Genomic DNA, 56,107 nt, shown 5'->3' on the forward strand with positions numbered 1-56,107 from the left:
AACATTCTCTCAGTTTCGAGTCTTCAAGATTACTGCCCTATTCTTGAACTCATTTGTTAGGCAGGATTTCTTCATTGGGATGAGTGAAAGAAAACAGCACCTGACTATAGCCAGGTGCTCACTGTATACGTTGAAATTCATTTTTAGCGATAGAGTGTAACAAGCGTTGGGTTAGGTAAATTGCGGCGCATATTCCTAATAGAAGTAATCCCATTGTGATTGCTACGCTTGTAAAAGGCAGTTGCCATAAGATCAACAAATAGATTCCAAAGCCGAATGCTTGTATAAGCATACTTTGTAGCGGTACAAATCTTGATTTAAATACTTGTTGTTCATCGCTCCAGTCAAGTTTAGGTTGTTTGGCATCTAGGTATACACCGAAGAGGTTAGAGAACCAACTTGTTCCTAAAGCTAAGGGTAGCCAAAGGCTCATATACATCCAAGGGATATTTATGACAAAGGCGAATACCGGAAATAGGATGACTAGTGAGATCGCTTGAATTAGGAAAGCAGAAAATGCCTTGCTAAAAAGGATGGTCTTGGGTTGAACTGGCATGTATAAGTTCGTAAACCAACTTCGACCTTCTCGGGAGATGGCGGTGGTAGCGGTTGGGTTTGTTCCAAGTATAAACAAAGTGAATCCAATCATGCCAATTAAAATATATTTTCCATCAACCGAACCTATTTCTGCAGTGAGTTCTCCCATGCCATTATCAAGTAAAAGAATAATGGCTAAAAAAATCGGCGCGAATAAGTTTTGAACCACACAGTTGATAAAGAAAGAAGGAGTACGAAAAACAAGTTTGATTTCTTTCCGTGTATAGCTCCAAAATGGCGTGCGACTCTTAGAATCAATATCAATAGATTTCTTGCTTTTACTTCCTCCAGAGAGACCTCTGACACCATGATAGTATAACTTCTGACCGGCCAGTAAGAAGATTGTCACGCTAACGAATGTAAACGCAATAAAACCGACTAAAGAAAGCAGGGATTGCCATATCGGAAGCTGGGCATTTAGAGATTCGGTAGCTAAAAAGACGTTTGGAAGAAATTTTGTTGTATTCCACAATAGATGTTCTTGTTCAGCTAGCCACTGTCCTATATCCTGTGAAACAGTCTCTGCATCTTGATTAAGACGGATTATGACGTTAACGCCAATGATGATAAGAAATGAGAAAACTCCAGCTAATACTTTGGTGCGGTCTTTATTTTTTAAGATATTAGCGTAACGCATCACAATCATCATGAGCAGGCCTGATAAAATAAATGGAATAATCGGAAATAAAAGCAGTGTGATACAGGCGATTAAGTAGAAACCAATCGAAGCACTCGAGTACATTCCATACAAAAGGAAAACAGGGGCAAGTCCAAACAATGTGAGGCCGTAAACCGTAATGAGAGGACCAATCGATTTCCCGACTATAATTTGGTAAGGATGTAACGGGAGCGGGATATAGGTCTCGATATCTTCAGAGAAATAAAACGATGTTAATATTGAAGAAAGACTCGTGAACAGGAGAAAAATGCTCACAAGTAATAACGCTATAGCTACAATCATAGGTGATAAGCCCATTGGTGCGAGAACTTGGTGAAGCCCTCCAATAATGCTATCTAAAAACCAAAACCATATAATGAACAGAGGTATTGATAAGGCCCCTACAATAGCAGTGTTCGCCTTTTGGCCTCCGCTTTTACCCGACCATGAGAAATACATCTTCATCATTACTTTACTCAGTTGAATCGTCTTATTCATATTCGGTCAGCTCCAGGAAGATGTGTTCAAGTGTTTCGTCTGATTGGTATTTCTCCCGCATGGCCTCCATTGTACCGTAAAACTGGAGTGTGCCTTCCTGAATAATTGCAACTTCATCACACAGCTGTTCGACAACTTCAAGGACATGAGTAGAAAAGAAGACCGTTTTTCCTTTCGCAGCATGCTCACGCATCATTTCCTTTACAGCATAAGAAGATTTAGGATCGAGTCCGGTAAGAGGTTCATCTAAAATCCATACATCAGGATCATGAAGGAGAACACCAGTGATAACAATCTTTTGGCGCATGCCGTGTGAATACGTTTGAATGGTGTCATTTAAGACATCATAGATCCCGAAGGTTTTAGTGATACGATCAATTTTATCCTGGCGTACATCTTTTGGAACATCATACATATCGCCAATGAAATGAAGGTACTCAAGCCCTTTTAACCGCAAGAATTGGTCCGGATGATCTGGTACGTAGCCGAAGGAACGCTTCGCTTCAATTGGATTTTCTGAAATATTGTGCCCATTGATTGTAATGGATCCCTCATCAATGGGAAGGATGCCTGTAATCATCTTGATTGTTGTTGATTTTCCTGCTCCATTAGGTCCTAGAAAACCAATGATTTTACCGTCTGGAACGGAAAGATCAAGTTGACTTACAGCCGTTTTATTTTGATCATAATTTTTGGTAACATGATTTATTTCAATCATAAAGGCCCACCTTTAATAAGCTACTACTCGTTCTTACGAAGGAGTGAAGAAAATGTTTCGTTATTCATCATAGCAGATAAAGAGACAGGCTACTAATTAAAGGTTATTTATTGGTTAAAAGAGAGTTCTACCAATTCCAGTGTGTCTACTACTGCTTCCTGGTCTCCAGGGGTGACTCGGTAAGCAGCTGCTTCTGGTCGTGATGAGATGGCAACGTGGATATCCCTTCCAACAAAATGGATGGCCGCGCCATCATCTAACGCAAATCCTGTTAAAATCTGCTTCTCTTGAATGAAATCAAGATAACTTTCTTTCCATTTAGGATCTCCGTTATAATGAGGGCATAGACTTCCGGGTAAAAAATCGAGCCCTTTAACTGTTTTCATTCCACCTGGTGTGGAGTCTGAAAGCCCTTCGTTAAACCAACACATCGCCCCAGCGCTCAGTCCTGCAAGAATAATGTCCTCTTTCCAAGCTTTCTTTAAGATTCGATCGAGCTCCCACTCCTTCCATAGGGCGAGCAAGTTGCGCGTATTTCCCCCACCTACATAGATGATATCTTGGGACAGAAGAAACGTTTCATAGTCCGTTACTTCTGGTTTAAGTAAAGATAAATGAGTCGGTTCGCACGCTTCTTCATTAAAGAAATCATAAAACTTTTGGATATAGGCTTCATCATCACCGCTCGCTGTTGCTAAAAAGCAAATTTTAGGACGAAGTTGTTCAGATTGATTTAAAATATAACGATCGAGCAGGGGATTATTGTCCTCTGCAGAAAATCCGCCCCCGCCCATTGCAATAATATTCATGTTAAATTCCTCCTCTTATTCGTTCGTGTTAGCTATCTTAAATGTTATAATATTAAGAAAAATACTATATGAAATTCCCTATCTAGTGCAAGTTATATTATTTAATTCTTTCAATCTGTTAAAGTTTAATGTTGTTATTTACTCAAGCATACGGCAGTAATCCTGAAAACTCTAAGATTAGAGAATGTTGTCGTTATTTTTTAGTTCAGTGTAAGGTGGGCCTGGAAACCACTCGCTTCCCAGCTCCCCGCAGGAAAACGAGTTGGCCCCGAGCAAGCCCAAGCACACTCATAAACGTAACGGCATCTTTCCGCTGAAATATATCTCAACTTCGAGTCTTCCACATAAGGTGGCTTATATGGAGGAATCACATGAATATAGTCTATGCTTATAGAAAGGAGAACAAATATGAGGTTAGTGTCGATCTGCCCAAGCAATACAGAACTTTTAGCTTACCTTGGATTGACCGATCAGTTGGTCGGTGTGGATCAGTACTCAGATTGGCCTGAGGAAGTAAAGGATCTGCCGCAGCTTGGTCCTGATTTATCGATTGATATGGATCTTGTGGAACGTCTTACCCCTGACTTGGTACTTGCGTCATTAAGTGTGCCTGGTATGGAGCGGAATATTGAAGAGTTAGAAAGGCGGAACTTGCCTTATATCATTCTAAACCCAAATTCTCTTGAAGAAATAGCTGAGGATTTAATAAAGGTTGGGGCTCATACTCAAACGGAACAAAAGGCTGAAGAGGTCGTTCATGCCTACCGTTCTATCATTGCACAATATCAACAGTTAACGGACAACATTAAGGATAAGCCATCATTATACTGGGAGTGGTGGCCGAAGCCAATCTTCTCACCAGGGGGTCCAAATTGGTTAACAAAGATCAGTGAATTAGCCGGTGGACAAAATGTGTTCTCACAGGAAAACGAAGCAAGTGTTCAGCGATCGTGGGAAGATGTGCGAGAACTTAATCCTGACGTTGTATGTATGGCGTGGGTTGGAGTAAAAGAGGAAAAGATGAAACCAGAGGCTATTCGGAAGCGGCCTGGATGGAAAGAGGTGCAAGCTGTAAAAGACAATCGCATTTTTGTGCTGCAAGAATCCTTATACTGTCGCCCGTCTCCTCGTTTGTTATGGGGGTTGCAAAAATTAGCGCACCTTCTTCATCCAGAAGTGTATCCATCACCTGATAAAGAAGATCCGTTGTTTAAGCTAATGGGAGGCTGTTAGAAGATACTATGTAAAAAAGCATGGGAGAGGGAGTGGGAGAATGGGGCAAGAAGTTGTCATTGTTGAAGCAGTCAGGACAGCAGTAGGGAAAAGGAAAGGGGTATTCCGAGATGTCCACCCTGTTCATATGGCAAGTACCGTATTACAGGAACTTGTTCAAAGAGCAAGAATTAATAAAGAGGACGTCGAGGATATTGTGATGGGGTGTGTATCACCTGTTGGGGAGCAGGGGTACAACATTGGTCGTCTTGCGGGACTAGAGGCAGGTTTTCCTGTAGAAGTTCCGGCGGTGCAATTAAACCGAATGTGTGGCTCAGGTCAGCAAGCGATCCATTTTGCAGCCCAAGAAATTTTGGCTGGGGATATGCAGATTACGATAGGAGCAGGCGTTGAGAATATGTCGAAAGTTCCTATCTTAAGTGATGGGGATGAACGGACGATTCCTGACTCACTACATGATAAGTATGAATTTATTCACCAAGGTCTTTCAGCGGAACGGATCGCTCTGAAGTATGGTTTTACAAGAGAGCAGTTAGATGAATACGCTTATGAAAGCCATAGGCGCGCGATCCATGCAATCGATTCTGGCACATTCGAAAGGGAGATCGTTCCTTTGGAGGGGGTATCAAAGGAAGGGGATTCTATACTAGTCGCACAGGATGAGGGCCCCCGTAGAGGGACATCACTCTCAAAGCTTGAGAAGCTTCAGCCAGTTTTTAAGGAAGATGGAGTGATCACAGCAGGAAATGCGAGCCAGATGAGTGACGGAGCAGCAGCTGTCCTATTGATGAATAGAAATAAAGCCAATGAGCTAGGTTTAAAAGCAAGAGCTCGGATTGTTAAGCGAGTTGTAGTAGGGTCTGATCCGACAATGATGTTAGATGGGGTCATTCCTGCTACGAAGAAAGTTCTCCTTCAAGCTGGCTTGACGATTGATGATATCGATCTTGTGGAGATTAATGAGGCATTCGCGCCAGTTGTGCTTGCATGGCAAAAAGAGTTACAGGCAGATTTACAAAAGGTCAACGTCAATGGGGGAGCGATTGCTCTAGGGCATCCTCTTGGTGCCACCGGTGCAAAACTCCTGACCACTCTACTTCATGAGTTAGAACGTAGAAACGGACGTTTCGGACTGTTAACGATTTGCATTGGTCATGGTATGGCGACTGCGGCTATTATTGAAAGATTGTAAAAGTTTCTCCACGTATGAAAAACGCATGTGAAGAATAAGCCTTACCAACTTAGATGCTTTGTAAAATAGTTTATTATTCAATAACCTACCATTAAAGAACCTGCCAAATTAGGCAGGTTCTATTACGTTTATTCGTTTAAGGAATCTGTACATAGCGCTGCTAGTATCGTCTTTTTAAATTGAGGTGTTTTTTCTCGCAAATCTTCGACACTATAAATACCTGTGTAATATTGAACGACTAATCCGTCTACGAAGGCTACTAAAATAGAAGCACCGAGGTTGTGGTGGATCATAGGGTATTTATTGTCTTTATCGAGTTTAGACAGTTTAGATTGAAGGTGATCGACCATTTCGTTAAAGGCTCCTGCGAAAGTGGTTTGATAGACTTCGCCTTGGGTGTAGCGGCTCATTACAGATTTGATCATATCGATGTTTCGATCATTATAATCCCAAGAATCAAATAAGAATTGCTCAATAAAATCTTCCACGTTTTCACATTGGTTATTGTTTAAAGCGTTAATATAGTCTTCTTCTAATTGTTTTAATAAGTCATCCATATTGTCATGGGAAATTCGGTGTTCCATGTGAAGCCCTCCTTTTCACTAATGGAAAGAAATTACCCATAAGTATTAAAAAAGAAACGTATCTTTTACAAGACTCTTCTCATATGTACCAATCTGGATTATAATGGTTTAAATTTGAAGGTGAAGAGGGATGAAAGGTGCAGGCAAATTCAGAAATTGTAGAACGGTCTAATGCGGGAATTGGCGATTCTTTAAAAAGAGGGGCAATGGCTGGGCTTCCGATTATGTTTGGATATCTTCCCATTGCGATTACATATGGTGTATTAGCAAGTGAGGCAGGTTTAAGTCTTTTTGAGATCACTATGATGAGTGTGATGGTTTTTGCTGGGGCGAGCCAGTTTGTGGCTACCAATATGATTTTAGCTAGTGTAAGTGCAATAGAGATTATATTAGCTACCTTTGTTCTTAACTTCCGTCATTTTGTCATGAGCTTTTCATTTATGAATCAAATTCGTTCGTTTGCACTTAAATGGAAAGTCCCTCTCTCGTTAGGATTAACGGATGAGACCTTTGCTGTTGGTTCACTCCATAAGAGAGAATCTAAGGATCCTTATGGGGGTTGGTTTTATGCGTCTATGATTCTAGTCTCTTATTCTTCATGGGTTGGTGGTTCTTTTCTGGGAGGGGTGCTTGGAGAAGTGATTCCAGCTGCTCTCAGTCAAAGTATGGTAGTGGCGTTGTATGCGATGTTTATCGCTCTGTTAGTACCGTCGATCAGGAGAGAATGGAAGATTGGTATCATTGCGATCATTAGTATGGTTGTGAATTATATATTATCAGCTCTAGGGATTAGTGATGGATGGGCAATTGTTGTAGCTACGCTTGTCGGTGGAGCTAGTGGTATTGGATTGGTAAAGGAGGAAGAAGCATGATCTTGGTTATCATTGGTATGGCGATCGTTACCATGGTCCCCCGTTTCTTGCCTGCGTTTGTCGTGGATCGGTGGACGTTCCCGCTTTGGGTTTCTCGTTGGCTGAATGCGATCCCTTACGCTGCCCTGGGTGCTCTTATTTTCCCTGGTATTACAACTGTTATTGATGGAGAGCCGCACATTGGTCTTCTAGCAGGTGGGGTAGCTGTGGTGTTCGCATTCTTAAGGGCCCACACGATTGTTACCGTATTAGTAGCGATTGGAACGGTGTATATCCTAACTATTATATAAGAGGCTTCTGTCACGCTGTATGGGTCAATGCATATAGTATAGTGAGCTTATAACGGAAGGAGCCAGACAGCATGGATTATAGACAGAATGACGGGTTAAGTTGGCTTATGGGTCAATTGCTTCCAGGTCAAGGCGGATTCGGTGGTGGTTTTGGCGGGGGATATCCTCAACAACAGCCACCATTCGGTCCACCACCTGGGCAAGGTGGGGGAGGTCAGCCACCGTTCGGACCACCACCTGGGCAAGGTGGTGGCGGTCAGCCGCCATTCGGACCACCACCTGGGCAAGGTGGTGGCGGTCAGCCGCCATTCGGACCACCACCAGGTCAGGGACAGTTTAATGGTTACGGCGGTCAGCCGAGCGTATTTGCAGTAGACCCAGGCTCGTTTTATGGGTGTTTGTACCGCTACACGCGTGTTCGTTTAAATAATGGGAGAAGGTTCTGGTACTATCCAACGTTTATCGGAAGAACATCTGTTGGAGGATATCGCTGGCGATCAAGCCAAAATCGCTGGGTATATTTCGTCATTGATACGGATCGTATTGCCTCGTTTTCTTGTTCATAAAATAAAAAAACGTCATCGAAAGGTGGCGTTTTTCTATACATAATAGAAAATACCGAATACAATAAAAGTAAGCGCTTGCAAATGTTTGATCAGGGGAGGGGAAGCAGTTGTATACAATTCGAAGGGCTACCCAGGAAGACGCTAGAGCAATTGCTTATGTTCATGTGGAAAGTTGGAGAACGACCTATAAACCACTTATTGAGGAAGAGGATATTCAAAGTTTAACACTTGAAAATCGCATAACGTTATGGGAAACAATCTTAAAAACGCCTATTAACAACCAGACCATATTTGTGGCCACTGATGAAACGGATCGGGTGGTAGGGTTTATATCCGGTGGAAAAGAACGCACGAAGGTTTACGGATATGACGGAGAGATCTACGCTATATATTTGCTAGATGAAGTAAGGATGAAAGGTCTAGGTACTGAATTATTAAAAGCGTTCACAAGTGATATGGCTCAAAAAGGATATGTTTCTATTTTAGTTTGGGTATTAACGCGTAATCCGAATAAGCGCTTTTATGAACGGTACGGTGCTATTGCGGTAGAAGCAGAAAATATAACCATTGGGAAAGGTACTTACGAAGAAACAGCATACGGATGGAAACACCTGGACCACTTGCTTGAGACGTTACCAGCTTCATCGTAAAAGGGACAATGCGCATGGTAGATGTGGTTTTTATTCATCTACAAGTAAAAGGAGCTTGGGATATTAATATCCCAAGCTCCTTTTTTATTTATAAAAGAATAATGAAAACGTTCAAAGAGAATGCCAGCTTTAAGGGTGTTAGGCTCTTGTGAACCAACGTGTCTATTCTTCTTCTCCGTGATATGGCTCAATGTGAATGTGTGCATAATGAATACCATGTTCATCAGCTAGTGAATGTTCAAGGCGGTCTGTTATATCGTGACCTTCTTGCACACTTAGCTGTGGATCGACTAAGATCGTTGCGTCAACAAGCACTTGATTTCCATGTAAGCGTGCTTTAACATCTTCTACGACTTTCACGTCCTCATCTTGATTAAGCGTATCTTTTACTTGATCGAGAAGTTCTTCGTCAACACCATCTGTTAACGTATGGGAAGCATCACGGAAAATTTCATAAGCGGTCTTACAAATAATAAGTCCTACAATGAAACCAGCTACTGGATCAAGCCAATAGGCTCCAAATTGTGCACCAATAATACCGATGAAAGCACCAATACTAACAAGGGCATCGGATCGATTGTCTTGAGCAGCTGCGTAAAGGGAATGGCTATTAATTCGTTTAGATAAGCGTAAATTATAGCGGTAAACACCGTACATCACAACAGCTGCCCCAGCTGCAGTCCAAGCAGTAAGTAAACTAGGTTGCTGGTCGTGACCGGCAAATATTTGTTGAATGGTTTCGTATATAACTTGTAGGCCGACTGTCATCATAATGAAAGCGGCAATAAGTGAGCCGATTGTTTCGGCGCGGAAATGTCCATAGTGGTGGTCTTTGTCAGGTGGCTTTCTGGAGATCCGTAACCCGATCAAGACGGCTAAAGATGCGATGACATCTGTTACGTTGTTCAAACCATCTGCGCGTAACGCTTCAGATTGACCGACTGAAGCAATAATTAATTTAGTAGCAGACAATATGAGATAAGCACATATGCTAATCCATGCACCTTGCTCACCTTTTTTTAGGTTCTCATATTCATTCATATATTGATCCTCCGTTCCCTATCAATAAACCTTATATAGCTTACCAAAAGGGCTTCATATGAGTCTAGAGAAAAAAACGTTGCTATCTTCACTTCTATTGTTACCATAAAATAATGTTTCCTTAATCCAAAAATATATCCTTAAGCAAACAATGGGTAAAAAGACTTATTTTTTGTCATATTTGTAATCAAAATGTCGAACAGGGGATTAATCTACTCTCAAAAGGGTATCTGCTTATTAAGATATTATTTATATGTTTTAGATAACAGAAACAAGATCGGTGAACGGCGGTTCGGCTTTTGGAAATTTCAATGACAAAGGAGTGAGGCTATTGGTTAAGGAAACGGTAATCATTGAAGGCTCTGTACGTGGAATGAAGTTCTCAAAGCCAGTGTTATTGCAGTACAATCCTTCTGAGGAGAACATAGAAGAGGCTATTATTAAATTTTTTAACAGTCATGCCCAATCTTTCGAAGAACTAGCCGTGCAGCGCGGTTGGAGAGATTCATACTGGACGTTCCCGCAATATTACGAACTCGTCATATAATACATTATACAGTAAAGGCAACCCTGTCAGGGTTGCCTTTACTTATGCTTGTTTTTACTCACGCTAATTTTTGATTCTTCCATTGCAATAGTTAGAGGAACGTTTCCGTTAGCTTAAATGGAGCGTAAGGCGGGCCTGGAAACCACTCGCTTTCCTGTGGGGAGCTGGTGAGCCTCCTCAACCGGCAAAGCCGGTCTCCGGGGTCTCACCTAGGCTCTTCTGCCCACGGGAGTCTCGCAGTTTCCAGGCCCGCCTTTGCCAAATAGGGAGGGACGGAAACGTGCCATATTTGGGTGGTAGAGGCTTGCGATCAACTGTAATAAGCGGGGGCCGTTCAACTAATTAACGTCAGGGCAGGATAGGGGACTGCGAGACTCCCGCGGGGTAAGGAGCCTATCCAGTTTCGGCGTGGAGGACCTAGCGAGATAAGTCATCTTTTTTACAAAGGCTGATCGCCTTTTCCAAAAGGCTATCTTATCCGGCCCCACACGACGTGGGGTCGTTCGAAGTTGTCACAGGATGTGACGATCTTAGTCGAACTTCCTTATATAAAGGCACCACGCCTGCACATTTAAAATTAGGGGAGACCCACAGAGAGCGATAGCGAACGAGGAGGCTTCCCAGCTCCCCGCAGGAAAGCGAGTTGTCCCCTATCCTGCCCTATCCGCCACATATGGGAACGGCCGGATCTTACTAGGGGATCTAGTCAAAAAAATATCTCGATATTGAAACTCTTTGTTTTGAAGTAAGTGTGTGGTGGGTATATACTATAGGTATCCCATTTATTTCATGATGTGGAAATGATGGGTGGACTATACTGATTGGATAAAAGGAGAGATAAGTTTGACAAACATTGCAGTGGTTTACTACAGTTCAACCGGTACGAATTACAAATTAGCTAAGTGGGCAGAAGAGGCAGCTAAGGAAGCTGGTGCTGAGGTGAAGCTTGTGCGCGTAGCAGAAACAGCGCCTGAGGAAGCGATCGCCCAAAACCCTGCCTGGAAGCAACATTTAGAAGAAACGAAGGATGTACCAGTCGCTTCAAATGATGATCTTGAATGGGCTGATGGTTTTATCTTTAGTGTACCAACTCGTTTTGGTAACGTTCCAGCTCAAGTAAAATCATTTTTAGATGCAACAGGTGGTCTATGGTTTAACGGGAAACTTGTGAACAAAGTAGTAAGTGCAATGTCTTCCGCTCAAAATCCTCATGGTGGTCAGGAGCAAACGATCACAAACCTTTACACAACGATGTTTCACTGGGGAGCCATTGTAGCTGCACCAGGCTACTCAGATCAGTCCGTTTTCGCTGGTGGCGGAAATCCTTATGGGACGTCCGTGACAGTTGATCAAGATGGAAACATGCAAGAAGATGTAGAAGCGGCTGTAAAACACCAAGCAAAGCGTACGGTTGATATTGCAAGCCGTATTCATAGTAAATAATAGTATGATAGGCCATCCCACGTGGATGGCCTTTTTACATATAATCTTTTACTCTTCCAAAGTAAACATTTCCTCTGTATTTGGATAGATTACTTTTAAATTGGATCCATATAGGAGCTTCAAAGAGAACTGGATTCATCTCTACTAACCACCGTTCTCCGTAAAAGATCCCTTTAAGGGCCGTACTCATTTCTCGCATAAAAACTTGATAACGAATGTCTTGTTGGGATTCAGGTATGTCCTCTGTCCCCACTAATACGCTTCCTTGAAATTGAACAGTAGTATCAGGTAGTAATGACCACCAGCCAAACACCTCGTCACGCATCTCGTTCGTCTGATCTACGGCAAACTCTTTTGATACGGTTAAAAATAAATCCCCTGTTTGGTCAGAGTGAGTGAGTGTGTAGATTCGTTCAGAAAAAGGTGTGAAGTGGGCAATATCAGGTCGGTATTGAGTATAGAGTTTGTAAGGAGAAAAACTCATCTATGGTCCCCCTATTCTTCAACTTGAAATGAATGTAAAAATGAATCTACATTATCTTATTCGTATGATTGAAATAGGGAACAATTAAGAGTGAAAATATAGGTGTTTCAAGGGTTTAATAGACAAAATCATGGGGAAGATAGAATTAATAGTTATTTTATCAGAAAATTGTTTCAATTTATAAAGATCTATCATATACTACTTAAAAGGGGGAGAGTTCCATGAGAAAGGAAAAAGTGTCGTACGCCCTAACTTGGTTCCCGATGAAAGATCGAGATGTGATTCATGCCAAACGTGATGTGCCTTACGAGATTAAATTAGCAAGCACTTTAGCATTAGATGAGCTTTGCTACAAGTGGAACAAATCAAACCTGGAATCCCAAATCAACGAAGCGATTGATCAAGGGGATCATGAACGCTTGGTTGAATTAAGTGAAATTTACAGACCCTACACATATGAATAATCACGTATACATGGAAAAAGTGCTTAGAGATCAAACTCTAAGCACTTTTTTTTCGAATATTAACCTTTACTGAGGATAGAGATCCCCATCTTGACCTAGAGCAGCTTTAAAAGAAATGGAGTTTAAGTAATTATATTGAGCTTTCTTTTCTTGTTCTGTAAGTGGGACAATTTGATCGTTCTTGATTTCAAAAGGATGAAAAGCCATGGATACACGTTCCTCTTTAAGGGTCACTTCAAGGACCCCTGTTTCTGCCGTTTTCCCGGTTACATAGTTTGGGAACAGGAAATTACCTAGTGAGTAGGCGATAGGTTTTCCATTATAAAGTTCAAAACCTTGCAATACGTGAGGATGGGAACCGATTACCGCGTCAACTCCATGGTCGACCAATGTGTGAGCAATGTGGGTTTGGTCTTTGTTCGGTACGTTAACCTTCTCATCGCCCCAATGGTAATATACAACGACATAATCAACTTCTTCTTTCACCTTATCTATAATCGAGATCACTCGATCAAGTTGATACCCGCTTGCAACACCGGGAGTATTTACCCCTGCATACCAGCTCAAATCAGGTAACACTTCAGAAAAGGCTAATATAGCAACTGTTTGATTTTTTATAGAGATTCGTTTTTCTTTATAGGCTTCCTGTTGATTGTTCCCAGCTCCTATATAATCGATGCCTTTATCATCTAGTGCTTCAAAGGTATCTAAAAGTCCTTTTACGTTATAATCCAATGTATGATTGTTCGCAAGACTAACTAGGTCCACTCCTGCATTTGATAACCCTTCTAACAGAAGAGGGGAAGCTTTGAAGTTATAAAGCTTAGGGTAAGGAGTAGTCGCACTTGTAATAGGTGTTTCTAAATTGATTACGGTATAATCACTCTTTTTAAATAAAGGGGCCACGTATTGAAAAGGGTGGTCCGGACCTGAATCTTCCATCGTGTTCACAAGGGAGTACTCCATTAATACATCCCCTCCAAATGTAAGAGTGATGGGATTGTTCGTTTCAGGAGATCCATTTAATAAATAACAAAAGGGAGTCCAACTAGAAAGGAGCCAACCATATTCATTACAAGTTGAGTGTAAATCAGCATTCTTTTCCTTCGCTTCAGAAAACGTAGGAGTGAAAAGAATAGAAAGAAGAAGGGTAAGCCCAATTATGATGTGTGATTTCCATTTCATGATGATAATCCTCTCTTGAATAATGTAGGAAAAATAAACCAAAATATCATTCACACGTATTATAATAGAATCTTAACCACAGCGGTATATGGAAATGTACCTATCTAATACAGATCACCTACCTTTAATTACACAACATAATCACCATTTGTAAAACTGATTAGCTATGTGGAATCTAGAAAAATTAGGTCTATAACCTCTTTATTTCCAGTAGCAACTATGGTGTAATAAATAGTACAAATGAACGATTTAAAAAGGTTAGGTTGTAATTTTAAAGGTCAATCTTTCTTTATAAAGTAATAGATCAAGCAAAAGTGGAGTTTGTTCTCCTTTTGCTTCTTTTTTTAAACAAAAAACCGAACATACGTTCTTGTTTGGGGGGTGGTGAAGAATGAGCGAGGTTGAAGAGAAGTTTTATAAAGAGTTTCCGAATTTAAGAGGAAATCGGGCTGTAGAGACATTTTTGCAGAAGCCAGAACACCAGGAAATGTTAAAAGAATACGTTGACTCACCCAGCCCAACGAGAAAAGAACATCTAGACCAAGCTTTTAAGGTGTATTACTTCGGACTTCGTTTCACTTCTTATTTAAGTACTTCATTATATTTTCAAAGCGTGAATTACGACAAGAGGATGAGGCGATTTGCTGAACATAACGCGCTAACTCTGGATCAGTCAGTGGGGGATGAGGACGGAATTACTTTTAAGGATCAAGTTCTGAGTGAAGGGGAGGTTTTATATATGGAAGCTCCTACTTCATTGAAAGATTGTATAGATGACGATCTGTTACTAGAGGCTTATGTTTCATTAACGGACAAGCAAAGAGAGGTTCTGGATATGGCGTATCTATTTGAACTTAAGGATACAGAGATTGCTAAGAGAATGGATACATCACAACAAGCCGTGTCCAAATCTAGGAAAAAGGCTTTAAAGAAATTACGGAGTTTATTAACGAACGAATAAATAGGGGGGGAGCTTATGGTCGCTTTATACGAGTGGGTTAAAGAAGCTCAAAGTGGATATGGGACTGAGGAGAAGGTTATTGATACATTTTTACCAAAAATTAGAAAGTCGTTACGACTAACGAAGCCAGACAACAGAGAGGATCTTGAACAAGAGTTGAAGCTATGCGTCATTCATTACGTTAAAAGCTATTCTTTAGATGAAGTCCCGGGATTAGTGGATTTGAATCAGCGAAGGAGTCAACATGATGAGTCTTGTTAAGGGGATGTTTGTTTATAGTCTTACTAACTCTACAAGCTACACCTGGAATGGAAAGGGGGATTATAATGGATTATTTAGTTTTTATTCAGCTACTTGGAAACTTCGGTTTTCCGATTGCGGTGACGATGTTTTTACTAGTAAAGTTTGATAAAAAGCTTGATAAATTAGAGGAGGCTGTATATTCCTTGCCTCAAGGACAAAGCAAAGAAGCAACAAAGAAGAAGTCATAAAACGAAGCGTTCTCCATAGAGGAGAGCGCTTTTCTAGCGGTGCAAAATAAAAACGAACACCATTTTTTTTGGTGTTCGTAAGTGCTAAACAACTTAGGGGACCCAACCATGTAAGAATCATCCTCGATCCTACTTATTGCTTCCGATCATTAGCGCCGTGCTTGGAAGGATTATTCTTCATGAATCCGTTTCCTCCGACCTAAATGTTCGTTCGATTTGTAAAATTGACGTCGCTGTTTTTACAAAAGTGAACGTCTTTCTCGTCCTTAATCGTTTTAGAGTGAAACGATTGTTAGGCTACCGAATAAGGAGTAGGTGTAACGTTTCCTTATGGGTCATCGTCTAAGAAAGTGAGGCGTACACTCTAATACCCAGTTTCTTCAACATGGCTATTTAGGGCATTCGTTTAATCCTTTTTCACAGGAGGCGTGTTCCCTTTTCAGGCCATATCTTTTGTTCGCTTGGAAACGAACTCGCGATGGTTGAGCCGCTTAAATTGTTTAGCTGTATTGTTTTTCTTTACATCTTTATTATACCACCGTTTCATTTTAAGCAACGAGGTATTTGTGTCGCTTTTGTTAACGTTTCCATTATGTTTGTGTGGAAGATCAAACGGGTGTTAAGGGAGGATAGAAGGCCTTTATTGTTTTGTCATCTTTTTCTAAAACGTGTTATATTGTAAAGTAACTTGATACAGAAAGGAAACACATCATGAGGAGAATATTTCTGATCGGGTTCGTTAGTATGTTAGCTCTGGCCGCGTGTCAATCCAGTACAGATGAAACCCAACAAGCAAAAGAAAATGCATCAAAAAATACGGCTGTAACGAAAAAGGAAAACCGTTCTGAAGAGCAAGATCAAGAAAATTCAGATGACAGCCAACAAGATGAGGACCAAGATCAAATCTCAAAAGAAAACGAATCGAATGAAGAAAAAAACAATGATTCGGAACCAAATGAAGACTCTGACTCTGAAGAACAATCGATGAATCAGGAAGATTCAAATCAAGAAGAATCCAGTGAATCATCTGCCAAGGTTGTCGATAACCCTACAAGTATAGAGGTTGTTGTGAACAAGCAACGAAAGCTTCCTGATGGGTACACACCACCTGATTTAACTGTTCCGCAAGTGCCGTTTTATTTCGACGAGTTTCATCAGAAAAAGCAAATGCGTGAAGTCGCAGCAAGTGCTCTCGAAGAATTATTTGAAGGGGCAGACCAAGCAGGTATTGATTTAGTTGCTGCTTCTGGATACAGGGCATACGAAAGGCAAGAAGCCATTTTTGCAAGCAATGTAGAGAAGCATGGGGAAGAACATGCCAGACAGTTCTCAGCTGTTCCAGGGCATAGTGAACACCAAACAGGCCTTGCAATGGATGTTACAGTTGCCAAGTTGTCATTTCAGTTGAGCCAAGACCTCGGAGATATGAAAGAAGGGGAATGGCTGGCGGAGAACGCTCACAACTATGGTTTTGTTATACGTTATCCAGAAGGAAAGACGGATATTACGGGGTATGAATATGAGCCATGGCATTTACGCTATGTTGGTAAAGACGTAGCGACGAAGGTGTATAATCAAGATGCCACACTTGAAGAATTTTATAACTTGGTTCCGTAAACTAAAGAACCAGTCATTCAAAACAGAATGACTGGTTTTTTTATATCTTCAAACTAGTAGCAAATCCCTACTCTTTTCTTGGAGAAAGAGGGAGGGTCAAGAATCTCAAAAGCAAAGCGGGCTGTATCATTTGTGGATATCTTCTTCCCTTCTTTAGGTAGGAAGTCAATTTCGTATCGAACCCCACCTACTTCTTCTCCATCTGGTAAATAAGTGGGGCAGACGATGGTCCAGTGTAGAGCTGAAGACTGAAGCTCTAAGTATGCTTTTAGGTGCTCCTCAGCTGCAAATGTCTTGGTTCGTTTTGATTCTGAGGATTGGAAGCGGTATTTTCCTTCTTCATAGCGACTGTTAAGGATTCCGGCTGTGCCAATCGTAACAAGCCGAGTGATCCCTTGTTTTTCCATCACTTTTCGAATGAGTGGCATGCTTTCAGATAGCGTTGTTGTCTTGTCTGTTCCTATACTAGAAAAGACTAGGTCGCATCCATTTATTGTAGCTCTAATATCTTCTTCCTGTGTAACATCACCGATTATATGTGTTGCCTTAGAGATTAGGTCATCAGCCTTATCGCGGTCTCGAACGAGTGCTTGAATCGTGTGTCCCTGATCTAGAGCCATCCGAATAAATGAGCTGCCTACACGTCCGGTGCCTCCGAATACTGCAATTTTCAAAACAATCACCTCATGTTTATTAATATTGTGTTAAAATTTAGAAAATAAAGCGTTTTCTTAAAGTTGTTTTTGGTAAGCTAGTTTAAAACTATGACGAAAGCGTGGGGGCGAAGATGAATCGTAAATTAATCCGAAGCTGGGCTCTCTATGATTGGGCGAACTCAGCATTTGCTACAACGATTATGGCGGCTGTTTTACCCATCTTTTATCAACAAGTAGCTGCTTCTAATTTAACGGGTAATCAAGCCACAAGCTATTGGGGATATTCCCAGTCCATTGCGGTTTTAATCGTTGCCATATTAGCTCCTATCCTAGGAGCCATCAGTGACTATTCTGCTTCTAAGAAGAAATTCTTACGCTTTTTCGCTTATATGGGTATGATCGCAAGCGTTATGCTAGCGTTTGTGGATAGTGGCGAGTATCTATTCGCCTCCTTCCTTTTAATCATAGGTACGATTGGGTTTTCGGGTGCAAATATATTTTACGATGCATTCCTACCTGAAATCTCAAAGGGCACAAACATGGACGAAGTATCTTCTAGAGGGTTTGCTTTTGGATACATCGGAGGTGGATTGCTCTTAGCTTTAAACCTCCTTATGATTCAAAAATATGAGTGGTTTGGCTTTTCCTCAGCAGAGATGGGAACCAAGCTAGCCTTTGTGTCGGTGGGGATATGGTGGTTTGTCTTCTCCATACCACTCTTTAAAAATGTAAAGGAAGAGAAGAAGGCGGGGCAAGTCAAAAGGAATAAATCTTATGCAAGGATCGGCTTTTCTCGTGTGGCCAATACGTTTCGTGAGATTAATCAGTACAAACAACTCCTGGTTTTTCTACTTGCTTTTTGGTTATACAACGATGGGATTTCTACTATTATTAAAATGGCAACGATTTATGGGAGTGAAATAGGGATAGGCTCAAGCCATTTAATCGCAGCTCTTTTAATCACTCAATTTGTGGGGATTCCTTGTACGTTTTTCTTTGGCTGGCTGGCGACTAAAATCACTGCAAAGCGGGCTTTAACCATCACGCTGTTCGTTTATATAGGGATTGTGATCTTAGGGTATTTCATGAGCTCAGCTGCTCACTTTTATGCGTTAGCGATATGCGTCGGAGTCGTGCAAGGGGGAGCTCAGTCACTAAGTCGTTCTATATTCGGTCGAATGGTTCCTGATGATCGGCACGCAGAATTCTTTGGCTTTTATGGTATTTCAGCTAAGTTCTCAGCGATCGTTGGCCCTGCTTTATTTGGATTCGTAGGCAGTATGACAGGATCTAGTAAGCTTGGTATTTTCAGTCTGGTGATCTTCTTCGTAGTTGGATTGATCTTACTTCAAAAGGTTGATATTACAAAAGGGATAGAAGATGCGAAAAAGAAGACGGTATCAAATGACAAAGTAGATGTACACCTATAATAGGAGCGGGACGAGACATATCGTCCCGCATTTATATTTCCTGAATGCTTCCGTTTTACTGAATTAGACGACTGGGTTGCTAAACTGGTTGACGGCTTGCTTGTCCAAGTGCAAGCCGGTATCATACGAAATATTTCCAAGGAGTGAGGCAATCTTATTAAGCGCCTCATCCGTCGGGTTCTCCCAGTAATGGAGCATCTCTGAACAGATTTCGAGTCCCTCACGTCTTGCTTCTTCGTATAGGTCAATAAAGCTTTCTTGATGAGGTTTGTTTGTAGCTGAGTGATACCAAGTGTTATGTTCCAAATTTAAGTAGTCTTTGTTAGATTTCAGAGGCTGATGAGAGAAAGGGGAAACAAGGTTACCGAGAAGCGTGTTCTTCCAACCGTATGGGTCATATAAAATGTGAAAAGCCTTTTTCATATCTTTGTAAGCTGCATTGACGAAATTTGCGGGAATGTTGCTGACGACCGAAGGGAAGAAAGATATAATTTTTTTTGTTAGTAATGATGAGACATCTACGTCAAGGGAAGGCCCAACATCGATTTCTTGATAAACGGGTGTTTTCCATGTCTTTAAATGTCGATAACGATCCATCATGATCGTATCAATAATGACTTCAAATTCTTGATGTTTATTTTTCTCGTATCCTGAAAAGTAATGAACGAATGGGTGTGTATTCCGGTCTAATATATGGTGAGTAACAAACCCGATTACATAAGCCTTGGCATATTTATTTAAATCTTTGGATTCAGCAATAAGGTCTATAAGGAAAGAGCCACAAGCTTCGTGATGAAGTATGTTCCCGATTTCATTAATGGATGCGTCTTTTTTCCAAGGCCAAAAATTGTGATAGAAGAATGGATCTGGACCCTGAGCTCCAAGGTTCAAATAGTTTCCTGTTGCTTGATACTCTGTAGAAGCATTTACTCCATCCATAATATCCTCAGCGAACAAGATATGCGTCCATATATTGGGCATGAAATCCCCTCCTTTACTAGTTACTTCCATTATAAGCCATCCCTTTAAACCTGTCTTTTGATTCTATGAACAAAGGAAGGATTTTTACACCTTGTGGAGAATAGATAAGGGATAGAGTTTTCTCTATAAAAACAAGTTTTAATCATGGACATCTGTGGTATTAACATGGAGTGTGAGAAAGGGAGGATCTTGATGGATTATCGTATTGAAAAGGATACGTTAGGCGAAATTAAAGTACCATCTGATAAATATTGGGGAGCCCAAACACAGCGAAGTAAACAAAACTTCCCAATTGGGAACGAAAGAATGCCGAAAGAGGTCGTTCATGCGTTTGCCATCCTGAAGAAGAGCACGGCAAAGGCTAATTACGAACTAGGACTTCTCGAGAAAGAAAAGGCAGAAGCTATCGCTCATGCAGCGGATCGCATTACAAATGAAGAGCTTGAAGAGCATTTTCCTCTTGTTGTATGGCAAACCGGAAGCGGTACTCAGTCCAACATGAACGTTAATGAAGTAATGGCGTATGTAGGGAATGAATGGCTGCAAGAACATGGCCATGAAGCACGCCTTCATCCTAATGATGACGTGAATAAATCGCAAAGCTCAAACGATACATATCCAACAGCTATGCACGTTGCTTCAGTACTTAAAGTAAAAGAATCAGTATTACCTGCGTTGGCAACATTAAAGAAAACATTAAAAGAAAAAATGGAAGCGTATAACGAAATCGTAAAGATTGGCCGCACGCATCTACAGGATGCCACGCCTTTAACGCTCGGCCAAGAAATTTCCGGTTGGCACCGTATGCTTGAAAAAACGGAGAAGATGATTGAAGATAGTTTGACCTATGTACGTGAATTAGCGATTGGCGGAACGGCAGTCGGTACAGGGTTGAACGCTCATGTGGACTTTTCAGACAAAGTTTGTAAAGCCATTAGTGAATTCACTTCAGAAAACTTTGTATCAGCATCCAATAAGTTTCATGCGCTAACAAGCCATGATGAGCTCGTCCACACCCACGGAGCTTTGAAAGCGTTAGCAGCGGATCTGATGAAGATTGCCAATGATGTACGTTGGTTAGCTAGTGGCCCTCGTTGCGGTATTGGTGAAATCACGATTCCAGCAAACGAACCTGGAAGCTCCATAATGCCAGGGAAAGTAAACCCGACTCAAAGTGAAGCCGTCACAATGGTGGCCACTCAAGTTATGGGGAATGATGCAACAATCGGCATTGCAGCGAGCCAAGGGAACTTTGAACTAAATGTTTTCAAACCAGTAATTGCTTATAACTTCCTCCAATCGTGTCAGCTTTTAGCAGACAGTATGGAGTCGTTTAACGAGCGTTGTGTTGAAGGATTAGAACCTAATCAAGAGAAAATTGACCAGTATCTAAAAGATTCTCTTATGCTCGTTACGGCTTTAAATCCTCACATTGGTTATGAGAAAGCAGCTACCATTGCGAAGCATGCATTCAAACATGATCAAACGTTGAAGGAAGCGGCAGTAGATACAGGCATTCTTACAGCAGAACAAGTAGATGAGTATATTGATCCAAAAGCGATGACACAACCTACCCAATAAACACACGAAGGAGCCCTCCGAGATGACTCGGGGGGCTCTTTTCCATCCATATTCAATTATTTTCCGCCGTACTGTTGTTCAGCCATTTGTACAAGACGTTTAGTGATTTCTCCGCCTACTGAACCGTTTTGACGCGCTGTAGAGTCTGGACCTAAGTTTACGCCGAACTCCTGAGCAATCTCATACTTCATTTGGTCAAGTGCTTGTTGTACACCAGGTACTACAAGTTCGTTAGAGTTGTTATAAGCCATGTTTGTTCACCTCTTATCATCATGTATTGGTGGGCTCTTCTGGGATGTTTACCATGATGGCCCCTGCTTGAAAGTTGAGGTTTGTGTTGCTGTGTAATCATATTGTGTGAAAAACGAGTATTCTTATGAGAGGTAATTATCTCCAACGCTTTTAGAGGAAATTACCATTTCATTTTGTTCATAGTTTTTCGGAGTAGGGTCACAATAGATATCACAGGAGGTGAAAACATCATGGCTTACAACAACTCAAATGAATTAGTAGTACCAGGTGTACAACAAGCATTAGACCAAATGAAAACTGAAATTGCTCAAGAATTTGGCGTTCAACTTGGTCCAGACTCCACTTCCCGTCAGAATGGATCTGTTGGAGGAGAGATCACTAAGCGCCTAGTTCAAATGGCTGAACAGCAGTATGGTGGTTCTCAACAACAATAACAACTTCATACTATGGCTAAAGAGGGATGGGAAACCATCCCTCTTTTTATGGTAAGCTCGCACTTCTTTCTTATTATGAATTAAAGAAGGTGAAAACATGTTCATTTGCCCAGCTTGTAATGGATTTGAAATTCTTTCTTTTTCTTGCCCTGAGTGTGAGGGAAAAATGAGGGATCAAGGGAGATTGGTTGATTACTTAGATGAATACAGCCCCTATCTAGATGATGAAGGGCTAAAATTAGTAGATGGTTTAAAGCATTCAACAGATGAGCATACCTGCCTTCATGTACTTTATTGCTCCGGGTGCCAGACAATAAATGAGTTTACCGTACAAGAAGAAAATCAATAAGTGTAAATAAGAGGAGTGGGCTTTATAATAGCTCACTTTTTTTCGTTATTGCTAGGACGAGCGGTGGAAGTGTCGGGACGAGCGTCTAGAGTGTCAGGACGAGCGGTGGAAGTGTCGGGAAGAGTGGCGAGAGTGTCAGGACGAGCGTTGAAAGTGTCGGGAAGAGTGGCGAGAGTGCCAGGACGAGCGGTGAAAGTGACGTGAAGAGTGGCGAGAGTGTCAGGACGAGCTTGGAAAGTGACGTGAAGAGTGGCGAGAGTGCCAGGACGAGCTTGGAAAGTGTCGGGAAGAGTGGCGAGAGTGTCAGAACGAGCTTGGAAAGTGCCGGGACGATCGGTAAAAGTGCCAGGACGAGCAGCAAGAGTGACAGGACGCCCGCCCGAAATGCCAAGACGTCCTCCCGAAGCGTCATAACACCTCCATAACACCAAAAAACAAAAAAGGCTGCCTCCCAAAAAAAGGGGGGCAGCCTTTAATATGTTTATCGAATACGGCTTTCATTGTCTTTGTCGAAGAAGTGTGCTTTGTTCATATCTAGAGCGAGGTCAATCTTTTGTCCGCCGTTGATGTCAGAACGAGAGTCAACGCGTGCGATGAATTCTTGACCTTTAACGGAAGAGTATAGGTAGGATTCAGAACCCATAAGTTCCGCTACATCAATCGTTGCATTGATTTTCGTATCTTGGCTGGATTCGATGAATACAGGCTCATCGTGGATGTCTTCTGGACGGATTCCAAGAATAACTTCTTGATTCACATAACCACGTTCGCGAAGAGTTTTCATTTTGCCTTCAGGTACTTTAATGCGATAGTCTTCAATATAGAAGTCACCGTCTTTTAGTGTTCCGTGGAAGAAGTTCATTGCCGGAGATCCGATAAATCCTCCTACGAATACATTTTCAGGCTCATCATATACATCTTTTGGACGACCGACTTGCTGGATGAATCCGTCTTTCATAACAACAAGGCGTGTTGCCATCGTCATGGCCTCTGTTTGGTCGTGTGTAACGTAAATTGTAGTTGTTTGTAGGCGCTGGTGAAGTTTTTGTATCTCAGCACGCATCTGAACACGTAGTTTTGCATCAAGGTTTGATAAAGGTTCATCCATCAAGAATACCTTTGCATCACGAACGATCGCACGTCCTAATGCAACACGCTGGCGTTGACCACCTGATAATGCTTTCGGCTTACGGTCTAAGTATCCTTCTAACCCTAGAATCTTCGCAGCATCTTGAACGCGACGGTCGATTTCATCTTTTTTAAATTTACGTAGCTTTAGGCCAAACGCCATGTTATCGTATACGTTCATATGTGGGTAAAGAGCGTAGTTCTGGAATACCATCGCGATATCACGATCTTTTGGTGCTACATCGTTCATTCGTTTATCGTCAATCATAAAGTCGCCGCCTGAAATCTCTTCAAGTCCAGCAATCATACGAAGCGTAGTTGACTTACCGCAACCAGAAGGACCAACGAATACAATAAACTCTTTATCTTTAATATCGAGATTGAAGTTGTCTACTGCTGTGACTTTATTGTCATAAACCTTTTGAATACTATCTAATTTTAATTCAGCCATTTTTCTTCCCCCTGTTTATGAAAGCGTTTTATTTACTAACTTTAGTGTAGATAATTTTGGGAAAATGGTAAATGGAATAAGTGCACAAAGATCGTCTGGTCGTTTGTGCACTTTACCGAAAGGCTAGTCCTTATGTTGAAGATTAAGAATGGCCAGGTAGGTGATGAGTGCTCCCTGGAACTGCTTTACATCAATGCCTGTCTTCTCGATAAACTTATCTACACGGTACTGTAGGCTGTTTCGATGCATGTACAACTGTTTAGCGGCAAGAGTAGTATTTGAGTTTGCTTCAAGAAATACTTGAATGGTATGTAAAAGATCAGTGTCATCAATGACAGAGTGGAGCAATGTGTATGTGATGTTTGATGCATGCTCTTTGCTCAATCCATCTAAATACATATATGTAATAGCATCTTGGTACGTAATGACAGGCTTAGGGTGATAACGTAGCATCTTTTCAAATAGGGTCATCCCCCAGGAGTACGCGTGGCGGATATCATCTTTTGAATGGTAGTAAGGTGTTATATAAAGAGTGAGTTTTGTATAGAAGTCACTCATTAATACGTCAATCATTTGCTCATATTCGATGTATTCTTTTTCTTTTTGAAATTGTTCTTCAATGATAATTCCCTCGTGCTGATTGTGCCAGATAATAGGCATTTGGTGAGGGAAGAGACCTTGGATGGCTTCGTGGAAAACGTCTGGATCAATGTCTTGATTTGTTAAAGAGAAATAGACAAATCGAAATGAGGAAGGAAATAGAGTGTTTTCATTGGGGGATTCGCCCCCCAGAATCCATCCTTGCCAAAGTTTTTCCCTGGTTGTAAGTGTTGGGTGCTGTTCCACAAAAGGTGTGAGAAACGTATTTAATAGTTCGTGTTCTTTCTTGGTTATCGTACTTTTAGGGAGCCCAATAATCTCTTGTTCAGTGTTTTTGAACCAGTGGTACCGATCCCAGTCATCATTCGTTTGGCTAAGTAAAACAGCTTGTGGGAAGATCGCTTGGATTTGTTCAAACATTTGAATCCCTCTTTCTAAGTAGTGAGTGGGTGGTGAGCTTTATATGTATAACCCTATTATACCAATTGGATTAATAAGGTGACAGGCTATCGCTTTTTTTCCAAGCGATGGTATTGTATAATACTTATAAGGGTACTAAACTTACAGACTAATTATAGATAGATTTTCGAAAAGGGGGTACTTGACCATGGCAGACCAAGAAGTACAAGACATGAACCAATATACGCAAGATATGAAAAATCGCTTAAAGCGTATAGAGGGACAAGTTCGTGGTGTATTAAAGATGATGGAAGAAGATAAAGAATGTAAAGACGTTATTACGCAATTATCCGCTGCTCGCTCCGCAATTGATCGTTCTATTGGCTATATTGTAGCAAAGAATTTAGAGACGTGCCTGCGGGAGTCTCAGGAAAATGGAGAACCAGCAGATGAACTTATTCAACAAGCCGTTCAAATGATTGTAAAAAGTCGTTAATAGAGGAAGAAGGCGATCCGTTATGGATCGCCTTTTTTGTTTGCGATATATTGCTTGTTTTTGTTCAGCCCAGTCTATATGATGCTAAGCGTAACGGTTTTAATGTTTTTGATGTTGGGTTTTATTTGAAAAGGCTTCGTTTTGTTTTGGTAACTCACGTGCTTCTTCGATTTGAGCGCGATTATATCTGGAGTTAACAGTTCCACCAGCCATTCCTTCATTAATCATACGATCGACATCAACCTCATAGTTTTCACGGCTGTCTCGTTCTCTTTCATTTTTTGGATGTGCCACTATTTCATCATCTCCTTTCTGTATTTAGTTTTCCGTTGTATGAGAACGGCTATGCATAGGCCATTTCTTCAGTCATACATTTAGAAGTAGAAGGAGAGGTGACCTGCGTTGAATCAAACTGATTTCATAAAAAAATTAGAGGGTGCCATTGAAGCAGAGTGGACGGCTAATGACTTTTATAAACGATTGAAAGAGGAGACGCCGAACCCGTTATTTAAAGACTTTATACAACATGCTGAAGAGGATGAAGAGAAGCATTACCATAGCTTTCAGAAACTGTATTATCAGCTGACGGGTAGATATTATGAACATCCAATGAAGCGAATGGAGTTTGAGTCCTTTGAAGATGGAGTGGTTGAAGCTCTTAAAGATGAATTGGAAGCTTATGAATTGTATAGGAATATGCTTCTTCATATGCCGGTTCAATATGCTTATGAACCATTGTTTATAGCCATGACAGATGAAATGGAACACGCTACGCGCTTCTCGACTATATACGGGCGACTACGTTAAATGAACGATCTATAGTGCAGTAAAGGGGTAAAGCGTGTCTGGCACGCTTTACCCCTTTAGTTTGTGGAAGAGTCGCTCTTTAGGTGATTGGACGTCTGTCCTTATGCTGTGTGATGCGTTTTTGATAAAGGTATTTGGCGTAACGGTAAGGGTAGGAGAGGATGACATTTTGTTCGCGCTTAAAAGTAGGGTGATCGTATAGGGCATATCCAGGCTTAGAGTTGGCCTCAAACATCCAAACTTGACCTTCCTGATCGATTCCAAAGTCAAAGCCAATTTCTCCAAGAGGTCCTTTTAAGGTGCGATCTAACACCTGGCTTATTTCTAAAGCGCACCGTTCAAGCTTCGTATAGACTTGTTGACTCTCGCGGTCGTCGAATAACTCCTCTAACGTATGGAGGGAACCTCCTCGTCGTACATGAGTGGTTAGACTGCCTTTGCCAGCAAATTTCGTACAGATTGCCGTAACGACCCATTCATTTTTCTCATTTTTATTCGTATGCACTCTGTAATCCATAGGAGTAGAACGTTTTGTTTTGAGTTCAATTTCTGGTTGTACAATATACCCAAACAGACCGTTTGGAAATTGCTGATTAATCATATTTTGACCATCCTGGTATCGTTGATGGACAAGCTTTTCTCCCTCATAGTACTGACATTCAATTTCCCCTGTTTCCTCTCGTAAGCGACACCGTTTAATACCAGTTCCCTTACTCCCGTGAATGGGTTTAATGTAGAGCTTTTTCTCTTGTTGAAGCATCTCAAGCACACGTTCTGGTGATGGATGCAATGTGGTTTGGGGGAGGAGGTGTGAGACTTGATACGTGCGCTTTAATCGATCATATACTTTCCACTTGTTAAAGAACCCTGAGTTGAACCAAATTGTTCTGCTTTGTAATTGTTTTCTCATACGAATGACTAGAGGATGATGTTCAATCTTGCGGTTAGGGATTCGGTCATATATAACATATGGGAAAGGATAAGTTTTTCGTTCCCATACGCCATTATGAAACACATAGCCATTTATCGTCTCATCTTCTAAGTTCACATGCTGGTAGCCGAATACAACTGTATCAAATCCATAAGATTGTCCGGTTATAGACATCGCTTCAAAGATGGCTGTTCGTTCACCAATGGGGGCCTCTTGATTATCTGTAAAACCTGCTGTGAATATTCCAAGCAGAGGCTGAAGCCATATATTCGCCCCTTCTACAGAACAAGAGAGGGTAGAAAGATCAGGTAACTTTAACTCGTCTTTTAATTGAGATGACAAATAAAGGGTGTCTTCATCTTTTTGGTGTGTCATAACTTCTATCTCGTTTGATCTAACCCCGCACCATATGGTTTGGACTTTATGAAAGGCAGGGTACACTTCTTTAGGCACAATGATTCTCAACTTATGACTTGTATACGTTTTAGCGTAAAAATAATAGGTTTCCATGGCTTTCTGGCCTCCTAGATCACCGTTTCCCTATCATTTTATGAGGTGAGAAAACATTTCATGCGAAGGCTTTTCTTACCTTTTTGATTTGGGTATACTATACTTTTAGTGAAAAGATGGAAGAAGAAAGGTAGATCTCATGAATACATTTTTATTAATCCTGATGATGATCGCAATTGGAGCCTTAATTGGTGGTATGACAAACTCCCTTGCGATTCGTATGTTATTTCGCCCGTTTAAAGCGAAATACATCTTTAACAAACGTGTTCCTTTTACACCTGGTTTAATCCCAAAGCGACATGATGAATTGGCGGAGCAACTTGGGAAAATGGTAACGGACCATTTGTTAACGCCAGAAGGTATCCAAAGAAAACTGGATGATGATACGTTTCAGCAGCAAGTTGTAGAGTACGCACAGAAAGAGGTCACAACGTTTTTAACTAGTGAACGGTCCTTGCAGCATGTATTGAACGACTTTCAAATCCCTTTAGATCAGCAGGTGGTGGAGAGTAAACTAAAAGACTTTACACAAGGTCAAGTCGAGTCCTATATGAAAGATGCAAGAGCTAAATCAGTTCGGGAATTAATTGGTGACAATGCTTTCTATAAAGGGAAAGCGCAAGTAGGTAAAGCGAGTGAGTATATTTTAAGACAGATTGATGATTTCATCTCCAGTGAAGAGGGGAGAGCCAAAATTGGTGCAATTATTGAAGATTACCTTGAAGGACAGGGGTTTCTTGGCAATATGATTTCGTCCTTTATGGGAAATCAAGGCTTAGCAGATAAAGTGCAGCCTGCTGTTTCTGATTTCTTAAATTCAGAAGATGCGCATTACTGGTTGAAAGAAGTGCTGCATACAGAATGGGATAAATGGATGGAAAAACCTTTCTCGGTATATGAAGAGAAACTTGGTTTAGAAGGAATTCCTGATGCAATCAGCGAGCAAATCGTATCATCCATCCCAACGGATGTATGGCTTGAGCGTTCGATTGCTGAACATACAAAGAATTTTCAGCCTTATATTGTGGAAACCCTCGTACCTCAACTCGTTGGTAAGATAGGTGGAGCCCTTTCATCCCGTCTTCCTTCAATTATGGAAACCTTACATCTATCAGAAGTTGTCCGTAAAGAAGTGCAAGCTTTCCCAGTAGAGCGTCTAGAAGACATTGTTTTAGGAATTTCCAAACGTGAATTTAAGATGATTACGTACCTTGGAGCTTTGCTCGGAGGAGTAATCGGTCTCATTCAGGCTGGAATTATTCTTTTAATAGGATGAATAATGGGAATTGCTATACACAGCTAGTCTCGTTTGTTATAGTGGTAAGGAATGAGAAGAAAAACAATTGTAGGAGGCTTATTCATGGCTAATATCTATGATCACGCTTATGAGCTAGAAACAGCTCTACGCAACAGTGAAGAATTCACACAATTACAAGAAGCATACAACGCAGTAATGGCTGACGAAGCTGCGAAGCAAATGTTCGATAACTTCCGTAACACTCAGATTGAACTTCAGCAGAAACAAATGCAAGGTCAAGAGATCTCTGAGGAAGAAGTTGAGCAAGCTCGTAAAGTAGTTGAGACAGTACAACAACACCCTCAAATTTCTAAACTAATGGAACAAGAACAACGCTTAAACCAAGTGATTAACGATGTTAGTCGCATCATCACGAAGCCTCTTGAAGACCTATACGGCGCTGGAGAAGGCGAACAACAATAAGACTATTAAAACCCGCTAACCTTAAAGGTTAGCGGGTTTTTTGTAAGGGTACGTTAATTAAAATTGACTCGTCCCATAGCAAGCCTTAGCCCTCTACGGTCTTAGTTTTAAAGCTTCAGCTGTGTAAAAAAAGACTTTTTTTGTTTGCGTTGGTGAAGAGAGCAGGATTTTTCAGGAAGTTCCTCGAATGTTATTTGTACGATTGTAGCGGTTTATGACTTTATTAAACGAATGGGGGAGTTTTATGAGTTATTTTACGGTAGACCGATCAAACGGGATTACACACTTGAAATTAAATCGACCGGATAAAATGAATGCATTGAATCAGGACAGTCTTAGGGAATTGAAACATCAACTTCAAAGTATTGAAGATAATCAGGACTCTATTGTTATCCTTTCTGGCAATGGAAAAGGGTTCTGTGCTGGTGGAGACTTGGCAATGATGCAAGGGACACGGGATAAACAAGCTTATGAGGAAGTGATGGATGACATAGAAGAAGTCATGATGCGCTTATTTCTAATGAAGAAACTTGTTATATCTGCTGTCCATGGGCCTGCTGTTGGATTGGGACTTAGTTTAGCGTTAGCTTGTGATTATGTACTTGCTCATAAAGAAGCGAGCTTATCTATGAATTTTATAGGTGTTGGTCTTTTGCCTGATGGAGGAGGACATTTTTGGCTTCAGGAGCGGTTGGGTACTCAAAGAGCCAAATTGTTTGCTTGGAAAGGGAAGGCTTTTTCTGGAGAAGAAGCTCTTACAGAAGGGTTAGTTGACGAAGTGTGTGAAGGGGGAGTAGAAGATGCTGCTCAGAATCTTGCTGCTTATTGGAGCCGGAGACCTCTGCAGGCTATGATTCGCTCAAAACGTGTGTATCATGGTCAATCTGTTCAACGCTTGAAGCAATTGATGGACCAGGAACGACTTCATCAGTTCGAACTACGTCACACAGATGATCATAAAGAAGCGGTAGCTGCATTTATGGAGCAGCGTTCTCCTGTTTTTAAAGGGGAGTAACAAAGAAGCGCCTGTCTGGAAAGATTCCAGCAGGCGCTTTTAGGTTTTAACGATGGAATAAAACCATACGGCCATCTGGTGATACACAACGGTGAGTATTTTCACTATATCCGTTGTCTTCAAGTAAATTTTGACCGATTTTCTTAGCGTCTTGATCGTCTTGTGCTTCAAAGGTCTCTTCTAATAATTGAGTTCCATCGGGTGCAAAGACCGTTAAAATGTAAGCTTCCATAATTCATTCCTCCTATCTTCCTTACATATTCGAAAGTAGTTTCTTTTTCTCCTTCTTCCTAAATAATGAAACTTATTACTCGTCTACACGTATGAATAATGGAGAAGGGGGAGTACAGATATGACATTATCATTAAATCAAGTAACAAAGCACTTCGGTGCCCATACAGCTGTTGATCATTTGTCTTTATCGATACCCGAGAGTCAGATCTTTGGCTTCTTAGGAGCAAATGGAGCTGGGAAGACCACTACGTTCCGAATGATTCTAGGGTTAATGGATACGAGTGAAGGTTCGATCGAATGGAACAATGAGGCAATTGATTACAGTAAAAGCCATCTTATTGGCTATTTACCCGAAGAACGAGGCTTGTATCCAAAATTAACTGTTAAAGATCAATTAATTTACCTTGGAAAACTAAGAGGCATGTCCAAGCAAGAGGTTATAAGTGAGTTAGATCATTGGTTAGAACGCTTTCGAGTCCCGGAATATAAGAATAAAAAAATCGAAGAGTTATCCAAAGGAAATCAGCAAAAAATTCAATTTATCTCTGCAGTCATTCATAAGCCCAAATTACTTATATTAGATGAACCTTTCTCAGGACTAGATCCTGTAAATGTTGAACAATTAAAGCAAGCTGTAGTGAACCTGAAGGAAAATGGAACATCGATCGTGTTCTCCTCACACCGTATGGAACACGTTGAGGAACTTTGTGAGCACTTATGTATTTTACATAAAGGGAAGCCTGTGGTTCATGGGGGATTAAAAGAAATTAAGCGCTCATTCGGAAAGAAAAATCTCGTTGTGCATGCGGACTTCGATTTATCCTACTTACGTGACATCCCTGGTGTTGTATCGTACCGGGCTGTTGGGGAAGGTTGTGAGCTGCAGGTGGAAGCGGAAGAGGTGGCAGAGCGTGTGTTTGAGGCGCTGCAAGGGAGAGGCTTTGTTCGCACATTCGACCTAGAAGAGCCATCTTTAAACGATATCTTTATAGAGAAAGTGGGGGCTTCTTATGAATAAGTTTTGGATTGTTATGAGCCACACTTATTTCAGTCGTCTAAAGTCTAAGACGTTTCTGATTACAACAGGTATTATATTATTGCTCATTGTTGCATTAACAAATTTCCAAAGTGTTATGGATTCTGTTGGAAGTGATGATGAGGAGAGTGCTCAGGGTCCGAAAGTTGCGATAGTTGATGAGACTGGACAGTTCATTACCCCTTTAAAAGAACAGCTAAGTGCCCAGCAAGCTGAGTTAAAACTCGAGTCCTACTCCGGAAATGAGGAAGAAGCGAAACAAGCTGTGCAAGAGGGGGAGTATCGAGGGGTTCTGACGCTTCAAACGAGTGAAGATGGAATTCCATCCGGTACTTATTATACGAAACAAATTGCTGAGAATAGCATTAGTGGTCGTCTACAGCAGGCGTTACAGCAAGTGAAGGTGAGTGTGGCTACTGAAAAGGCTGGTATTGATCAACAAACGGTGAATGGAATATTCTCTCCTGTAGCATTTGAGAAGGTTGCTCTTGATAAAGAGGCAAAGACTGAGGAAGAATTAAGTGAAGCTCGTGGTCTTGTATATGTCATGCTATTTCTTCTGTATATGGGAGTCATTATGTATGGGAATATGATTGCTCAGGAAGTAGCGCAAGAAAAGTCTTCGCGTGTGATGGAAATATTAATTTCAAGTGTGTCACCAGTTACGCAAATGTTTGGGAAGATTATTGGAATTGCTTTATTAGGGATCACTCAATTTGGGTTGATTTTACTAGTTGGAGTTCAATCTGTTACAGCTAATATGGATAATCTGCAGGGAGGGATATTCACCTACTTTGGTCTTGGGGATGCCAATACCTCAACGCTGATCTTTGCAGGTGTCTTCTTCTTACTTGGATATCTGCTATACGCAACTCTCGCTGCAATGCTTGGGTCTCTTGTGAGTCGTACAGAAGATGCCCAACAAGTGGTCACTCCGATGATCTTACTTATTGTTGCTGCATTTATGATTGCAATGTATGGATTAAACGCTCCTGAGACTACGTTAGTCACTGTCACGTCATTTATTCCATTCTTTGCACCTATGTTAATGTTTCTTCGTGTAGGAATGCTAGATATTCCGTGGTGGGAAGTAGGGATATCAATCGGTTTACTTATTGGCACGATTCTTGTCCTCGCTGTTGTTGGAGGAAGGATTTATCGTGGTGGTGTGTTAATGTATGGAAAAGGAAATATGGTGAAAAGCTTCAAACGTGCCTTCCAATTATCGAAGAAAGAATCGTAACAAAAAACACAGCTGGGATTACTCCCCGGCTGTGTTTTCTTTTTTATATTGCATATTTGTTGTTTGGTGATCAGGATCATCACGGAAGCGCTCGACTGGACCGCTATTTGGAGATCCTTTTACGCTAGCTGCGCTTTTCGCGCGTTCTGATGGATTCTTTTTTCGTTTAGCCATTTAAGTCACCTCCTCGATTATCTTCCCCAGAAAGCTGTTAAAATATGAGGCGAACGTGCATTCGATGGTCACCTTTGATAAAATACAACCATTAGCATAGGAAGGGAGTTTTGGGGTATGTTGCCACCGCTGCGTTTTATCCATTGTGCGGATCTTCATTTAGACAGCCCTTTTAAAGGGATCGGGTCAGGGCTTTCATCGCGTTTCACCAAAGATGTAGTCGAAAGTACATTTCAAGCGTTTGAACGGATCATTTCACACGCTATAGAGAATAAAGTTGATTTTGTCGTAATGGTTGGAGACTTATTTGATCAAGACGGTAGAAGTTTAAAGGCGCAAATTCGCCTTAAGAAAGGTTTTGACACATTACATAAAGCAGGTATTAGAGTGTTCCTTTCACATGGAAACCACGACCATACTGGTGGGAGCTTCTATCCAGTAAGATATCCGGATAACGTTTCGATCTTTAAAGAAGAAGCGGTCTCTACCATTCCTTTCTACAAAAATGGCCAACATGTGGCTAATATTCAAGGGTTTAGTTATTCAAGGCGAGCTGTTTATGAAGAAAAGGTAGTCGAGTTTGAGCGGACTCGTGAGGATGTTTATCACATTGGGCTTCTTCACGGGAGTATAGCAACGAATACCGACCATGATGTTTATGCTCCTTTTAGAATTTCACAGTTGAACGAAGTAGGACACGACTATTGGGCACTTGGTCATATTCACAAGCGACAGATTTTGCAAGAAGAACCACCTATTGTGTATCCAGGGAACATACAAGGCCGACACCATAAAGAGGACGGGGCTAAAGGATGTTATCTCGTTGATCTAGCAGAAACGAATACGACTCTTACGTTTCTGCCGACGCATTCTGTTCTCTTTCAGCAAGCAACATTTGACGTAAGCCATATCCAAACATTAGGTGAATTTCATGATGAGGTAGATAAATGGAAGGAGGAGAATCGACAGGTGTACGGTCCTATGATTTTCAAAATGAAGATCGAAGGATATTTAGAAGGAGATGAAATGAAGGAAGAAGCAGTCCGCAACCTTGTAGATGTATGGAATGAGAAAGAAGAAGAGGAGGAGGCATGGCTATGGGTTCAAGACATTGTCATCCATTCTACCCCTTCGTGGGATCGTGAAGAATTAAAGCAAGGCTCTCATTTCGTCGCTGATCTAATTCGTCGAATTGACGAGAGTGATGAGGTTGAGTCGATGATAACTGAACTCACCACCCATAAGCAGGGTCGGAAATATGTAGGGACCTTTTCAGATGAAGAGAAGAAAGAAATAGTAAGTGAAGCTGAAGCTTATTTGCTCAAGTCCTTGTTGGAGGGGGAGCGATCAGAGTGAAACTCAAACAAGCATTGATTTATGGTTTTGGTAAATGGCATCAAAAAACAATTGATTTCCAAGATGAAGGGTTGACGGTATTCTATGGTAAAAATGAAGCCGGCAAGTCAACTCTAAGACAGTTTATCTTGTATGTTCTATTTAACCTCCCGCCCAAAAAAGTGAAGTCCTTTATACCGAAAATGGGTGGAACGGTTGGAGGGCGTTTAATGATATCAGACCTTCGTTATGGGACAGTGTACATTGAACGTGATTACAATCAGAATAATGGAGAGGCACGGTGTTACTTTGATGACGGATCTGAACAATCTGAAGAGTGGCTTCGACATTATTTAAAAGGAATGGATAAGAACACGTTTGAAGCCATTTTTTCTTTTGATTTACATGATATCCAGCATATTCACACAGTAGGTTCTAAAGCTATTGGGGATGTCTTATTCGGAGTAGGTATGACCGGGTCCAAACAGATCTATCAACTAGAGACGAAGCTTGAAAAGGAACTTGAACGTCTCTTCAAGAAACAAGGGAGGAAACCGGTCCTCAATGAACAGTTCGCTCATGTGAAAGAAATGGAACAGACGTTGTCTCTCCTTAAGAAAGAAGAACAAAAGTATGAAGGTCTAAAAGTGGAAGAGCAAGAAGTGCAAGATGAGCTTCACCAATTACAAGATAAGCGCCAAACATATATGGAGAAGAAGGATCTGTTAGAGAAGCATCATCAAGCCTCACATTTAATATTTCGTTACCAACAACTTAAAGCGGAGCGTTCATCCTTACCAGAAACACTTCATTTCCCAGAGCAAGGACTAGAAAGGTACTACAAGCTTAAAGAACAGGAAATGCCGATACGTAGTGAAAAAGAAGTTGTTAAACAGGAACTGCAAAGAGAAGAGTCAAAGAAGGAGAGAGTGCCTTCTTACGATGAAGAGTGTGTTGAAGAGATAACAGAGTGGATGGACCATAAACAAGAATATGATGTTAACCGTGCACGCTTAGAAGGACTTCTAGACGAATCTGGACAAGAACAAGAGCGATTGGCCAACAAAATAGAAGAACTGGGCATACATCTTACTTTTGAAGATGTATTAGAGCTCTCTTTACCATTCTATATGGAAGAAGAATGGCAACGAATCGGGCATGAGAAAGAAACACTTGAAGAAGAACGTGCTCGATTAGAGCAGGAATTACGACTTAATCACGAAGAGGAAGAGCAGCTTCAACGCCAGCGGAGTCGTGTCAAAGATCAAATGTTATCAGAAGATGATGAAGCGCAGTTAAGAACTTCCGTAGAACGTGCTCGAGAAAAGGAATGGAAAAAAGAATTAGAAGAGGAACAATCGAAGAATCGTCGCCATATGGTGCATCAACAATCAAAGTTTGCAAATCAAATCTTTTTAGTTGGGATCTTCCTTTCGGTGTCTGGAGCAGTTGGTGGTTGGGTGCTCTCAGAACCCTTTTGGTTTATATTCAGCGCTTTTTTGTTAGTGGCAACATGGTTTCTTGTACGACAGCTTAAACAAAGTTCAGTTAATAGCCCTTCAATTGTCCCGTATCATGAAGAACAGCTACGAGCGCCGAATGATAATGTGTGGGAGTTGGAAAGACAGTTACAAGAACAAGATCAAAAAGCACAAGAGGTCAAGCGATACGAGCAAAGCATCCAACAGTGCAATATGCGTGAAATTCAAATTGAGGAACAGCTGCATACCTTAAAGCAGCGTCAAGAAAGGATCAATCAAATTATAGGTGAACAAACCGATCATTATCCTTTCCTAAACCAAGTATCTGTGTCTTATTGGCCTAAAGTGTATCAACGACTTTCTAGTGTTCAAATAAGGCAACAAGAATGGTTGAAAAAACAAGAGCAAATTGAAACATTAGCCGAGCGACAAAAAACAATAGAAAATCAATTATTTTTATTTGCAGACCGTTTACAAATCGAGCGTGAAGGGGAAATAGATTCCATATGGAACAATGCATTAGAATACATCAATAAGGTAGAAGAGCAAAAGCGAGACCTTCATAAATTAGATGAGCGTATAAATGATTTGCGCAGTCAAATGAATCAATTAGAGCGAAAACAGTTACCGATTCAAGAAGAGTTGCTTCAGTTGTATGAAAAAGCGGATGTTTCAGACTCAGATTCTTTCATTAAGCAAGGTGAACAAGCGCGTCTAGTAGAACAAATAGAAGAGGAACTGTGGCAGCTTAAGAAACAGATCGATACGATCTATATGGACCAATCCACATCCTCCGAAGCAATTCACTCGACTATAGATGAGCCATCTCTAAAACGAGATCTTGCTCTTGCGACAGAAGATTTGGAGAATACAGAGGCTGAGATAGAAAGAAAGCGACAGCAATTGGCTGACCTCAGGTCCAACATACAGCTACTTGAAAAAGATGAACGCTACTCCATGAAAAGGCATGAAGTGAGGTTAGAGAAAGACAAAAGCAAACAAATAGCTAAAGAATGGGCAGTCTATAAAGTAGCGCATACTTTATTGAAACAGACGAAAGAAATGTATCAGAAAGAAAGAATGCCAGCAGTAGTTGAATATTGCAGTCACTTTTTCTCCATCCTAACAAGAGATACCTACTTACGTGTATGGCTTCCAGGGGAAGAAGAAATGATGAGGGTCGAAAGAAAGGATGGAGTCCGTTTCTCTGTTGAGTCATTGTCTCAAGGAACAAAAGAACAGTTATATGTGGCTCTAAGGCTTGCGTTAAGTCAAACCATTAGAGATGAACATCCTTTACCGTTTATTATTGATGATGCGTTCGTAAATTTTGATGATGAACGAACCTATGAGATCCTAGAGCTTTTACAACAAATTGCACAAGACCAACAAGTCATTCTGTTCACATGTAGTGATACAATTAATCAAAAAATAACAGAACGTAAAAAAATTTTTTTATAAAAATTAAGTTTTTATTTGTCATGACCTCGCACTTTTGGAATAATAGTGATAAAATACTTGAGGACAATGTCGAATAAAGCTAGTGGAGGGTCGTCCATTGGTAGATAAAGAAAGAAGTCAAGAATGGACAGAATATGAAGAAACAATAGAAAAATTTATTCAAGTGATCGCCAAAAATATGAGCCTGTACGGAATCACCTCTTCTGTTGGTCGATTGTACGGAACGCTTTACTTTGCAGATCAGCCAATGACGCTAGATAATATGCGTGATGCGCTTGAAATGAGTAAGACAAGTATGTCGACTGGTGTGAGATCTTTATCAGAGATGAAGATGGTCGAACCAGCATTCCGAAAGGGTGTACGAAAAGATCTATATAAATCTGAAGAAGATTGGTATAAATCTTTCACATCGTTATTTGGTAACCGCTGGAGACATCATACTGAAACGAATATCGAAGAAGCTGATGAAGCGATCTCCGAACTTCGTGCCATTATGAATGATACAGACGACGAAGAATTACAAGGCATGATTCAGCGCGATATCGACCGATTAGAGTATGCGAAAGAATATTATCGCTGGCTCATGAAGTTTATTCGTGTTGTTGAATCAGGCGAAATCTTTAAATACGTACCAAAGGGAGACTAAGTCTACCCATGGAAGAAGCATGTCTAGAAAAGGACATGCTTTTTTTATGGCTATGTTCATGCTTCGAGTCTTCCATATAAGACCCCTTATATGGAAGACTCGAAGTTGAGAGGATGCTTCCGTTTCCCAAATTGAGAATAAGGTGGTTCGGGAAATCACTCGCTTTCCGCGGCGAGCTGGGAAGCCTCCTCGTTCGCTTTCGCTCTCTGTGGGGTCTCCCCTAGGCTCCTACTGCCGCAGGAGTCTCGCAATTTCCCGAACCACCTTTGACTTATATAGAGGGAACGGAAGCACGCTACATAAGGGGGTGGAATGTTGGATCCCCGCCATACTCGAGCTGAGGGGACGTTATACTTAATCTGTTAAGGGGTGTCTGGGGAATGAGGAGACTCCTGCGGTAGAAAGAGGTCGACGAGATCCCGCAGGGTGGTTTTCCCGAGGAAGCTCGACAGCTCGCCCGCGGAAAGCGAGTCGTTCCCCAGACACCCCAAGCGCTCAACAAAATAACGGCCCCATTTACACTAACATGTCTCTGCTTCGAGTCTTCAACAATCCTGCCTTATTCTTGAACAAGCTAGTAGAGTGAACTGGAATATTCAACTTGAACCCCGCATAGGCTTGTATCAAAAGGGGACAAGGGGGAGATTCCATGATTGCAGGAATTCCATGGTGGGTGTTAGCAATGGTAGTATTTATTTTATTTAGTGGATATATGGCACTTCGAGCGATGAAAGCTGAACAGGAAATGGAACAAAAATTTATCGAACAAGAGGGCAAGAAGTACATGGATCGAATTGATGATGCGAAAAAGAGGAAGCAGTCGGCCTCTAGTTAGAAATTGATATAAAAAAAAGGCTGCACCTCTATGGGTGCAACCTTTTTTATATGAAATTATCCTTGGTCAGAATTTGATTCTGTATCTTCGGAAGTTGATTCTTCTTCAGCTTTCTTGTCTAAAATATCCTCTAAGCCCTCAGCTTTAACTTTAACATCAGCTTCTTCAATGAGCTTATCGATTGTTTTCTTCGCATTTTCTTGGTTAAGCTGGTTGGCCTTAAGGTCTTCTTTAATCTGGTCTTTCATTTCTTCTAAAGGCTTCACGTCTTCTTTCTCACGCTTGTCCGTAACTTTGATAATGTGGAAGCCGAACTCTGTCTTCACAGGTTCACTCACTTCACCTTTTTCAAGTTCATAGGCAGCATCTTCAAATGCTGGAGTCATTTTACCAGGACCGAAATAATCAAGGTCACCACCGTTTGAAGCGGAAGGTCCTTCTGAATACTCTTTAGCTAGGGCTGCGAAGTCTTTGTTACCTTCTTCGATTTTTTGTTTAACTTCTTTTGCTTTTTCTTCACTGCTTACAAGAATGTGGCTAGCGCGGATTTCTGTTTTCATACGATCATAGTAGTTCTGAACTTCTTCATCTGAAACTTCGATCTCAGCTTTTGCAGCTTTTTGCTGCATAAGGCTTTGTTCTACTACTTTTCTGAAGTCTTCTTCAGATTTGAAGCCCATTTGAGATAGGGCTTGGTCGAACTGACCGCCAACTTGCTCTTTGTATTTTTCTACTTCTTTTTCAATTTCTTTTTCCGTTACTTCATATTTATCATCAAGAACTTCTGTCACAACCATTTCATGAAGAACTTGTTCACCATAGCGATCCTTCAGTTCTTGGTAAAATTCATCTTTCGTGATATTTCCGTTCTTGGATTCAACGACTAAATCTTTGCTCGCTTCATCGTCCCCTTGTGTACCGGAACATGCGGATAAAGCTAATACACCTGCAGTAAGCGTCGTTGCCAAAGCAATCTTTTTCATCAGGTAAACACTCCTAATCATTTAATTGTGTCAAAAGTTTAGAGCCATATAAGTGCTCTTCATGAGGCGTTTTTTAAGCTTCGTGAAAGTAGCTCTTAGACAACCTAATCCTTGAAATAATATAACATACTGAAGGTGTAAAACACTAGGGCTATAGGGAATTGAAGGAAAACTTTTCAAAACCGGGTCATTCGCCTATCCAGACCAAGCCCCCCCTGCATATGATACGGTAGTAAGTTAGAAAAGGGGGTGGCTTCATGAGCAAAGGAGGTTACGGCGGCGGTTTCGCTTTAATTGTCGTTCTATTCATTTTGTTAATCATCGTTGGTGCATCTTGGTTGTACTAATCATCCCTGAGATCGGATATGAACAGAAAACCCTCTGCCAAATGGCAGAGGGTTTTTGTGTTCATATCCGATTTGGGGAGGGTCCGTTCCGGTTATTGAGCGGTGGGGGTGGATGGAAAACGACTCGCTTTCCGCGGGCGAGCTGTCGAGCCTCCTCGGGCAAAAAGCGCGCCCTGCGGGGTCTCACCGACCTCTTTCTCCCGCAGGAGTCTCCCCGTTTCCCATCCACCCCTTACGAAAATTTGACTAACGGACCACAAGCTGGAAAGTGAACGAAAATGTCCGCTATATCTCAACTATTTAGCATGTTTGTATTACATCACATATGGAAAAGGTGATTCGGAAGAGTGGATTACTGAAGTAGTAGGATTCCGTTAAAAAGCATGGATGGTAGCCTCACATATAATTTCTGTTTATTCCCATCTCCATTTCACATAGTTTGTTTTTCCGTTTAACCCAATAGGGAAAGGAGGGCCTGGAAACTGCGAGACTCCCGTGGGCAGAAGAGCCTAGGTGAGACCCCGGGAGCCGACTTTGCCGGCTGAGGAGGCTCACCAGCTCCCCACAGGAAAGCGAGTGGTTCCCAGGCCCTCCTTACACTCAAAAGAAGCAAACGGAAAAGGACTCTCAGCTATACAAAAAAACAACGTCTTCTATGCAAGAGACGTTGTTTTAGGTATACAGGATTTCGACGTAGGACGAAATCAATAGTATGGTGATTAAAATGTTAATCGTACGAAACACTTTTGGTTGCTTTTCAACAGCCATTTCCGTTTTAAGGCAAAGGGAATGGGTTAAAGAGTTAAAGACGAATAATATAAAAAGCGCAAATGGTACAAAGAATACTGACATAAATAGAAACCTCCTTTTGCACCTATGAAATTACTGTATCAAAAAAACAAAAAGTTGAACAGTAAAAATACTTATATGTATAGAAAAACCCTTTTAAATGCATTAGCAATGAGTACCATTCTGGAATAGTCTTCATTCCCTGCATCTAAAAGGGTCTACTGGGGTTACTTTTTGTATTTGTCAATTAAGATATCATACCCATCTCTTACATTCTCAATAATGCATTGTTTTGGTGCGCGCATAAATTGGTTAACGCACAAGAAATCTGTGAAAGATAGTCCAATATTAACGGCTGTGAACAAGATGATATAAGCGAAATAGTTTGGGAATACAAAGCTTGTAATCAATCCTGGTACAGATAATAGGACAGTTGGTGCTAGAGCCACCATAATGGACGTTGTTTTCGATAACGTTGAGCAAGTTCTATAGGAAAACGTAGGAATAACGCCTTTTTTTAATTTCCAGCGAACTCGAACACGTTTGTTCAAAAGTACAAGTGGAATCATATGCATCAACTTATGAATCGCAGGCAACAAGAACAATGAAGCTGCCAACGGAAGTAATCCGTAATCATGAACTTGATGACTTTGATGAACCATAGCCAATGGTACATAAAGCAGGATGAAAGATATGACCCCAAGAATTAAGCTCAATAAATAAATACGGTTAGAGCCAAATTCTTTCGTGATGTTAAAGGATTTCCAGCAGTTAAGATTCATAATCAATAACCCCCTTATTTGTGACAAGATATAGTCTTGTATAGTAAAATTTTTATAGTGAATGAATCGCTCAAATAAGATTGGCATATCGAATGATACGATGTTTTATAGAAGAAATCAATAGGCTTTTTATAAAAAAATAAAAAAGTACTCTAAGCCTTGGGGGATGTGCCTTGAAAAGGGATTAAATGATGGGTGAAAAGAGGGGGGAGTCCAGATGTACGAAATGGATTTAAACATAAAAAAAATAGCCTTTCAAGTGCAGTTGTTAACGAACAGTGAGCAAATGAAAGACTATCCTTTTACAAAAATGGTCATTGAACGAGGATTAACAGAAGAAGAATGGCAGGAGGTAATGATGCTATTAGCTACCTTAGATACTTCTTTTAAAGAAGAAGTAGAAGAAGGTTTGCTAGATTTTACGGACCTCCTGATTCATTTTGCGGGGATGTTAAACATGAAACTTCATCCGGATGAGGCCATTTCGGCCATAAAACAAGAAGGATATTATACTGATCTTATGAACGCATTCGAAAATGTTCCGAAGGGGGACTAGTTCTCCTCGTGATCTTCTCCACCCTTCACGGAATCGGTGAAAACGTTCTCTTTTTGAAATTCGGATTCGATGTTCATCATTGAACGATCGAGAATTTCCATGTATTCATCTCCGTATATCTCCCGAATCATCGATATTAACTCTATAAATTCTGGGTATTTGCCGTATATGTCTTTTAATGGCATACTGCCACGTATAACGGAATTGTTCTCTGGATTATAAGATTTCATCGTTTCCAAAAGAAGCTCTTCTCCTTCTTCAGTTAGCTCAATGTACGTATTACGCTTATCATTTTCACGTTTAGAGAATGAGAGTAAGCCTCGCTCTTCAAGCTTTTTGGAAAAGTTGAAGGCAGTTGAGACGTGCATAACCCCGAATTTAGAGATTTCAGAAACGCTTGCCCCTTTCAAATGGTGAGCAATCCACAATATATGATGTTCATTTATATTTAAATGAAAAGGTTTGATCCATTGTTGCCAATCTTTTTCAATCATTTTCCATAAGGCCTTGCTAAGTTGGGCCATTTTATGACTGTAAAGAATAGCTTCTTGGATTGTAGTATCATCTCTCATAACCTTCCCCCTCTCTTGATGATTACTAGATTTTTAGATTTATATGGACAGTATTCACCATTATTATCGCAAGAAAACCCTTATAAGAGAAGATCTAATGTGCACTTATAATAGGAAGTAATGCTTAAATAAGCGTTTAATCCCGTCATAAAGGGGTATTTTATAGTAAAGTTTTCTGTGAATAAGTAAAAAATTTTTTTTTGAGATAAAAAAAGACCCCGGTTCTAATGAAAGAACCAGGGTCTTGTTTATGAATCAGAAGTAGAGGGGTCTATTTCTGAAAAGGCTTTCGAAATTAAACAGTGAAAATTAATCATCTCATTTAATTTTTCTTCTAAATGATCTGCTTCTCCCGTTCTAATTTCCTTTCTCTCTTTCTTTAAAAGTAATCTAGTTTCTTCTAGTGAATGTTTTTGGCGATTGGCAGCGTCTAGCCATTTGTGGATGTATGAGGACATAAATTTGTTGAACAAGTCAGAGTTCGCGGTATAGAGGTCTTTGCGCACGCCCTTTTTCCAGACACGTTCAACTAAGTTGAGGTCAAGCAAGCTTCTAATACCTGTGCTCATCGACGTTTTGCTTTTTGCCAGTGCTTCACTCATTTCATCAAGAGTCATCGGTTCGCCTTCTATATAAAGGGTACTAAACAGTAACGCTTCTGAAGGTGTAAGACTAAACATCTCAATGGTTTTAGAGAATTCTGTTATTGCATGATACTGAACTTCACTCATTATACTGTTGTTCTCAGTTTCAGACATGAAGGAACCTCCTTCTCGTATACTACCCATCACATTACACTATTGCGATAAAATTTGGAAATATCAGATTGGGTAGCATTTTGGAGCAAAATGGAGTAATTTGAAGGTTTTATTCATGCCAGTATGTTCAGTTTAAACTGTACGAAAAATATGTTCTTAAATCAAAGAATTTATCGTTTGTACTAAACAAACAGACAGTATATAGTATAAAAGGTGAGTGATTGAACGAAACACAACAGAAAAATAGTTCATTAGAAATAGTAAAAATGTTTTAGAGGGGTGAATTTAGGTGCCGATCATCAAAGTAGAAAACTTGTCAAAGATTTTCGGTAAGAATCCTTCTCAAGCACAGAAGCTGCTTGATCAAGGACAAAAGAAAGAAGAAATTTTAAAGCAAACAGGAAATACAGTCGGTGTAAATAGAGCTTCCTTTGAAGTTGAACAGGGCGAAATTTTCGTTATCATGGGACTCTCAGGTAGTGGTAAATCAACACTTGTTCGATTGATTAATAGATTAATTGAACCGACTGAAGGCAGTGTATACATTAACGAAGAGAACTTAGCTGCAATGGATAGTAAAAACCTACGTCGTGTACGTCGCGAGAAAATGAGTATGGTATTCCAGCGTTTTGCTTTGTTCCCTTATCGAACCGTGCTTCAAAATACTGAGTTTGGTTTAGAAGTACAAGGTATTGATAAATCGGACCGTTCTAGAAAAGCAAAAGAGTCCTTGGAACTTGTAGGGCTTGGAAGCTTTATTAACCAGTTCCCAGGCCAACTATCTGGGGGAATGCAACAACGTGTAGGGCTTGCACGAGCTCTTGCGAATGATCCTGAAGTTCTGCTAATGGACGAAGCTTTCTCTGCTTTGGATCCACTTATTCGTAAAGAAATGCAAGATGAGCTTCTTGATCTACAAGAACGCATGCAGAAAACCATTCTTTTCATTACACACGATCTTGATGAAGCACTTCGTATTGGTGATCGCATTGCGCTAATGAAAGATGGTTCTATTGTACAAATCGGTACCCCGGAAGACATTCTAGTAAACCCGGCAAACGATTATGTAGAGAAATTCGTTGAAGATGTAGACCGTTCTAAGATTCTGACGGCGCAACATATTATGAAACGTCCTGAAACAGTGAATATTGAGAAACATGGTCCACGCGTAGCGTTAGAGCGCATGCGTGAAGAAGGTCTTTCTAGTATTTATGTGACAGACCGCTCTCGTAATCTAAAAGGTTATGTAACTGCTGACAATGCTTCTCAAGCTATAGAAGAGAATGTGAAGGATTTAACCAATGTAATTGAAACAAATGTGCCAACTTGTGATCTTGATACGCCAATGAATGACATTTTTGACATGATTCACAATTCACCTGTACCGATTGCAGTGGTTGAGGACGGGAAGTTACGCGGCATCATTGTTCGCGGAGCCGTCATTGGAGCACTAGCAGGAAGCGAGGTGTCGATCAATGAGTAATACTTTATTGCCAATGATTCCAGTAAAAACATGGGTAGATAACTCTGTGGAATGGATTACAGATACATTTGAGTTTGTATTTGATCCCATTAAGAATAATTTAGATTCCTTTATCGAATTCTTGAGTGAAACGTTGCAAATGATTAACCCGTGGATATTTATAGCAGTGATTGCGATCATTGCATTCTTTGTAACAGGGAAACGAATTGGTCTGGCTGCATTCTCGATTGTAGGTTTATGGTTTATTCTCAACCAAGAGATGTGGGAGCAGTTAATGGATACGTTCTCTCTTGTAATAACCGCCAGTCTGATTTCTGTCATTATCGGAGTTCCATTTGGAATTTGGATGGCTAAGAGTAACATAGTGCAGGCAATCCTTACGCCGATTTTAGACTTTATGCAGACTATGCCAGCCTTTGTATACTTAATCCCAGCCGTTGCATTCTTTGGTATTGGAATGGTTCCAGGGGTATTCGCATCTGTTATTTTCGCAGTACCACCTACAGTTCGTTTTACAAACTTAGGAATTCGACAGGTTTCGACTGAGTTAATCGAAGCAGCTGACGCCTTTGGTACAACAGGGATCCAGAAGCTATTTAAAGTTCAATTGCCAATGGCGAAAAAGACGATTATGGCTGGTATTAACCAGACAGTCATGCTAGCTCTTTCCATGGTTGTTATCGCATCCATGATCGGAGCAGAAGGTCTTGGAAAAGAAGTAATCACAGCCTTACAGCGTAATGATGTAGGTCTTGGTTTCGTAGCGGGTGTATCTATTGTAATCCTTGCGATTGTCATTGACCGCTTTACGCAAAGTTTGAATACACAAAAAGGTGAATAATGATAGTTTGTTTCTTCTTAGTTAAGAAGTTCAATAGAGTTCAATTAGTTACTATTTTAAAAAAAGGGGAGTTTTATTAGTATGCTTAATCTTAATTGGAAACGTCTAGGTATTGCAGCAGGATTATCATTGTCTCTAGTTGCTGCAGGTTGTGGATCAGATGAAGGTTCAGAAGAAGAAAATACATCAAGTGGAGACGGTGAAAACACGGAGCAAGCCGTTAATTACGGTGAAGAGCTTGATTATACCATTACAGGCGTAGATGCAGGAGCTGGCGTTGTAGGTGCTGCTAACGATGCCATTGAGACATACGGATTAGATGGTTGGGAAGTTCAAACATCTTCAAGTGGTGCTATGACACAAGCACTTACACAAGCGATCGAAGATGAAGAACCAATTATCGTTACGGGTTGGACGCCGCACTGGAAATTCGCTGAGTTTGACCTACACTACCTTGAAGACCCAGAAGGTGTATTCGGTGGCGAAGAACAAATCAAAACGATGGCGAAGCAAGGTCTGAAAGATGAGAAGCCAAATCTTCATAAAATTTTAGATCAATTCAACTGGACAGCAGCTGATATGGAAGCTGTGATGCTTGAAATTCGAAATGGTACTCCAGAAGAAGAAGCTGCTCAAAACTGGATTGATGAAAACCAAGATAAAGTTGATGAGTGGACAAAGGGTACTGAAGAAGTGGACGGTACAACAGCTAAGCTTGCCTATGTAGCTTGGGACTCTGAAATTGCTTCTACAAACGTTGTCGGTGAAGTTCTTCGTGAGCAAGGCTTTGATGTAGAACTTAGCCAATTAGACAACGGTGTTATGTGGAAAGCTGTAGCTGAAGGCGAAGCTGATGGAATGGTAGCAGCTTGGTTACCAGGGACACACGGTGATCTTTACGAGTCTTATGAAGGTCAATTAGAAGATCTTGGAGCGAACCTTGAAGGTGCTAAGATTGGTTTAGTCGTTCCGGATTACATGGACGTTGAATCAATTGAAGATCTTCAAGCTGAATAAAAAGTCTTAGTATCACATAGCCTGCCTACTTTTGTAGGTGGGCTGTCTTTTTAAACTGTTACATACACAATACATATCAAAGGAGCTATATCATGAATTGGAAAAAGCTTGGATTAACAGCAGGTTTATCATTGTCGTTGGCACTAGCTGCATGTGGTTCAACAGAGGACGACTCAAGCGGGGACTCAGGTGATACAAAGGCTTCAGTAGGTGAACAACTTGAATATACCCTTACAGGAATCGAATCAGGTGCTGGTATTATGGTCGCCACAGACAATGCATTAAAGGACTATGAGAATCTAGAAGGATGGGAAGTTTCTTCAAGCTCCTCAGCCGTTATGACAGAACAGCTTGGAAATGCTATTGATAACGAAGAACCGATTATCGTAACAGGGTGGACACCACACTGGAAATTTGCAGAATATGATTTGAAATACTTAGAAGATCCTAAGGAAGTATACGGTGGTACTGAACATATTAATACGATTGTACGTAAAGGGTTTGAGAAAGATATGCCGGATGCTGCAAAAATTCTTGATAACTTTAAATGGTCTCCAGAGGACATGCAAAGCGTAATGCTTGAACTTCAGGAAGGAACAGAACCTGTTAAAGCAGCTCAAAACTGGATTGAAAATAACCAGGATAAAGTGGACGAGTGGACAAAAGGTATTGAGGATGGAAGTGGTACAGTTCAACTTGCTTATGTACCATGGCAATCTGAAATCAGTTCAACACATGTCATTTCTGAAGTCCTAAAACAAAAAGGATTTGAAACAGATTTAACTCAAGCGGGAATCGGACCAATGTTCCAAGCAATTGCTGAAGGTGATTCTGATGCGATGACCTCTGCATGGTTGCCGCGTACTCACGGAGATCATTATGAAAGCTTTGAAGAAGAGTTCGTTGATTTAGGAGCAAATCTTGAAGGTGCTAAAATTGGTTTAGTCGTACCAGATTACATGGATATTGATTCAATTGAAGACCTAGAGCCAAAAGAATAATACAAAAGTAAAGGTGTACTCCCAAAGAAGGGAGTACACCTTTTTACGTTTAGATAAAACCTATTGTTGTTTAGCCTTCTCTTCGAGCTCTTTTAAGCTCTCTTCAATTTCCTGTAAGTGTTTTTGGATGTTTTTCTGGTGGGGTTCAATCGTTTGCTTCCAGCTTTCGATTGATTGTTTTACTTCCGTTGAGAGGTCTCGTAGTAACGAAGCACCTTCTTTAGATGTTTTCGCAATTTGTTCTGTCAGTTGTTTGCCTTCACCTTGCAAGTTTGCAAGGGTAGTTTTGAGTTGGTCGCTAGAATCTCTAACTTGTTGCCGTACTCTGTTTCCGGATGAAGGAGCAGACAATAATGTAGCTGATGCACTTACGACTCCTCCTACGACAAATCCAAGTAGTAATGATTTCCCTTTTCCCATAACCACAACTCCTTTCCTTACTATCTTCTATTATATCCGTTTTTCCTTTTTGTGTTGAGGTATAAACTTTATTTCTTGTAGAAAAGTCATAACAATACAGGAACAGCAGGTTGTGAAGCGGGGAGGAGTGACGAAAGAGGGTGTGGAAGTGACTAAAGCGAGCTCGGAGTGACGAAAGAGGGAGTCGGAGTAACTAAAGCTAGTGCGGAGTTGCGAAATAGGGTGTAGAAGTGACTAAAAATGAGTGCGGAGTGACGAAATAGGGTGTAGAAGTGACTAAAGCGAGCTCGGAGTGACGAAAGAGGGGATCGAAGTGACTAAAAACGAGTGCGGAGTGACTAAAAACAACTACGGAGTGACGAAAGAGAGGGCCAAACTGACTAAAGAGGAACTTGAATTTACAAACGTTCGTGTGAATGCTCAGAAGGTAAAGTGGTTCTCTGTAATCAAAAAAAGAGTGTGCTCCTTGTAAGGAACACACTCTTACCGTTTTATGCAGTTGCGATGCGGGATCGTTTTGAGATCTTTTCAACGATCGGGTAAATAACCGTCATGGCTACAGTGTTGAAGGCTGCCGTCGGCAGGACGATTGTTGCGTACATAATCATAAAGCTTCCTTCTACAAGACCAATAATGTTAACAGCTACAAATAGGAAAATAGCTCCGCTAATCAGTGTACCCACAAGGGTTACACTTGCAGCAAGGACTTTTCTATTTGTAAATTTACCTGCAGCCAATACAATTCCGAAAGCGACAAGCGCTGTTAAAGGCTTATCGATTAAGTTTGCAATCTGACCTCCAGGTAATCCCGTAGTTAAAGCAGCAATCGCTCCCGTAACGAGGGATAGAAGCATGACATATTGGAACTTAGGAAATAGAATGATTCCGAGGAACATCATGATCAAGAGCATATCAGGCTTCATCCCATTTACAATAGGTGGAGCGAAAATATGCAATACAGCACCAATCCCAACAATTAATGACAACAATACCAACACACGCGTGTCTAGACGACTCTTCACGTTACATCTCTCCTCTTCTAAACTAGTCTCATCTTACCTTCCAGCTGTGTCCTCTTGACCAACTGCGAAAGTCTAAATCTATTATAACAAAACTCTCTCGAAACCTAAACATCTCAGATTCTTACAGCTTGAAGTCTAACCGATGTTTGCGGCAATTTCTCCTGCGATTGTCTGTAGTTGCTCGGGCGAATAGGCGTCAGAGTGCTCTTCCCATTTCGCACCAAATCCATCATTCTTCCCGTATCGAGGAATAAGATGAATATGTAGGTGGAATACAGACTGTCCTGCTGCTTCTTCGTTGTTATTAAGAACATTTAACCCAACCGGCTCATAAGTAGCTTTAATCGCATTAGCGATTTTTGGAACACGAGAGAACACTTTCTCCGCTACATCAGAAGACGTTTCGTACACGTTTTTGACATGATCTTTAGGGATGACAAGTGTATGCCCCTTTGTAACTTGGCTAATGTCTAGAAAAGCATACACATCTTCATCCTCATACACTTTCGCAGAAGGAATCTCTCCATCGCGAATTTTACAAAAGATACAATCTTGGCTCATCTGATCTCCTCCATTTCAGCCCATGGCTATATTGTGTATATATCGTATCAGAAAACAGGACAAGTTCCAATTTGCAAGACGTGAATTTAAATTGAGCAAATGTTTCCGTTTGCCATGGTTGTGTGTAAGGTGGGCCTGGAAACCACTCGCTTTCCTGTGGGGAGCTGGTGAGCCTCCTCAACCGGCAAAGCCGGTCTCCGGGGTCTCACTAGACTCTTCTTCCCACGGGAGTCTCGCAGTTTCCAGGCCCACCTTTTCCGAACTAGAGGTAACGGAAACAAGCTACATCTAGATTTAAGGCCCAACTTAAGCCGCGGGGTCGTTAAACCAAATAATAGCAAGGGGTGTCTGGGGCACGGGGAGACTCCTGCGGGAGAAAGAGGTCGACGAGACCCCGCAGGGCATGTTTTTTGCCCGAGGAGGCTCGACAGCTCGCCCGCGGAAAGCGAGTCGTTCCCCAGACACCCCTATCCGCTCAACAAACGTACCGACCCTACTCCCATTTGATTTGTTCTCAACTATCATAACAAACAAAAGCAGAGTGCCTCATAAGAGACACCCTGCCTGTAAGAAGGTTTGGGAGACGTTGGTATCCTTAACGGATGTTTGGGAAACACTTTGACACGCGTGGGGCTGCCACTAGTGTACAGAGATCATCGAAATGGACTCTGTAGAAACGTGTCTAAAGCTCGCGAATATACCTGCTGTCAACACCTCATTTAGTGAATGCGTGTTTTTATAAAGCTCTTACCAGATGGTGGAGTTTATCTCAGCGTGGTCTTTCACAGACACCTCATTTCAAATTTTAAGAAGAACTTAAACCTTGAACGTAGTGAACAGTGATTTGCTCCTGGACAACGTCTCCCGTTGCCTTCAAGAGTATTATGGGCAGAATGGAACGATCTTATACAAAAAAGTAACGATTTTTTTGGCAAAGTGTCAGGGGAATGATAAAATTTGGAGAAGAAGAGAGGGATACAAATGAAATCACTATTACATATTCAAGATCTTGTAGGTGGATACACGCACAAAAATGTTTTACATGGCATTTCATTTGATATACAGCCGGGTGAAATTGTAGGCTTAATTGGATTAAATGGAGCCGGTAAAAGTACAACGATTAAACATATTATTGGGCTGATGCAAGCGAAACAAGGTTCTGTAACAGTTAACGGAAAAACGTTTCAGGAAGACCCTGAGGGATACAGAAGTCAATTCTCCTATATTCCGGAGATGCCGATCCTTTATGAAGAGTTAACACTGCGGGAACACCTTCGTTTAACCGCAATGGCTTATGGTTTAACAGAAGAGGTTTTTGAAGAGCGCTTACAGCCATTGCTAAAGGAATTTCGTTTAGAGAAGAAATTGGATTTCTTTCCTGTTCATTTCTCTAAAGGGATGCGTCAGAAGGTCATGATCATGTGTGCCTTTTTAGTGGAACCTTCTTTATATATTGTGGATGAGCCTTTTGTTGGGTTGGACCCGTTAGGTATTCAATCGTATTTGCAGTTAATGAACGAGATGAAAGACCAGGGCGCAGGCGTACTCATGTCGACACATATACTAGCCACAGCGGAACGTTATTGTGATCGATTTGTTATTCTTCATGACGGGGAAATTCGTGCTAAAGGAACGCTTGAAGAACTGCGCAAGTCTTTCTCTATGCCAGATGCGACGTTAGATGATCTCTACGTGCAGCTTACGAAGGAAGATGATCATGCTTAAGATTGATCCTCAAAAGCTGTGGCGGGGACGACTTGACTCTCATACAAAAGAGATGGGTCGTTATTTACGATTAATGTTCAATGATCATTTTTCTTTTGCTATGTTTTTCTTCTTAGCGGGTTTGACTTATAATTACCAGCAATGGTTGGCTACGTTAGACTCAAGTTTTCCAACGGCTCTTGTGATGGGAGTAGTGTTCGCAAGCCTTTTGACGTATAGCCCCATTCGTACATTTCTAAGGGAAGCCGACTTAGTCTTTTTACTCCCGGCAGAACATCGGTTGGCGAGCTTTTTTAGAAGTGGAATTCTTTATAGCTTCTTCTTACAAGTTTTTGGGTTGCTATTTGTCGTTGTCGCTTTCGGTCCGCTTTATTTTACAACGTATTCAGGAAGAGCGACGTCTGAATTTGTTTTATTTGGAATTGTGATTTTGATTCTAAAGGGATGGAACACGCTCTCTCATTGGTGGGAATTAAACAGTCGATTTGGGATGAGTGGATACATTGATCCAATATTGCGCTTTTTATTAAACGGGCTGACGATTTTATTCTTCGTTCGAGGAGACTGGATATTTGCAGGTGTAACCACCACCCTTTTCTTCGCTGTGATGATGTATGACTACAGCTTAGCTAAGAAGCGTAAGGGCATTGCTTGGGACTTGTTAATTCAAAAAGACCAGCAGCGCATGCAGGTGTTTTATCGAATTGCCAATATGTTTACTGATGTACCACACCTAAAGAATAGTGTGAAGAAGCGACATTGGCTCGTTCGTTTGATAAAAAAACCGATTCCGTTTTCAAGTGATAAGACATTTGATTATTTGTATAGAATTACGTTTATCAGAAGTAGTGATTACCTTGGGTTATATATTCGTCTTGTTCTAATTGGCGGGGCTTTCGTCTATTTTGTGCCGAACATTTGGATGAAAATTGCGTTTAGCTTCTTGTTTCTTTACTTAAGTGGCTTTCAGATGGTTACGCTTTGGCACCATCATAGAGACGTATTGTGGCTTGATCTTTATCCTTTGCGAATAGAATCGAAGAGAAAAGCTCTTACGAAATGGTTATTCCTACTGTTGATTGTGAAAACGGCATTATTAGGTCTTGTTTTCCTGCTTGTAGGGGAATTAATGGGGTTAGCCATCGTATTAGTTGGTGGGTTGCTCTTTAGTTACTTTATGTCTTACAAGTATTTAACAAAACGATTAACATAACACCTTGCCGGCCCTTAAAACATGATTGGGTCGGCTTTTTGTATAGGAGGAAGTTTAATGAGAACGCCTTATGAAGAGAGGAAACACCAGGAAGCTCTCCGCTGGGTAAAAGGCATGGAGAAGAGGAGCTCGATTGTGCAAAGGAAATCAAAAGTAGTGCAAACAACTATGAACAATTGGGTGCCTGAGCGTGTTCATAAAGTAGTATCACGAAGTGTGAAGCAAATGATTGAACTGTCGTTAACGAGTTCTCATTATATCTATCCGATTCAAGTGAACGATGCGTGGAGTCTAAAGGAGCGAGAGGAGCAAGTTGAAGCAAGGCTGAAGGATTATAAGCGTACCGCTGCACTAGAAGGAGCAGGCACAGGAGCTGGTGGCATTGTTTTAGGAGTTGCCGATTTTCCATTACTCCTTAGTATTAAAATGAAGTTTCTATTCGATACGGCCAGAATTTATGGGTTTTCGGTTGAAGATTATGAAGAGAGACTGTTTGTCCTGCATGTGTTTATGCTCGCTTTCTCAAGTGATGAGAAGCGCAAGGAGATTCTAAGGCGTGTGTTGAACTGGGAGCATGAAAAAGAAGGGGTAAAAGACGTAGACTGGAAGACGTTGCAACTAGAATACCGGGACTCGATTGATTTCGTTAAGATGTTACAGCTAATTCCTGGCTTTGGGGCGATTGTAGGTGCGTGGGCAAATACGAAGTTGTTGGAACAATTAGCGGAGACGGCTCAAAACGCCTACCGTCTCCGCATAATGGGTTACTGATGATTTTGTTGATAGACAACGTAAGACTGAAATAGTGTTTTCGCAGCAATAGGAAGGGCGCGTTCATCGATATCAAATTTCGGATGGTGATGAGGGTAAACGTGTCCTTCTTTTTGTGCGCCTGTAAAGAAAAAGGCACCAGGTCGCTCGAGTATATAATAGGAGAAATCTTCTCCTGTCATAACGGGTTCAACATACTGGGCCTGGTCAACGCCTGGTGTGTTAGAGGCACCTTCGATAACCATCGCGGCTTCCTCAGGATGATTTACCACTGGAGGGTATCCTTTCATATAATTAAATTCATAACTTGCGTCGTGTGTGGTGCAAACACCTTTAATGTGTTTTTCCATCTCACGAATAACGAGTTCTTGCACATCGGGACTAAACGTGCGAACGGTCCCTTTTAACGTAGCTTTATCTGCGATGACGTTAAAGGTAGTACCAGCTTCAAATGTACCGACTGTGACAACGGCTGATTTCAATGGATCGAGCTTACGACTCACAATTTGTTGGAGAGAAGTCACAAGTTCTGAGCCTATAACGATAGAGTCCTTCGTCTGGTGAGGCTGTGCCCCGTGGCCGCCTTGCCCTTGAATGGTAATTTCAAAAGCATCTGCTCCCGCGAAGAAAGCTTCAGGAGCGGTTTCAATGGTGCCAACTGGTGTGTTGCTCCAAAGGTGTGTACCAAATACAGCATCAACGCCTTCAAGAGCACCGGCCTCAACCATCTGCTTGGCCCCACCAGGTGGGGTCTCCTCGGCATGTTGGTGTAAGAAAATGATGGTGCCTGGTATGTCCTCTTGGTGAGACTTTAATGCTTTGGCAAGGCACAGTAAAGAAGCGGTATGGCCGTCATGCCCGCAAGCATGCATTACATTTGGAACTGTTGACTTGTAGGGAACGTCTTTTTCATCTTGTATAGGAAGCGCATCAAAGTCAGCGCGTAACGCAACCGTCTTACCAGGTTTCCCGCCTTCTAGTGTAGCAAGGATTCCGTTTCCTCCGACTCCTGTCTGATGGGGAATATCTAATTCTTTATAAAAATTTGATATATACTTGGATGTTTCTGTTTCTTGAAATGATAATTCAGGGTGTTGATGCAGGTAACGGCGAATATCGACCATTTCGTCATAATGAGCATCGATGTCTTGTAAGATTTTTTGTAAATCCATGGATTTCCCTCCTTGTGTTAGCCATATTATAACAAAGACGAAAAAATATGAATATACAGACAAATTAAAAGCGTTAGAGGCGTATTAGGTCCGTTACTTTAATAACTGCTTTGAGCTGGATGGGGGACAACTCGCTTTCCTGCGGGGAGCTGGGAAGCCTCCTCGTTCGCTTTCGCTCTCTGTGGGGTCTTCCCTAGTTTAAAAGTGCAGGCGTGGTGCCTGGGGCCGTAAGGATAAGACAGCTTTTTGGAAAAGGCGATTAGCCTTTGTAAAAAAGATGACTTATCTCGCTAGGTCCTCCACGCCGGAACTGGATAGGCTCCTTACCCCGCGGGAGTCTCGCAGTCCCCCATCCAGCGCTGGCTTTAGCAGTGCGAACGGAACGCCTATGAATGCTTGCCAGTAACCCTATCTAAATGAGAGAGAGCCAATGCGAACTTTATCTTGTTCTTTATAGAAAAAAGACTTGTCATCGGTAAAAAAAGTCACGATGCGTTTCATCTTGTCCGCACTAAAAAGCCGAACCGCTACATGCGGTTCGGCTTTTTTACTATAAAGGATTACCCTTATTGCAAACGTGGGTCTGCTAATAGACGGTCCATTTCTTCCATGTGGCCCGTTTCGTCTGCGATCATGTCGTCTAGTTTGACAACTAGTTCTGTGTAACCAAGTTCTTCGGCTTGTTCTTTACGCTCTTCGTAACGACGAATTGTGTCTTGTTCTGCGCGTTTTGCTTCTTCAAGCATATCTTTAACGTCTGATAGTTGTTTAACTTCAGCTGGTTTTGTAGTTGGTGTGCCACCTAGAGTTTTAATCTTCTCAGCTAGGTAAAGTGCATGACCTTGTTCATCACCAATTTCAGATTCGAAGAATGGTTTTAACACTTGATAGTAAAGTCCTTGAACGGTAGCAGCATTATATGTGTACATAATGCTTGCCGCATATTCGTGTGCTAAGTCTTCGTTTAAGCCATCAATTAGATTTTGTACTTTTTGATCCATCATAATCA

Annotated in this window: 63 protein-coding genes; 37 read left to right on the forward strand and 26 right to left on the reverse strand. The window is 41.2% G+C overall.

Going from position 1 to position 56,107, the window contains the following annotated elements; all coding sequences use genetic code 11:
- Positions 1–118 precede the first annotated feature (118 nt).
- The 3 genes from N780_RS16800 to N780_RS16810 all read right to left on the reverse strand — a co-directional run bounded on the left by N780_RS16800 (position 119) and on the right by N780_RS16810 (position 3,280).
- A complete protein-coding gene (locus tag N780_RS16800; protein ID WP_036786760.1) occupies positions 119–1,753 on the reverse strand; it encodes a putative ABC transporter permease subunit in 1,635 nt (544 codons plus the stop codon).
- Positions 1,746–2,471: an ABC transporter ATP-binding protein gene (locus N780_RS16805; protein WP_036786763.1), complete on the reverse strand. Its 726-nt coding sequence runs from the start codon at positions 2,469–2,471 to the stop codon at positions 1,746–1,748. The genes N780_RS16800 and N780_RS16805 overlap by 8 nt, the downstream gene beginning before the upstream one ends.
- A gap of 107 nt (positions 2,472–2,578) precedes the next feature.
- Positions 2,579–3,280 (reverse strand): Type 1 glutamine amidotransferase-like domain-containing protein, encoded by a 702-nt coding sequence (locus N780_RS16810; RefSeq protein WP_036786764.1) that lies wholly within the window; start codon positions 3,278–3,280, stop codon positions 2,579–2,581.
- Positions 3,281–3,688: 408 nt separating this feature from the next.
- On the opposite strand from N780_RS16810, the gene N780_RS16815 reads away from it, so the two are divergent.
- Positions 3,689–4,513: a cobalamin-binding protein gene (locus N780_RS16815; RefSeq protein ID WP_036786766.1), complete on the forward strand. Its 825-nt coding sequence runs from the start codon at positions 3,689–3,691 to the stop codon at positions 4,511–4,513.
- Between the two features lie 40 nt (positions 4,514–4,553).
- Complete coding sequence (locus N780_RS16820) at positions 4,554–5,705, forward strand: thiolase family protein (RefSeq protein ID WP_036786768.1); 1,152 nt, start codon at positions 4,554–4,556, stop codon at positions 5,703–5,705.
- 128 nt (positions 5,706–5,833) lie between these two features.
- On the opposite strand, the gene N780_RS16825 is transcribed toward N780_RS16820, so the two are convergent.
- Positions 5,834–6,289: a hypothetical protein gene (locus tag N780_RS16825; protein ID WP_036786770.1), complete on the reverse strand. Its 456-nt coding sequence runs from the start codon at positions 6,287–6,289 to the stop codon at positions 5,834–5,836.
- 137 nt (positions 6,290–6,426) lie between these two features.
- Here N780_RS16825 and N780_RS16830 point away from each other — a divergent pair, with 137 nt between their 5' ends.
- The 4 genes from N780_RS16830 to N780_RS16845 all read left to right on the forward strand — a co-directional run bounded on the left by N780_RS16830 (position 6,427) and on the right by N780_RS16845 (position 8,667).
- Complete coding sequence (locus N780_RS16830; RefSeq protein ID WP_036786772.1) at positions 6,427–7,161, forward strand: AzlC family ABC transporter permease; 735 nt, start codon at positions 6,427–6,429, stop codon at positions 7,159–7,161.
- Positions 7,158–7,451, forward strand: a complete 294-nt coding sequence (locus N780_RS16835) for an AzlD domain-containing protein (protein ID WP_036786774.1) — start codon at positions 7,158–7,160, stop codon at positions 7,449–7,451. The genes N780_RS16830 and N780_RS16835 overlap by 4 nt, the downstream gene beginning before the upstream one ends.
- Before the next feature lie 71 nt (positions 7,452–7,522).
- Positions 7,523–8,017 carry a hypothetical protein gene (locus N780_RS16840; RefSeq protein WP_084599706.1) on the forward strand — a complete coding sequence of 165 codons (495 nt, stop codon included), beginning with the start codon at positions 7,523–7,525 and terminating at the stop codon, positions 8,015–8,017.
- A gap of 107 nt (positions 8,018–8,124) precedes the next feature.
- On the forward strand, positions 8,125–8,667 hold the full coding sequence (locus tag N780_RS16845) for a GNAT family N-acetyltransferase (RefSeq protein WP_036786776.1): 543 nt from the start codon (positions 8,125–8,127) through the stop codon (positions 8,665–8,667).
- Between the two features lie 162 nt (positions 8,668–8,829).
- Here N780_RS16845 and N780_RS16850 read toward each other — a convergent pair whose 3' ends face one another.
- Positions 8,830–9,708, reverse strand: a complete 879-nt coding sequence (locus N780_RS16850; protein WP_036786778.1) for a cation diffusion facilitator family transporter — start codon at positions 9,706–9,708, stop codon at positions 8,830–8,832.
- A gap of 331 nt (positions 9,709–10,039) precedes the next feature.
- On the opposite strand from N780_RS16850, the gene N780_RS16855 reads away from it, so the two are divergent.
- A complete protein-coding gene (locus N780_RS16855) occupies positions 10,040–10,255 on the forward strand; it encodes a hypothetical protein (RefSeq protein ID WP_036786780.1) in 216 nt (71 codons plus the stop codon).
- Positions 10,256–11,098: 843 nt separating this feature from the next.
- Positions 11,099–11,698 carry an NAD(P)H:quinone oxidoreductase gene (gene wrbA / locus N780_RS16860; RefSeq protein WP_438942512.1) on the forward strand — a complete coding sequence of 200 codons (600 nt, stop codon included), beginning with the start codon at positions 11,099–11,101 and terminating at the stop codon, positions 11,696–11,698.
- A gap of 34 nt (positions 11,699–11,732) precedes the next feature.
- Here wrbA and N780_RS16865 read toward each other — a convergent pair whose 3' ends face one another.
- Positions 11,733–12,182 carry a staygreen family protein gene (locus tag N780_RS16865; RefSeq protein ID WP_036786782.1) on the reverse strand — a complete coding sequence of 150 codons (450 nt, stop codon included), beginning with the start codon at positions 12,180–12,182 and terminating at the stop codon, positions 11,733–11,735.
- A 221-nt stretch (positions 12,183–12,403) separates the two neighbouring features.
- Between N780_RS16865 and N780_RS16870 the strand changes: the two genes are divergently transcribed.
- Entirely contained in the window at positions 12,404–12,646 is a 243-nt protein-coding gene (locus N780_RS16870; protein WP_036786784.1) for a hypothetical protein, read from the forward strand.
- A gap of 66 nt (positions 12,647–12,712) precedes the next feature.
- Here N780_RS16870 and N780_RS16875 read toward each other — a convergent pair whose 3' ends face one another.
- The gene (locus N780_RS16875) at positions 12,713–13,831 is read right to left on the reverse strand and encodes a CapA family protein (protein WP_052115142.1); all 1,119 of its coding nucleotides are present in this window, start codon (positions 13,829–13,831) and stop codon (positions 12,713–12,715) included.
- 391 nt (positions 13,832–14,222) lie between these two features.
- Here N780_RS16875 and N780_RS16880 point away from each other — a divergent pair, with 391 nt between their 5' ends.
- The 4 genes from N780_RS16880 to N780_RS16895 all read left to right on the forward strand — a co-directional run bounded on the left by N780_RS16880 (position 14,223) and on the right by N780_RS16895 (position 16,900).
- Positions 14,223–14,792: an RNA polymerase sigma factor gene (locus N780_RS16880; RefSeq protein ID WP_036786786.1), complete on the forward strand. Its 570-nt coding sequence runs from the start codon at positions 14,223–14,225 to the stop codon at positions 14,790–14,792.
- Positions 14,793–14,807: 15 nt separating this feature from the next.
- Positions 14,808–15,053, forward strand: a complete 246-nt coding sequence (locus N780_RS16885; RefSeq protein ID WP_036786788.1) for a hypothetical protein — start codon at positions 14,808–14,810, stop codon at positions 15,051–15,053.
- Between the two features lie 65 nt (positions 15,054–15,118).
- Positions 15,119–15,283 carry a YvrJ family protein gene (locus N780_RS16890; RefSeq protein WP_198135878.1) on the forward strand — a complete coding sequence of 55 codons (165 nt, stop codon included), beginning with the start codon at positions 15,119–15,121 and terminating at the stop codon, positions 15,281–15,283.
- Between the two features lie 711 nt (positions 15,284–15,994).
- On the forward strand, positions 15,995–16,900 hold the full coding sequence (locus tag N780_RS16895; RefSeq protein ID WP_232299561.1) for a M15 family metallopeptidase: 906 nt from the start codon (positions 15,995–15,997) through the stop codon (positions 16,898–16,900).
- Positions 16,901–16,953: 53 nt separating this feature from the next.
- Here N780_RS16895 and N780_RS16900 read toward each other — a convergent pair whose 3' ends face one another.
- Complete coding sequence (locus N780_RS16900; protein ID WP_036786791.1) at positions 16,954–17,574, reverse strand: NAD(P)-dependent oxidoreductase; 621 nt, start codon at positions 17,572–17,574, stop codon at positions 16,954–16,956.
- 113 nt (positions 17,575–17,687) lie between these two features.
- Between N780_RS16900 and N780_RS16905 the strand changes: the two genes are divergently transcribed.
- A complete protein-coding gene (locus N780_RS16905) occupies positions 17,688–18,986 on the forward strand; it encodes an MFS transporter (RefSeq protein ID WP_036786793.1) in 1,299 nt (432 codons plus the stop codon).
- 63 nt (positions 18,987–19,049) lie between these two features.
- On the opposite strand, the gene N780_RS16910 is transcribed toward N780_RS16905, so the two are convergent.
- Complete coding sequence (locus N780_RS16910) at positions 19,050–19,967, reverse strand: zinc dependent phospholipase C family protein (protein ID WP_036786795.1); 918 nt, start codon at positions 19,965–19,967, stop codon at positions 19,050–19,052.
- A gap of 192 nt (positions 19,968–20,159) precedes the next feature.
- On the opposite strand from N780_RS16910, the gene fumC reads away from it, so the two are divergent.
- Complete coding sequence (fumC, locus tag N780_RS16915) at positions 20,160–21,548, forward strand: class II fumarate hydratase (RefSeq protein ID WP_036786797.1); 1,389 nt, start codon at positions 20,160–20,162, stop codon at positions 21,546–21,548.
- A gap of 56 nt (positions 21,549–21,604) precedes the next feature.
- On the opposite strand, the gene N780_RS16920 is transcribed toward fumC, so the two are convergent.
- The gene (locus N780_RS16920; RefSeq protein ID WP_036786799.1) at positions 21,605–21,799 is read right to left on the reverse strand and encodes an alpha/beta-type small acid-soluble spore protein; all 195 of its coding nucleotides are present in this window, start codon (positions 21,797–21,799) and stop codon (positions 21,605–21,607) included.
- Positions 21,800–22,030: 231 nt separating this feature from the next.
- Here N780_RS16920 and N780_RS16925 point away from each other — a divergent pair, with 231 nt between their 5' ends.
- The gene (locus tag N780_RS16925) at positions 22,031–22,234 is read left to right on the forward strand and encodes an alpha/beta-type small acid-soluble spore protein (RefSeq protein WP_036786801.1); all 204 of its coding nucleotides are present in this window, start codon (positions 22,031–22,033) and stop codon (positions 22,232–22,234) included.
- Between the two features lie 97 nt (positions 22,235–22,331).
- On the forward strand, positions 22,332–22,583 hold the full coding sequence (locus N780_RS16930; RefSeq protein ID WP_036786803.1) for a hypothetical protein: 252 nt from the start codon (positions 22,332–22,334) through the stop codon (positions 22,581–22,583).
- Between the two features lie 481 nt (positions 22,584–23,064).
- Here N780_RS16930 and N780_RS16940 read toward each other — a convergent pair whose 3' ends face one another.
- Together N780_RS16940 and N780_RS16945 are read right to left on the reverse strand one after the other, a co-directional pair.
- Entirely contained in the window at positions 23,065–24,162 is a 1,098-nt protein-coding gene (locus tag N780_RS16940) for an ABC transporter ATP-binding protein (RefSeq protein ID WP_036786807.1), read from the reverse strand.
- A gap of 123 nt (positions 24,163–24,285) precedes the next feature.
- Positions 24,286–25,182: a PucR family transcriptional regulator gene (locus N780_RS16945; RefSeq protein ID WP_036786808.1), complete on the reverse strand. Its 897-nt coding sequence runs from the start codon at positions 25,180–25,182 to the stop codon at positions 24,286–24,288.
- Positions 25,183–25,369: 187 nt separating this feature from the next.
- On the opposite strand from N780_RS16945, the gene N780_RS16950 reads away from it, so the two are divergent.
- Complete coding sequence (locus N780_RS16950) at positions 25,370–25,657, forward strand: metal-sensitive transcriptional regulator (RefSeq protein WP_198135879.1); 288 nt, start codon at positions 25,370–25,372, stop codon at positions 25,655–25,657.
- A 99-nt stretch (positions 25,658–25,756) separates the two neighbouring features.
- On the opposite strand, the gene N780_RS16955 is transcribed toward N780_RS16950, so the two are convergent.
- A complete protein-coding gene (locus N780_RS16955) occupies positions 25,757–25,951 on the reverse strand; it encodes a hypothetical protein (RefSeq protein WP_036786810.1) in 195 nt (64 codons plus the stop codon).
- A 108-nt stretch (positions 25,952–26,059) separates the two neighbouring features.
- Here N780_RS16955 and N780_RS16960 point away from each other — a divergent pair, with 108 nt between their 5' ends.
- Positions 26,060–26,464: a ferritin-like domain-containing protein gene (locus N780_RS16960; RefSeq protein ID WP_036786812.1), complete on the forward strand. Its 405-nt coding sequence runs from the start codon at positions 26,060–26,062 to the stop codon at positions 26,462–26,464.
- A gap of 79 nt (positions 26,465–26,543) precedes the next feature.
- Here N780_RS16960 and N780_RS16965 read toward each other — a convergent pair whose 3' ends face one another.
- On the reverse strand, positions 26,544–27,905 hold the full coding sequence (locus tag N780_RS16965) for a YheC/YheD family endospore coat-associated protein (RefSeq protein ID WP_052115144.1): 1,362 nt from the start codon (positions 27,903–27,905) through the stop codon (positions 26,544–26,546).
- Positions 27,906–28,044: 139 nt separating this feature from the next.
- Between N780_RS16965 and N780_RS16970 the strand changes: the two genes are divergently transcribed.
- From N780_RS16970 to N780_RS16980, 3 genes are all read left to right on the forward strand, one after another.
- Positions 28,045–29,181: a DUF445 domain-containing protein gene (locus N780_RS16970; protein ID WP_036786813.1), complete on the forward strand. Its 1,137-nt coding sequence runs from the start codon at positions 28,045–28,047 to the stop codon at positions 29,179–29,181.
- Positions 29,182–29,265: 84 nt separating this feature from the next.
- Positions 29,266–29,625 (forward strand): YlbF/YmcA family competence regulator, encoded by a 360-nt coding sequence (locus N780_RS16975; RefSeq protein WP_036786815.1) that lies wholly within the window; start codon positions 29,266–29,268, stop codon positions 29,623–29,625.
- A 244-nt stretch (positions 29,626–29,869) separates the two neighbouring features.
- The gene (locus N780_RS16980; RefSeq protein ID WP_036786817.1) at positions 29,870–30,640 is read left to right on the forward strand and encodes an enoyl-CoA hydratase; all 771 of its coding nucleotides are present in this window, start codon (positions 29,870–29,872) and stop codon (positions 30,638–30,640) included.
- Between the two features lie 46 nt (positions 30,641–30,686).
- Here the strand turns inward: N780_RS16980 and N780_RS16985 are convergent, their stop codons facing one another.
- Positions 30,687–30,872, reverse strand: coding sequence for a YhzD family protein (locus N780_RS16985; protein ID WP_036786819.1), 186 nt, complete (start codon positions 30,870–30,872; stop codon positions 30,687–30,689).
- Positions 30,873–30,992: 120 nt separating this feature from the next.
- Here N780_RS16985 and N780_RS16990 point away from each other — a divergent pair, with 120 nt between their 5' ends.
- On the forward strand, positions 30,993–31,892 hold the full coding sequence (locus N780_RS16990; RefSeq protein ID WP_036786821.1) for an ABC transporter ATP-binding protein: 900 nt from the start codon (positions 30,993–30,995) through the stop codon (positions 31,890–31,892).
- Positions 31,885–33,153, forward strand: a complete 1,269-nt coding sequence (locus N780_RS16995) for an ABC transporter permease (protein WP_036786823.1) — start codon at positions 31,885–31,887, stop codon at positions 33,151–33,153. The genes N780_RS16990 and N780_RS16995 overlap by 8 nt, the downstream gene beginning before the upstream one ends.
- Positions 33,154–33,171: 18 nt before the next feature.
- On the opposite strand, the gene N780_RS19985 is transcribed toward N780_RS16995, so the two are convergent.
- Positions 33,172–33,327 carry a YuzL family protein gene (locus N780_RS19985; protein ID WP_156969222.1) on the reverse strand — a complete coding sequence of 52 codons (156 nt, stop codon included), beginning with the start codon at positions 33,325–33,327 and terminating at the stop codon, positions 33,172–33,174.
- Positions 33,328–33,444: 117 nt separating this feature from the next.
- Here N780_RS19985 and N780_RS17000 point away from each other — a divergent pair, with 117 nt between their 5' ends.
- The 4 genes from N780_RS17000 (at position 33,445) to N780_RS17015 (ending at position 39,085) form a co-directional block, all read left to right on the forward strand.
- Positions 33,445–34,683: a metallophosphoesterase family protein gene (locus N780_RS17000; protein ID WP_036786824.1), complete on the forward strand. Its 1,239-nt coding sequence runs from the start codon at positions 33,445–33,447 to the stop codon at positions 34,681–34,683.
- Complete coding sequence (locus N780_RS17005; RefSeq protein ID WP_036786826.1) at positions 34,680–37,604, forward strand: ATP-binding protein; 2,925 nt, start codon at positions 34,680–34,682, stop codon at positions 37,602–37,604. Before N780_RS17000 ends, N780_RS17005 begins: the two co-directional genes overlap by 4 nt.
- A 97-nt stretch (positions 37,605–37,701) precedes the next feature.
- Positions 37,702–38,250, forward strand: coding sequence for a GbsR/MarR family transcriptional regulator (locus N780_RS17010; protein ID WP_036786828.1), 549 nt, complete (start codon positions 37,702–37,704; stop codon positions 38,248–38,250).
- 649 nt (positions 38,251–38,899) lie between these two features.
- Positions 38,900–39,085 (forward strand): sporulation YhaL family protein, encoded by a 186-nt coding sequence (locus tag N780_RS17015; protein WP_036786830.1) that lies wholly within the window; start codon positions 38,900–38,902, stop codon positions 39,083–39,085.
- A 56-nt stretch (positions 39,086–39,141) separates the two neighbouring features.
- Here the strand turns inward: N780_RS17015 and N780_RS17020 are convergent, their stop codons facing one another.
- Entirely contained in the window at positions 39,142–40,068 is a 927-nt protein-coding gene (locus N780_RS17020; protein WP_036786832.1) for a peptidylprolyl isomerase, read from the reverse strand.
- Between the two features lie 257 nt (positions 40,069–40,325).
- Here N780_RS17020 and N780_RS17025 point away from each other — a divergent pair, with 257 nt between their 5' ends.
- A complete protein-coding gene (locus N780_RS17025; protein WP_036786834.1) occupies positions 40,326–40,415 on the forward strand; it encodes a YjcZ family sporulation protein in 90 nt (29 codons plus the stop codon).
- 672 nt (positions 40,416–41,087) lie between these two features.
- Here N780_RS17025 and N780_RS17030 read toward each other — a convergent pair.
- Together N780_RS17030 and N780_RS17035 are read right to left on the reverse strand one after the other, a co-directional pair.
- The gene (locus N780_RS17030; RefSeq protein ID WP_036786836.1) at positions 41,088–41,267 is read right to left on the reverse strand and encodes a hypothetical protein; all 180 of its coding nucleotides are present in this window, start codon (positions 41,265–41,267) and stop codon (positions 41,088–41,090) included.
- Between the two features lie 164 nt (positions 41,268–41,431).
- Positions 41,432–41,986, reverse strand: a complete 555-nt coding sequence (locus tag N780_RS17035) for a DUF3267 domain-containing protein (RefSeq protein WP_036786838.1) — start codon at positions 41,984–41,986, stop codon at positions 41,432–41,434.
- Between the two features lie 217 nt (positions 41,987–42,203).
- Here N780_RS17035 and N780_RS17040 point away from each other — a divergent pair, with 217 nt between their 5' ends.
- Positions 42,204–42,542 carry a DUF1878 family protein gene (locus tag N780_RS17040; RefSeq protein ID WP_036786840.1) on the forward strand — a complete coding sequence of 113 codons (339 nt, stop codon included), beginning with the start codon at positions 42,204–42,206 and terminating at the stop codon, positions 42,540–42,542.
- Here N780_RS17040 and N780_RS17045 read toward each other — a convergent pair.
- Both N780_RS17045 and N780_RS17050 read right to left on the reverse strand, forming a co-directional pair.
- Entirely contained in the window at positions 42,539–43,114 is a 576-nt protein-coding gene (locus N780_RS17045; protein ID WP_036786842.1) for an HTH-type transcriptional regulator Hpr, read from the reverse strand. The genes N780_RS17040 and N780_RS17045 overlap by 4 nt on opposite strands.
- 248 nt (positions 43,115–43,362) lie before the next feature.
- Positions 43,363–43,872 carry a GbsR/MarR family transcriptional regulator gene (locus N780_RS17050; RefSeq protein ID WP_052115145.1) on the reverse strand — a complete coding sequence of 170 codons (510 nt, stop codon included), beginning with the start codon at positions 43,870–43,872 and terminating at the stop codon, positions 43,363–43,365.
- 289 nt (positions 43,873–44,161) lie between these two features.
- Here N780_RS17050 and N780_RS17055 point away from each other — a divergent pair, with 289 nt between their 5' ends.
- The 4 genes from N780_RS17055 (at position 44,162) to N780_RS17070 (ending at position 48,214) form a co-directional block, all read left to right on the forward strand.
- Positions 44,162–45,355, forward strand: coding sequence for a quaternary amine ABC transporter ATP-binding protein (locus N780_RS17055; RefSeq protein ID WP_036786844.1), 1,194 nt, complete (start codon positions 44,162–44,164; stop codon positions 45,353–45,355).
- Complete coding sequence (locus N780_RS17060) at positions 45,348–46,196, forward strand: ABC transporter permease (protein ID WP_036786846.1); 849 nt, start codon at positions 45,348–45,350, stop codon at positions 46,194–46,196. The genes N780_RS17055 and N780_RS17060 overlap by 8 nt, the downstream gene beginning before the upstream one ends.
- 81 nt (positions 46,197–46,277) lie before the next feature.
- Complete coding sequence (locus N780_RS17065; protein ID WP_036786848.1) at positions 46,278–47,213, forward strand: glycine betaine ABC transporter substrate-binding protein; 936 nt, start codon at positions 46,278–46,280, stop codon at positions 47,211–47,213.
- A gap of 92 nt (positions 47,214–47,305) precedes the next feature.
- A complete protein-coding gene (locus N780_RS17070; protein ID WP_036786851.1) occupies positions 47,306–48,214 on the forward strand; it encodes a glycine betaine ABC transporter substrate-binding protein in 909 nt (302 codons plus the stop codon).
- A gap of 60 nt (positions 48,215–48,274) precedes the next feature.
- Here the strand turns inward: N780_RS17070 and N780_RS17075 are convergent, their stop codons facing one another.
- The 3 genes from N780_RS17075 to N780_RS17085 all read right to left on the reverse strand — a co-directional run bounded on the left by N780_RS17075 (position 48,275) and on the right by N780_RS17085 (position 50,217).
- Positions 48,275–48,634, reverse strand: a complete 360-nt coding sequence (locus N780_RS17075) for a YtxH domain-containing protein (protein ID WP_036786853.1) — start codon at positions 48,632–48,634, stop codon at positions 48,275–48,277.
- Between the two features lie 491 nt (positions 48,635–49,125).
- Positions 49,126–49,656, reverse strand: coding sequence for a tryptophan transporter (locus tag N780_RS17080; protein ID WP_036786855.1), 531 nt, complete (start codon positions 49,654–49,656; stop codon positions 49,126–49,128).
- A gap of 135 nt (positions 49,657–49,791) precedes the next feature.
- Positions 49,792–50,217, reverse strand: coding sequence for an HIT family protein (locus N780_RS17085; protein WP_036786857.1), 426 nt, complete (start codon positions 50,215–50,217; stop codon positions 49,792–49,794).
- 981 nt (positions 50,218–51,198) lie between these two features.
- Between N780_RS17085 and N780_RS17090 the strand changes: the two genes are divergently transcribed.
- From N780_RS17090 to N780_RS17100, 3 genes are read left to right on the forward strand one after another with little or no spacing between them, the layout of a single operon-like run.
- Positions 51,199–51,942 carry an ABC transporter ATP-binding protein gene (locus N780_RS17090; protein ID WP_036786921.1) on the forward strand — a complete coding sequence of 248 codons (744 nt, stop codon included), beginning with the start codon at positions 51,199–51,201 and terminating at the stop codon, positions 51,940–51,942.
- The gene (locus N780_RS17095) at positions 51,935–53,155 is read left to right on the forward strand and encodes an ABC transporter permease (RefSeq protein WP_036786860.1); all 1,221 of its coding nucleotides are present in this window, start codon (positions 51,935–51,937) and stop codon (positions 53,153–53,155) included. The genes N780_RS17090 and N780_RS17095 overlap by 8 nt, the downstream gene beginning before the upstream one ends.
- Before the next feature lie 57 nt (positions 53,156–53,212).
- Positions 53,213–53,926: an EcsC family protein gene (locus tag N780_RS17100; protein WP_036786863.1), complete on the forward strand. Its 714-nt coding sequence runs from the start codon at positions 53,213–53,215 to the stop codon at positions 53,924–53,926.
- On the opposite strand, the gene N780_RS17105 is transcribed toward N780_RS17100, so the two are convergent.
- Together N780_RS17105 and N780_RS17110 are read right to left on the reverse strand one after the other, a co-directional pair.
- On the reverse strand, positions 53,920–55,098 hold the full coding sequence (locus N780_RS17105; RefSeq protein WP_036786865.1) for a M20 family metallopeptidase: 1,179 nt from the start codon (positions 55,096–55,098) through the stop codon (positions 53,920–53,922). The two genes, N780_RS17100 and N780_RS17105, sit on opposite strands and share 7 nt — an antisense overlap.
- A gap of 566 nt (positions 55,099–55,664) precedes the next feature.
- Positions 55,665–56,099, reverse strand: a complete 435-nt coding sequence (locus N780_RS17110; RefSeq protein ID WP_036786867.1) for a ferritin-like domain-containing protein — start codon at positions 56,097–56,099, stop codon at positions 55,665–55,667.
- Positions 56,100–56,107: the final 8 nt, after the last annotated feature.

The sequence above is a fragment of the Pontibacillus chungwhensis BH030062 genome (assembly GCF_000770675.1).
Lineage (GTDB): Bacteria > Bacillota > Bacilli > Bacillales > BH030062 > Pontibacillus > Pontibacillus chungwhensis.

Coding starts and splice junctions, on each gene's coding strand:
- N780_RS16800 (WP_036786760.1), bottom strand. CDS start 1,753: ATGAATAAGACGATTCAACTGAGTAAAGTAATGATGAAGATGTATTTC.
- N780_RS16805 (WP_036786763.1), bottom strand. CDS start 2,471: ATGATTGAAATAAATCATGTTACCAAAAATTATGATCAAAATAAAACG.
- N780_RS16810 (WP_036786764.1), bottom strand. CDS start 3,280: ATGAATATTATTGCAATGGGCGGGGGCGGATTTTCTGCAGAGGACAAT.
- N780_RS16815 (WP_036786766.1), top strand. CDS start 3,689: ATGAGGTTAGTGTCGATCTGCCCAAGCAATACAGAACTTTTAGCTTAC.
- N780_RS16820 (WP_036786768.1), top strand. CDS start 4,554: ATGGGGCAAGAAGTTGTCATTGTTGAAGCAGTCAGGACAGCAGTAGGG.
- N780_RS16825 (WP_036786770.1), bottom strand. CDS start 6,289: ATGGAACACCGAATTTCCCATGACAATATGGATGACTTATTAAAACAA.
- N780_RS16835 (WP_036786774.1), top strand. CDS start 7,158: ATGATCTTGGTTATCATTGGTATGGCGATCGTTACCATGGTCCCCCGT.
- N780_RS16840 (WP_084599706.1), top strand. CDS start 7,523: ATGGATTATAGACAGAATGACGGGTTAAGTTGGCTTATGGGTCAATTG.
- N780_RS16850 (WP_036786778.1), bottom strand. CDS start 9,708: ATGAATGAATATGAGAACCTAAAAAAAGGTGAGCAAGGTGCATGGATT.
- N780_RS16865 (WP_036786782.1), bottom strand. CDS start 12,182: ATGAGTTTTTCTCCTTACAAACTCTATACTCAATACCGACCTGATATT.
- N780_RS16870 (WP_036786784.1), top strand. CDS start 12,404: ATGAGAAAGGAAAAAGTGTCGTACGCCCTAACTTGGTTCCCGATGAAA.
- N780_RS16875 (WP_052115142.1), bottom strand. CDS start 13,831: ATGAAATGGAAATCACACATCATAATTGGGCTTACCCTTCTTCTTTCT.
- N780_RS16880 (WP_036786786.1), top strand. CDS start 14,223: ATGAGCGAGGTTGAAGAGAAGTTTTATAAAGAGTTTCCGAATTTAAGA.
- N780_RS16885 (WP_036786788.1), top strand. CDS start 14,808: ATGGTCGCTTTATACGAGTGGGTTAAAGAAGCTCAAAGTGGATATGGG.
- N780_RS16890 (WP_198135878.1), top strand. CDS start 15,119: ATGGATTATTTAGTTTTTATTCAGCTACTTGGAAACTTCGGTTTTCCG.
- N780_RS16895 (WP_232299561.1), top strand. CDS start 15,995: ATGAGGAGAATATTTCTGATCGGGTTCGTTAGTATGTTAGCTCTGGCC.
- N780_RS16905 (WP_036786793.1), top strand. CDS start 17,688: ATGAATCGTAAATTAATCCGAAGCTGGGCTCTCTATGATTGGGCGAAC.
- N780_RS16910 (WP_036786795.1), bottom strand. CDS start 19,967: ATGCCCAATATATGGACGCATATCTTGTTCGCTGAGGATATTATGGAT.
- fumC (WP_036786797.1), top strand. CDS start 20,160: ATGGATTATCGTATTGAAAAGGATACGTTAGGCGAAATTAAAGTACCA.
- N780_RS16920 (WP_036786799.1), bottom strand. CDS start 21,799: ATGGCTTATAACAACTCTAACGAACTTGTAGTACCTGGTGTACAACAA.
- N780_RS16925 (WP_036786801.1), top strand. CDS start 22,031: ATGGCTTACAACAACTCAAATGAATTAGTAGTACCAGGTGTACAACAA.
- N780_RS16930 (WP_036786803.1), top strand. CDS start 22,332: ATGTTCATTTGCCCAGCTTGTAATGGATTTGAAATTCTTTCTTTTTCT.
- N780_RS16940 (WP_036786807.1), bottom strand. CDS start 24,162: ATGGCTGAATTAAAATTAGATAGTATTCAAAAGGTTTATGACAATAAA.
- N780_RS16945 (WP_036786808.1), bottom strand. CDS start 25,182: ATGTTTGAACAAATCCAAGCGATCTTCCCACAAGCTGTTTTACTTAGC.
- N780_RS16950 (WP_198135879.1), top strand. CDS start 25,370: ATGGCAGACCAAGAAGTACAAGACATGAACCAATATACGCAAGATATG.
- N780_RS16965 (WP_052115144.1), bottom strand. CDS start 27,905: ATGGAAACCTATTATTTTTACGCTAAAACGTATACAAGTCATAAGTTG.
- N780_RS16970 (WP_036786813.1), top strand. CDS start 28,045: ATGAATACATTTTTATTAATCCTGATGATGATCGCAATTGGAGCCTTA.
- N780_RS16975 (WP_036786815.1), top strand. CDS start 29,266: ATGGCTAATATCTATGATCACGCTTATGAGCTAGAAACAGCTCTACGC.
- N780_RS16980 (WP_036786817.1), top strand. CDS start 29,870: ATGAGTTATTTTACGGTAGACCGATCAAACGGGATTACACACTTGAAA.
- N780_RS16985 (WP_036786819.1), bottom strand. CDS start 30,872: ATGGAAGCTTACATTTTAACGGTCTTTGCACCCGATGGAACTCAATTA.
- N780_RS16990 (WP_036786821.1), top strand. CDS start 30,993: ATGACATTATCATTAAATCAAGTAACAAAGCACTTCGGTGCCCATACA.
- N780_RS16995 (WP_036786823.1), top strand. CDS start 31,885: ATGAATAAGTTTTGGATTGTTATGAGCCACACTTATTTCAGTCGTCTA.
- N780_RS19985 (WP_156969222.1), bottom strand. CDS start 33,327: ATGGCTAAACGAAAAAAGAATCCATCAGAACGCGCGAAAAGCGCAGCT.
- N780_RS17000 (WP_036786824.1), top strand. CDS start 33,445: ATGTTGCCACCGCTGCGTTTTATCCATTGTGCGGATCTTCATTTAGAC.
- N780_RS17015 (WP_036786830.1), top strand. CDS start 38,900: ATGATTGCAGGAATTCCATGGTGGGTGTTAGCAATGGTAGTATTTATT.
- N780_RS17020 (WP_036786832.1), bottom strand. CDS start 40,068: ATGAAAAAGATTGCTTTGGCAACGACGCTTACTGCAGGTGTATTAGCT.
- N780_RS17025 (WP_036786834.1), top strand. CDS start 40,326: ATGAGCAAAGGAGGTTACGGCGGCGGTTTCGCTTTAATTGTCGTTCTA.
- N780_RS17030 (WP_036786836.1), bottom strand. CDS start 41,267: ATGTCAGTATTCTTTGTACCATTTGCGCTTTTTATATTATTCGTCTTT.
- N780_RS17035 (WP_036786838.1), bottom strand. CDS start 41,986: ATGAATCTTAACTGCTGGAAATCCTTTAACATCACGAAAGAATTTGGC.
- N780_RS17040 (WP_036786840.1), top strand. CDS start 42,204: ATGTACGAAATGGATTTAAACATAAAAAAAATAGCCTTTCAAGTGCAG.
- N780_RS17045 (WP_036786842.1), bottom strand. CDS start 43,114: ATGAGAGATGATACTACAATCCAAGAAGCTATTCTTTACAGTCATAAA.
- N780_RS17050 (WP_052115145.1), bottom strand. CDS start 43,872: ATGTCTGAAACTGAGAACAACAGTATAATGAGTGAAGTTCAGTATCAT.
- N780_RS17060 (WP_036786846.1), top strand. CDS start 45,348: ATGAGTAATACTTTATTGCCAATGATTCCAGTAAAAACATGGGTAGAT.
- N780_RS17065 (WP_036786848.1), top strand. CDS start 46,278: ATGCTTAATCTTAATTGGAAACGTCTAGGTATTGCAGCAGGATTATCA.
- N780_RS17070 (WP_036786851.1), top strand. CDS start 47,306: ATGAATTGGAAAAAGCTTGGATTAACAGCAGGTTTATCATTGTCGTTG.
- N780_RS17075 (WP_036786853.1), bottom strand. CDS start 48,634: ATGGGAAAAGGGAAATCATTACTACTTGGATTTGTCGTAGGAGGAGTC.
- N780_RS17085 (WP_036786857.1), bottom strand. CDS start 50,217: ATGAGCCAAGATTGTATCTTTTGTAAAATTCGCGATGGAGAGATTCCT.
- N780_RS17090 (WP_036786921.1), top strand. CDS start 51,199: ATGAAATCACTATTACATATTCAAGATCTTGTAGGTGGATACACGCAC.
- N780_RS17095 (WP_036786860.1), top strand. CDS start 51,935: ATGCTTAAGATTGATCCTCAAAAGCTGTGGCGGGGACGACTTGACTCT.
- N780_RS17100 (WP_036786863.1), top strand. CDS start 53,213: ATGAGAACGCCTTATGAAGAGAGGAAACACCAGGAAGCTCTCCGCTGG.
- N780_RS17105 (WP_036786865.1), bottom strand. CDS start 55,098: ATGGATTTACAAAAAATCTTACAAGACATCGATGCTCATTATGACGAA.
- N780_RS17110 (WP_036786867.1), bottom strand. CDS start 56,099: ATGGATCAAAAAGTACAAAATCTAATTGATGGCTTAAACGAAGACTTA.